This window comes from Bacillus cereus group sp. TH152-1LC, assembly GCF_027710505.1.
GTDB lineage: Bacteria > Bacillota > Bacilli > Bacillales > Bacillaceae_G > Bacillus_A > Bacillus_A mobilis.
In genome coordinates this window covers 1-56221 of the sequence record NZ_JAQFNK010000024.1, presented here as the reverse complement: position 1 = coordinate 56221, position 56221 = coordinate 1, and the positions used below count along the sequence as shown (strand labels likewise).

Sequence of the window (56221 nt, the reverse complement as noted above, 5' to 3'; positions counted from 1 at the left end):
ATTGTCCCGTCTCCCGTATTATTAGGTTGAAAATGTTCACCTACTAAAGGAATTTGGTGATTTATATTTGTTGTTGTCCAGCGATAGCCGGTCGTTGGATTTTCAGCAAGGGAAAGAGAAAGGAATTGTCCTGTAGATATGTGAAAATGTTCCCCGTAGTTTTCTTGTGTAATAATAGTAGGGCGTTTCAATTCCTTTTTGTACGGTAAACTTGTTTCTGCTTTTACTGTATTGGAAAGCGTACCTCCAAATCCTACTGCCAAAGTAATTCCTAGTACGCCACAAATTACCTTTTTATATGTACCCATCATATATCTCCTGTCTATTTTTGTTTGATACGAAATATATTTATGCTCCTAGTTTAGGCAAATAAAATTGAATGTTAGATCCGGTAGTGTTGCTTTGTAACCCCCCTTTATAAGCCCATGCCCAAGGTTTCGTTTCCTCCTGATTGTATGTATTGAAGGTGCCATTTTCAAATGCATACACATCGTAATTTGTGCCATAATAATTTAGCTTCGCATGGAATTTTATACCTTGAAAATGATGTTGAAATTTAGAATTTGATGTAAATACGATCACATTGTAACGATTTTTTGCAAAAATAAATGTCTGATCTGTCATTTCTCTAGTTATATTTTGAAATGTAGTATGTTGTAATAAACCATTCATTTTTTCAGCTATCCCTAACGTGTCTACTGATACTGTTAGATTCCATTTCATCATCGTGGATTGTGTTTGACCGGATTCTGATGAATGGGAGCTCCATTCATTTGCGAGAGGTTGCATGTAGCTCTGCTTGTCTGCACTTGCATGGAGTGGTATCATTCCTAAGCTACTCCCTCCGATTGCACCTGCTACTAAAAGACTCGTTATGTTTTTGAATACTTTCATGAAAAACATCCCCCTTAATTTTGGTAATGAAAGAACAGGTTTAGTATATAAGAAAAAAGTGGTGATTTATATAATGAGTAGGTTGAGAAATATAGATGATCAACTATTTATCTTGTTAATTGTTTGGTACAGTTGGGTATAGATAAAAAGATTTATGTAGCGCTACGATAATCAATGTATCATGAAAATGTTTTTTTAAGGTTATTTCCTATTAATCTCATAGCCGTTGTAGTTCTCATTTATATATTTATATATTAATATAACAATATTACGATTAATACTTATAATATTTTACATATTAAAAGCTACGCTGATTCGTTAATTCTAGTCCTCAGATTATTCTATTTAGCACATTTCACTTACAGTGTATCGACATTAAAAATTTGCCACAAACAATCTCTATAATAATTTCTCAATGCATAACAGTTCATAAGTCAGAGAGGGTATTTATAGAATAATGAGAGTACATTCTACATCTTAATAGTTATTATAGTGAATGGAATAGTCCACATGACACTTTATTTTTAAACGAACTTACTTATTGTTTACTAGTTATATATAGAAAAATAAAAAGAAATGAGGAAATGTATAATGCCGATGAACAACATCAATTTAAAAGGTATCCAAAATGCTTTAACATCTTTAAAAAGTCCTTGGATAGCTGGCGAAGCAGCTATTTCCTTACTTACAACCGATAAGAAAAAATTACGATTAGGTGTAACACCTCCTCCACATGAACAAAGTCTTGAAGATCTAGAACATTATGTAAAAGGTATGAAACAGTCTATCCAACAACAAGTATTACAAGCTGACGGGTCTCCTACAAAATATGATTGGCGTAATGTTGATGGGAAAAATTTCATTACACCTATTAAAGACCAAAAAAATTGTGGCTCTTGCGTCTCTTTTGGAGCTCTTGCAACGCTAGAAAGCCGATGGCGTATACAAGACAATAATCCAAATAAAGAAGTTGATTTGAGTGAGGCACAATTATTTTTTTGTTACGGCTATAATGAAGGGCGTAATTGTAATAATGGATGGTGGCCTGCAAATGCGTACGAGATTTTACGGACCAAAGGTTGTAGATGAATCCTGTTATAGTTATAGCACAGGATTAGCAAAATAAAATTGTAGTGGATTATGTTCCGATGCCAACAACAGACTCGTAAAAATCACTGGATATACGGATTTAACGCAAAAACCTGCCGCGATTAAGCAATGGATTGCAACAAAAGGACCTGTGAGTGCTTGTTTTAATGTATATGAAGATTTTTATTACTATCAAGGTGGCGTCTATCAACATATAACAGGAGCCAGTCTCGGCGGACATTGTGTTACGATTATTGGATATGATGATCAACAAGGGTGCTGGATTTGCAAAAATAGTTGGGGTAAACAATGGGGAGAAAAAGGATTTTTCCGAATTGCTTACGGAGAGTGCGGTATTGATAGTTGGGCAAATCATGGGGTCGATGGAATTATAACAAATCAGCAATCAAATGAAGATTTCATTACAGGATTATGGGCACATGCTACAGAACGCAATGCATGGATTTATTTAAAAAATACATGCCGGTAATGATACCATCTTTTTGTCTATGTTAACACAACTAATCACAGCAAAAGCATCCGGATATACAGTACAATTTACAGAAAGCAACCAAGTGCTAATGGATATTTCTGTTTTTTCTAGTCAGGAAAATCAAACACGACCAGAACAACCTTCGTTTGAAAGACAAATAGCTTATCCAACACAATTACCACCTACTGCATCAAATAAAATGATTGATAGTAACGATACTCCTATAAAACAAGATAATGTAAAAGTTGATGCTGTACGAGCTACCGCACAAAGTACAGGATCCTTGATGCAATCAGGTGATACATGGAAAAATTTGCTCAGTACGCCAATCAGTTCTGGTGTGGCATTATCTATGCTAGCATCGCATGCATGCGAACACCAAAGAACTGTGAATTATACAGAAAGTAATGGAACTGTGAATGAAATGTATGTTTGGTGAAGCTTGCATCGTCATTATTACAGAATAAAATGAGTAAGCACCTTTTTTATCCATAGTTAACAATTCACATATCGAACTTCTATCATTCACACTAGGGATAGCAGGAGGTAGTCATATATTATGTCGCATAGTCACCCCGTAGTTATATTGACACAAAAGGATCAAGGAAAAGCTATCAGCCTTCCTATAGGTCAACTATTTTCTATACAATTAATAGAAAACCCCACTACAGGATATCGTTGGACTGTCTGTAACATATCAGGCGTCCATGTACTTGCAGAAACATTTCACCTTAACAGTATAAGCGAAGGGGGAAGTGGACATGGGGGAATACGCATATTTCAATTTCAATCCATACATGCCGGCAAGCATAGACTTCAATTCAAGCACTGGCGTGAAGGGCAAGGAGACTCTTTGATTATAGGGACATTTCAAGTGTATGTACATGTTATATAAACACTGGATTTCATATACACATGCATGTGAAATGAACTCTTCTTAAACGGTTTACTGTGTGATACATGCTAGGATGTATCACACAGCAGGCGTACAATGTTATCATTATGCGCCTTATCCTATTGGGAGACTCTGTTGTAAAGTGAAAAGACGATCAAAATTGTTCAAAATTACATCTCTAATTTTGCAAAGATACAACGTTGGGGTGCTGTTTTCTTTGTATTATTTATTGTGTTGCTTCCATACGCCATGATTTTTATAATAGGTGTTCCGTCCATTCATAAAATCAGCCGTATGACCAGGAATCCTATATTTTTTATTCTTTTTTCTCACTTTCTTTTCCAAGCGCCTTTCTTCTCGCATCACTTGGACATCCGCTTTCCATTCTTTAATTGCATTCTTTTTACTCCGCATTATATATAAACCCCTTTATTGCGCGCACATACACAAAAAGCACCCCTATCATGCAGGTTCTTTCCTAGAATGCAAAAAATAACTCTTACTTTACTTTTTTCAATTATTATCATAGCGAATTAGCATGATAAAGCCTAGAAATTCTTCAACATATAGCATTTCTATTTTGTCCAAGAAACAGACAAAATGTTAGCGTCCGATTTATATAATAAAAAGGAATATTGCATTGCACATTTTTGATACTGTAGTTTCATTGCATTGGACTTAATAAACGAGAAAAAATAGGTCATGTTGATAGATGGACTGAATTGTTTTAATTCCTTTTGTAGAGGTAGTAGGTGTTTCTCAAGTCAATGCATCTAATTTATTGTGTGTACCTGCAGAAAAAGCACCTGTCGTTACAACCAATAATGCATACGAATTGGTTGTAACGACCAAACATTCTCGCTGCCAGTTCATTTGTGGCGCTGATATTCTATTGTAAGACGTTTTAAATTAAGTTGAATAGCAAAACGAATAAATCGATTACTAACCGTTTATAAAGGTTTTAGATACCTTTAAATATAATAGGTGTTTTTCGTAGGTGAAATACAACTCCACATACACTGTATGCTCCTTATTTCGATTGATTATCCTCTGAATCAGCGGAGGGGGGTTACCTTTGTATCGCTCTATCTTCAGTGACCTTACCCATTTATATTTATAAAATATCGTATTAAGATTCATGCTAATTAGACATAGCGGTTCGTAATCAAGTTCCATATCATGAAACAAGCAACATCAATACCATTGAGAATTATTATTTTTTAAAATGAAACTCGCTTATTTTTATACATAAAAAGTCTCCCCGTTATTTAGTCTTGTCTATACAAAGTCGATATTTTTTATGATTCACAACGGTTCTATCATATGGAAAGTCGCCACCCATAGCGGTTACAATTTCAATTAATAGGGATCGTTCATACTTTTTGATCACGATACCAGTAATCTCCATACCATCTCTTTCAAATACGATTGTTTCTCCTATTTTCGCTTGCATAACAAACCTCCTTTAAATTTTTAATTTATATATTTGAATATAATAAAACGATTATCTCCTCTTGTAAACATAATCCGAATTTTCTCAATTAAAATTTGGATACATGTTATAAAAGAATAAGATGCTCTATGAGTTATTTGTTTCGAAAATTGTAAAAATAGCTATTTTAGCACCGGAATTAGTTTCATAAACAAAATATGTTTCTTTTGTTATCATAAAGAAAAAGAAAAATAGGGGAGAATGGAAGATGAATGCAAAAGAAACGAGAATTCAAATTATAAATATACAAGAACAGCATTGCCGTGGATGTGAATATCTATTCGGCTCCTATCGACATTGCATTGCAAATTGTAAATGGGGGAAAGAAGTATACCAGTTAGGAAAGCATTTGTCTGGGGAGGAAAATATGAGAGCAAAGAATGCAGAATGGAAATGGGATCAATTGTGTGAGGATACGGTTCAGTTACGGAATACAGGAATGGGATATGTGGAAATTGCAAAACGGTTAAAATGTCGCGCCAGTAGTTTACGTGAGCATTTGAAAAAGCGTGGACTATATGAATGATGTATCAACGATGTTATAAGAATATGGATGGTATTTAAAAGTGCATAAAAAGCTTACAATGTTAGCATGCGGTATTTTTGCTCATCTGCCAGTTCTTATTGAGAGACATGCTAGTGGGTATGGAAAGAAGTAAATTTGCTTCAATAAGATGAACATAAGCCGTATACTAGCCAAACGAAGCCAAAACCTGAGCTTAGGTTTTGGCTTCGCAACATATAATGCATGCAAACTTAGGTATTATTTTTTTATATTAATTTTTCCAATAGTATTAAATTCATCATCAGGTTGTAAGGAACGAATTAGTTCCTTACAACCTAAAATTTTCCGATCTTTCAATTCAAAAATCGCTATGATTTCTACGACACCACTATTCCCATTTTTCTTCTTTACATGAATCTCATATCTTAGCGTTGCTGTTTGCTTCTCTTCATCAAATAAAAAATCATAAAAAGGAGACAATTCTAGTGTGTCTACTATACTTTTTAAAGTTTCCATGTGAGTATGAAACCCTTGTATATTCACCTCGGTACCATCCGTAACTTGCATATATTGGTCACTAAAATACTCTGATATTTTATCTAACTTCAAATCTAAAATAACATCTTGATACACTTGTTTTAGAAATGTATAACCTTGTTCTTTATGCAACATGATCAATCCTTCCATATTTCGTTTGTCCATGCATTTCAAAAGGGGATAATAATATCTAATCTTACTTCATCAAATGTATTAAATAGATGATAGTGGTTCTCTGTTTTTTGATGAAGTTTTTCATAAATGGAGGCTAATTTGCTTGAGAATAACATAGAATTTGTTAGATGTTTTTATAAAAAACCCCCCTTTATTTATAATTTGTATGAAATGAACCCAGTTTATTATATTAGAAAAAACATATTGTCCTTATAGCTAAATGATTGAGAAATAAAGATGTCTTGTAATCTATATGTAACAACTTTTTATTACATATAGGGTGCATGGCGCTTAAAATGAATGTGTAAGATCTGGCATATTCCGAAGGGATAAACGTTTTAGGAGCAATGTAATTACAGACCAGTAGATATTCGAGGGTAATAAAAATAACTTTAAAATTCAGAATTTTTAATTTGTTTTTTCTCAACATTTGAATTAAAATAAACCTATATTCTATCATTCTCACAGAAGGGATTAAAAAGAGATGAAAATGGTCTTATGTTCATTATTAGAAGAGTTGCTGCAAGACTATGAGAAACATCACTCACGTATGTATTTTATGTTCAAACAAGACGAAGGGGACTATGTTTTTACTGATGTGAATCAGGCATTATTACAAACTGTTCATCAACAAAGAACTGATTTTGTAGGACAAACCATAGATACTGCACCGCATCTTGGAAATGAAGCCACAAGGAAAAAATTAAAAAACATTTATCCATTAGCTTGGTCCGGAAAAAAAGTGATTTTTTACTGTTTTCCAGATCGTAATGTAGATATATTTGTAATCACATATCTTGAACCTCAATATGAAAAGGGAAAAGTGGTACAAGTGAGGGGGCGCTGTGCATCCTTTGATAAAAATGAATTTCATGATACGTTACAACATCTTGAAGAGTTTGTCACTTTTGAAATGGTACCTGAATAATTCACAGTAAGTTCCTTCTCCCATCACATATATCAGCTGTGTATGTGCGAAGTCATAGTGAGCGCGATTATTTTCTCAACAAAAATGTTAGGTACATATGATAGAATCAATCTAGATAGGAATTTTATGTATATTTGTCAGTATATCAAGAGATGTTATTAAAATTAAAGTGGTTATCAAGTCAAAGGAAGACACTCATGAGAGTGTTTTTCTTTTTCCAAAAATAATGAGTGCTAAGAAAAAGAGGGTTCTGTTGCAAAGTTAAAAAAAACATCAACCTGCTTACAAAATACGGTTGTAGTTTAAGCAGTTCTGAATAACTGCTGTAATTCCTTGTACGTTGAAAAAGAGAAGTCTGGAATGTGACTTCTCTTTTGTTTGTATATGGCATGAACCGTTTCGATTCCATTCAAGGTACGTGAAGCATGGCGAAGATTTTGAAATCCTGCGGATTTAACAAAACGTCGTTTGATATGTCTATGGTCTTGTTCGATGAGATTATTGAAATGCTTAACAGTACAATGTTTCGTATGCACATAAAAGCCATTATGTTTTAATTTTTTAAACGCACAAAGTAAAGCAGGAGCCTTGTCTGTTGTGAGAACCGTTGGTTCTCCAAAAGCTTTCACTAACCTTTTCATAAAACATATAGGCTGCTTGATGATCTCGCTTTTTGCGAAATTGAATATCCAATGTGTGACCTTCCTTATCAATCGCACGATAAAGATAACGCCACTTTCCCTTGACTTTGATATAGGTTTCATCTAAATGCCATACGGAATGTGCTGATTTATTTTTCTTCTTCCAAATTTGATAAATGATATTTCCATATTCATGGACCCAACGCATAATCGTTGTAGGATGAACTGAAACACCACGCTCTCTCAAAAGTTCAGATACGTCGCGATAGCTTAAAGAAAAACGACAATAGTAGCCGACGGCTACCAAGATAATGTCTCTCTCGAATTGTTTTCCTTTAAAATATCCCATATGTTATGCTCCTCATCTCATTTTTCTACAGTCTAGCTCAGCTCCAAAAACTTTGCAACGGAACCTCTTTCATTATATACATAGTAATATAACAAAGCTGACATTCACTTCTTATGTATAGAGGGCATTTTCTACATGTATTTTTAAAATATCCACTCTTCATTTACTATAATAAAAGAGGAAAAAATACATCTTTAAAAAATATATACATATACCTATGCTAAGGAGTGTGATGCCTTTGAAACAGTTTAAAGAAATTTTAGAAAAAGGGGCCATACCTATCGGCCAATCCGATATATTAGGAAAATCGCTGCGGCAATTTGATGAGATACAATATGAAAATGAAACATATCTTATTATTTGGCATCCCATTTATAATGAATTTGTCGGTTCTCATGAATCAGGGAATTGGATTTCTCATACTGATTTACATAAAGCTGTTTGGATCAGAAATTTAAAAGAAGCATTTGTTACGAAAAAATAAGAAAAGGTTCTAACAAAAAAGTTAGAACCTTTTCTACATACTTTCTAGGGATTTCGTAAAAACGAAAGTACATATAGTATACCATAAGTACAAAAACATTTATTTGAAAAGTTAGTAAACGCCTCTTATTATTAATCGTTAATCGCCGCTAACGCTTTATTTCATGATTTGGTTCTATTGTCACACAGATCACTGTTACCAAAATGTTTACTACAAATTTTTAAAAAAATGTACTGCACAATTGTATTGAATGATATTTTTCAGTCCACGACAGTAACTCTGGCGCTCCATCTACAAAAACATCCTATTTTTTCTTATTCCCCCTTTTCGAGGGGATGGGCAAAAACACCCATGTACCACTATTCGGGTTCACTTCAAAATATAACGTTTTTTTATGTATCATTTGAATTTGTAAATTACTCTATACGATAGCTTGATACATTATTTTCTGTGCAGTATTTCTTATCTTTCCCTTCCTTCTGTTTGATTTGCTTGGAATTCCATTTTCAAAGCAATACTATCTCCTTGGAACATATTTTGATCGTTTCCATTGTCTTCAAATATAAAATTCATCCAAAACCAATCCATTTTCCCAGGTTGTAACCCTCGTGATTCCGTCCACTTGGATGCAAATACTTTCTTTGAAACGATTTCTGGTCCTTGTTCTTTTAGTTCTGCAAGGGTTGTTTCATAAACAGGGCTCTTTTCTGGGGCCCAATCCCAAAGGAATTGTACTTTTATATGCTTACCAAAATCATCTGCCTGATTATTTTTTAGAACATCGTTTACCGTATAATCTATTTTCATCACAACATCTTGAATAGCTAACGTACCACTATTTTTTAAGTTGAATTTTTTTAATATTTTATCCCCTGGTTTCAACTGATTTAAATCCAATGAAGTAGTAGATTGCATAGCTAAATCTAATGTACCCGCCGTAAATGTGTTATTCGTTACCACTTGATCGCTAAAATAGGCATATGTTCCCCCACCGATGAAAGATAAACCAAGAGCGGCAGAAACCACTCCTACCCCTAATTTCTTTTTGAATGACATATTTTGTTCCTCCTATTCTATTTCTAATCTATGTAAGAACCCCTTGATATAGATATAGCACGAATAGAGAGAAGTTTATATGGAAAATCAAAACACAACATATTGAGAAAATTTTGTGGTCATCTAGCTTTCAGAAATGCATCGCTATACAAAGTTACGTGTATCCCTAACATCTTGTTTTTCATTCTTACTCTCTAATATAAAATACTTACCCACACAATTTTCTCATAAATACATGCTAGAACATGGCATATAACCCTTATGAAAGCTATTTTTATAAAGGTAGGGGGTGAAAAGATGAAGTTACAGAAGAAATCTCGATGGATTTTATTTGGTGCATTTCTATTATTACTACTAATAGGAGTGGGGTATTCTTCAATATTACGACAAGACAATCCAAAACCGATGAAGAACGCACTACCCGTACAAACACCAGAAACGTCGATTAAACATGCTGTTTTACAGGAATTATCGCAACAAAAAAAGACCCTAGGGGAAGAATCACAGATTACAGATACACAAGTGCAGGTGAATGTGAAGCGGTTATCCAACGATAAAAACTGGGCATTTGGATCTGTAGTGATATTGGCCCCCAATGTAACAGGCGCATTTCCAGAAGGAAAACTCTTTATTGCAAAACACGCTACTACAAATTGGCAAGTCGCTTTAGAAGGGATGGATTTGTTCAGCGAACTTTCACAACAAATTCCCGATGCAATGATGAGCGCGCAAGAAAAAAAGGCATTTTCTTTACTTGGGAATGCGCAGGCCCTATCACAGAATAGACCTGAACTTCGGTTACCCTACGAAAAAGGACAATCTTGGGTGATGTCTGGCGGTCCTCATGGATGGTCAGGATCAGATAGACCCTATAGTTCTCTTGATTTATATGGCGGAGACCAACGCGTGTTAGCTGCGGGAGATGGCATCGCTTACACCATGTGCGCAAATAACAGAGGTTGGATCCGTATCTATCATAAAAATGGATATGCCACGGATTACTATCATTTGTGGAATAATATGATACCAAATGGTCAGCCAGTCCAAGAAGGAACCTTTTTAGGGGATACGGGGACGGATGTATCGTGTGGTGGATATGCAAGTGGTCGCCATGTGCATTTTTCCCTCTTGCAGGGCAATACGCGTATCCCTTTACATGGAAAAGAACTAGGTGGCTGGGTATTCTTTGAAACCTCTCCTTATAATGGCTATGCGATGCATGGGAGTACAATGAGATATACAGGCAATACTTTGTATAATTACGGAAAACTTCTGGCGAATCAAGGAATTGTAGATGCGAATGGAGGGCGTACAGTAAACCTTCGTACAGGCCCTGGTACGAACTATTCGGTTGTAGGTTCTCTTCATGATGGAGAGGTTGTAACGGTTTCTTGTACCGTAAATGGGGCGACATTTACTGGTCGTAAGGGGAGCACAAATAGATGGAATCAACTCACAAATGGGTATTGGATGAGTGACGCCTATCTGTATACAGGTACGGATGATGCGATAGCTTCTTCTTGTAACAAGTAGCGCATCCTATATGTATGTAAAATGAAAAATTGAGAGGTTCTCTTACATGGAATAGCCTCCCATTCGGATGATTCCAATCATTATTTTTATTAAGATAGAACCCAGAATCTCTTCTTATACAACAAACAGAAGGTCCTTTGGTATACGCCTCTGTTTGTTGTATGTATAAAGATTCTAAATTCCATAGCTAGCATACAAGTTTATAAAAAATAAAGTTCTATTTTCTATTACTTATGTTAGGAATCTTTATATTTAACGAATAGATGCGCCATTTGGTATAGCATGTTTCATCCACTGAGGAAGCATAGCTGCCTCTGAATGAAAAGCATACTTGTTCAAGATAGACGGACTCGTAATCCAGCGTTTCATTGGTTTTCCAGTCGCATCTTTATCAAGAAAATAGAGGAACGAATCCTTTTCAAATCGTACTAATCCCATATCCGGATCAATACTTCTTCCATTTGGAATCGTATGTAAGCTTTGAAATTCTAATACCCCATCCCAATTTTTAAAAATACGATTATACGTATCTGAATCTGTAATGTAACGTTTCATGCCTCTATCCACTAAATAGATGGCTGGTTTTCCTACTTCCTTTACACGATAGCCATTATAGACATATTGGTCATTTTGTAGAAATTCTTGGTTCATAGCAGTCATTTTTTCTTGACCAGCTGCATGGGCTTGCGGTGCAACAATGATACTGCAGCCAATCAAGGCAGCTAATGTAAATTTTGATAACCCTTTCATCATCTTTTCCACGCCTTTCATTTTTAATTGTAGCATGCAGGCAGACATGTAAGACATTCTCAGAAGTTCTTTCCACGCTGTCTATTATAATAAGAGCGTTATCATTTTTTATGTAGAAATACAGGGAATCTATTGAGAAAATAAATAGGCATATTTCTAATCCTATATGTTCGTTTGTCTACAAAATATGAATACATACTCGTACACCATCTGTTACTGCTGAATATGAAAAGGACGAATTGTATCTATGTTTTATCAATAGCTTAAGCCCTGTTTATAATTCAGTGGGGCTTATATTTTGCAATGTTATATTCCGAAGTTCTATATTTTTACATATTTTCCCGCTTTTTTATACAGAAAATTTCTAGTATTTTATAAGTAAGCTGTTATGTAACTTATTTTGTAAGAGTAGGAAACAAAATAAGTTTTTTAGAGAGACTTTCTATAGAAGGTCTCTTTTTTTCTTTCTCATCTATGCTTCAAGAAGGAAAATACAGGAGTATCGTTAAATACTAATAGTGGTGTCATACACCATTTTTAAAAACCATCGAAGACAAACCGAATGTATCATTTAAATGAAGAAGGAGCGGTCCGATGGAATTAGAACAAGTTGTGCGCAAATATGAAACAGATTTATTACGTTTACCTTATGTTGTAGGAGTAGGAATGGGATTTGTACAAGGAAAAGAAGTGATTCAAGCAAATAATTAAATTCTATGGGGTTCAAACCGGTAAGATTGCGACCGAATAGAGCGCAGGTGATGCCAATTAAAAATATAATTTATTTTATCATTTAGTACGGTACAAAAAAGATATGTCAAGAATTAAGTATTCCAAATTGTTTTTTTGTAACAATAAGAACCGTACAATTAAAAATGAAATTTACACAAGATACAAAATGTTAAACTCGTAAAAACCAGTGATATCATGCGGTTTCCTTTGATATTACTGGTTTTTTTCGCTATAAAATGAAAAGAAAAAGATTGTAAGTTTAACAAATTATAGTTATAGTTAAACTAAGTTTTACATATTATAGCTTACAACAGAGTTTTAGGAGGTCATGTTTTATGACGAAAGGGGGACGAAAACCTGGGGCAAAAGAGCCAATTCGTTCAATAGAAAAAATTGAAGAAATGAAAGATTGGCTGTTGCAAAATTCCTCATATCGAAATTATTTTTTATTTTATTTTGGAATTAACACAGGTTTACGCATTAGTGACATTTTACGATTGCGTGTAAAAGATGTTCGAGGGAAGCATGTTATAAAAATTAAAATGGAAAAAACAGATACAACGGTAGAAGTATATTTCAATACGGTTTTACAACAAGAGATTGCGAAATATACAAGTAACATGGCAGATTCCGATTGGTTATTCCCAAGTCGTCAAGGAGATAAGCCAATTACAAGACAAATGGCTCATACGTTTTTGCATAAAGCGGCACAGGCTTGTGGTATTGATTCGGAGCATTGGGGAACACATAGTATGCGGAAAACGTTTGGCTATCAGTATTATAAAAAAATGAAAGATGTGTATTATTTGATGAAATTATTTGGTCATGCGACGCAGAGACAAACACTACAATACATTGGTGTAGAAGCTGATGAAATCCGTAAAACAATGGAGGATTTCACACTATAGAGTAAGGGGGATAACAAATGGAGTCTGTTGAGTTTGAAGTATTAAAGCAATGTGGATCACCAACGGTTTATTTTTGTGAACATGAGATGAAACATAGTTGTTTGATTGCAATTCCATCCTGGAATTGGAGTTTCTTAATGGATTATGCGATTGATTTTAAAGATGAAAAACCAATGTTAATGAAAGCATTAGAGAAGTATGTTTCTTATCATCTTGTGGAGAATGTTGCAGATGCATTTTATGACTATGTATTTAGCAAATTTAATTAAGATTTTCATAAGGGGGAGCATAATGAATTTTAAAGGGGCTGTAAGTAGCTTTTTAGTAATGGGATTACTATTTTCGGGATGTTCAGCAATTCAAAATCCAAATCATGCAAAACAAACAAGTGGATCACAAGATATTGCACAAGTTATAGAGTTTCCATCAAATAAATATCCAGAAACCGCGGCACATATTAAAGATGCGATTGCAAATGGCAAGACAGATATTTGTACAATTGATCGGGATGGAGCCGCTGAAAGAAGAAAACAGTCTTTAGCAAATGTACCAACGAAAAAAGGGTATGATCGGGATGAATACCCTATGGCCATGTGTAAGGAAGGCGGAAAAGGTGCTGATATTAGGCATATAAAACCAGCTGATAATCGTGGTGCCGGTTCGTACATTGGGAATAAAGTGGAGAAACTACCAGACGGTGCAAAAGTGAAAATTGTTGTGAAATAAGGAGTATGGAGCTATGTATATACATAGCTTTTTAATTTGTCGAAAAAATACGAAATAAAAAAACAAAAATCAGTTGATTATAGGACTTATAAGTCTTATAATTGAGTTATAGAAAAACTTAAAGAAGGAGGATAAATAATAAAATAAGCCATTATCAATGTGATAAATGGCTTCGGAATGATATTAGGATTTATCATGGGGAACCTAGGAATTCCCTTCAATCCTTCTACAAACATTATAGCAAAAGTATTGTGGAGGGAAAATATTTATGAAAGCAATTGATAACTACATGACACCTAGTGAAGCCGCATTCTATTGGAAGATACCAGATTCAACTTTAAGGAACAAGTTACAAGAGGGAATTTCTAAAAAAGCAGATCAAGAAAGAGAAGTTATGCTTCAACAGGGATTAATCAAATGCTTTATTAAGCCGAATGGAAAGAGAAAAGAATGGATTATTACTTCTGAAGCAATGATAAATTGGTTTGGAGAACGAAAAAACTAATATTTTAAAAGAAAGATGTTCCCTAGCCTGCCAGCTCGAAAAACATCTTTCTCTAATACAGAATCATAATTTAAGAAAGGAAGAAAGGAAGAATGGCTATGAAACAAATCCTTATTAAAATTACGTCTGGTGAGCCTATTTTAACACAACCTCACCTTAAATTTAAATTCCTCAAAAAATTTTACTTATTCATTTCAGAAAATTACAAAAGTTTAAATCGTTATTTTGGCATTGAAGAAAATGTTTCCGATCAGATTTGGTTTTATGGTTTCTTTGCAACCTCCATTTTGATGATGCTTTTCACTTACTTATTTTCGGGTATCCTATATGGATTTTAGAGGGAAGCCATATGGAAGAACGCCTATTTTTAAAATCAGCCCTTTAGAAAGGAGAGAAAGAATTGATTCAATCATTAAAGAATACCATGCAATTTATTGGTTTGATCTTAGTTAGTGCGTTGATTGCTGTCAGCTTAGTGAATTAGTCCTTTAAGAGAGAAAGGAGCAATCACATGGAAGATTACAAATGTAGAGCGTGCGGAGAGATTGCCGCGGAAGGATTTGCGTTAGGAAGACTATGTTATTACTGCATTGAAAAAGTTGTAATTCACATGAAAAAACAGATAGAAGACAATGAAATTTATTGTAAGCATGGAGAAAATCAAACAATCGAAATTAAAGGAACAGAAGAATCTATAACAGTTTGTCATGAGTGTGAAGAAGAAGTATAAAAGGGAGGCAAGAAAATGAAAATCGGCGTATCTGTATGGAGAGTTCTTTGCAAAGAAACAAAGTTGAAATTGCTTCAAAATGCTATGCAAGAAAGTAAAAGCCGCTTTACAAAAGAATCCCTTTCCATTGCTATAAAGCAACAGAAAGGGGAAGTGTGATGAGTGATCGTATTGGTAAAGGGCACAAGAAATAAGATGCCTTCAAAAATATTTTAGCATGTTCATATGAGAAATAAAGGGGGAATTTAATGTGATGAAAACAGTCCAGTTGTTGAAAAGTGAAGAATTTGAAATTGGTACAACAGATAAAAATGGGCACAAATTAAGACAGTCTGATTTTGTTGTCACACAAGATGATTTTGAGGGTATTAGTATTTGTCAAATCCTATACAACAGTATTGCAAAAGAGTTTGTGGCTATGAGTGATTCTAATTGGTGGATACCGTATCATGATTTATCTGTTGCAACAGAAAGGCTAGATTATGTCATTGCAAAAGAGTTTTTGGGGCTAGAAAATTGCGGTACATATTGGGGCAAGAATCGTACACCATTTATTAGAATGCCGATTGAATATTTCAATCCTGTTGAGGAATCCACTTTTATTTTAGAAAAATTAGGGAGGCAATATGACGATCTATTGAGCGTAAAAGAAAATGGGTGCTGGTACCTAACGGTGAACAAGAAAATATATAGTGAAAAACGTCTAGGGATAGCCGCCTGTTTAGCCGCTGTTGATACTGTAAGAAACAAGAAGTAGGAATTTGATTTTAAGGGAGAAATACAAATTTAAATTATAAATAGGGGGAATTAAAATGTTACATGCAGTTATGCAAGAGCAACAATATTGGAAAGGTCAAAAACAAAAATTTCGGAAGGAAAACAAAAAACTGTTGATTTCGCTAGAACCACATTTGTATGAGAAATTGGAAGAATTAGCACTTTATAATGAAAACTTAGATCAAATTGCATTAGAGTTAGTAACAGAAGGGTTAGACTATATTTATATGGAGGATGTGCCTGTTCAGCAGTCTCATGCTTTTCAGCATTTTATTGAATTTGAATTAACACCATTTCAACATAAGCTCTTACAACAATTAGCACTCAAACGAGGATGTTCAGCAAGAAAAATGGCATATACAATATTAAGTTTTATGCTCAAAACAAAGTAAAAGAATCCAATCATTAAAGAAGGATTCTTTCACCAGGTATTCGTTGGCAAATGACTTCACCCGAAGAATTGAGTCTCGACCACTCAATTCTTTTTTATGTTATAAAAAACAATATAATTTGTCAAAAAGCATTTGTTATAGAATAACAAATGCTTTTGTAGAACTTGAATTGAACACTTTCAGAAAGTATTTATATTGTTTGCCTTTTTCTCTTGAAAAAATGTACCCTCAATCACTAATTATACCATAAAGTATACAATTTCAATATAGAAAACCCATTGGTTTTATGTGGATTTCTTCTTTATAATAATGAGGAATTTCACTTATATTCTTTTAACCATTCTTTTAAATTATTAAAATCTCTTAAGCTCATATCATATTTAAGCGGTGTAGCAAAGTCTATGGCATCTTTAGTAAAAGAAGATGTAGTAACTAACATACCAACATTTGCCCTTTCAGCCTGTTTGACTCCATATAATCCCCTAACTAAATCAACACCGACCTTATTAGTTTTGCTATATCGTTTTGTTTCTATTACAAATAACGTAGAAGAGAATGAATCTTTTCTTAGAGCATAAATATCTTTCCCACCATCTCTTGTTTTTGGGGTTAGTGTCACTTCATATCCTTTTTTATTAAATAGCTCAGCAACTAATTCTTCAAATTTTCTTGAATCTAGTTGATACATTAATTCGGGATTTCTAGCTAAATATTGGATTAGTTGGCTATTAATATCAGAAAAATCTACCCTTAGTGAAGGCGTAGTAACAGGTAATCCCTCATGAAAAATTTGAGGGTATACTTCTAATATCGGTTGATATCTGGAGTATCCTTGTGCACGACCTTTGTTCGTATAAGGATAACTTACAATTCTTCTAGGTTTCCTTTCACCAACAGCATCCTTTTCATTTATTTGCATGTGTTTCTCACAGATAAATGGGCAAGTATAATCCTGTTCAAAAAATTCTTCGTTCATAAAATCATAATAATCGTACAAGTATACTTCATAATCAGGTCTATTTTCACAGCCATCTACCGTACATTTAGTTGTGTTGTCATATTTTGCGTATCTTTTTACAGTGTGCATAGTCTTATTTACCACCTTTGCAAATTCATCATATTAATCTTAAATAAGTAAAAGCCCCTTGTTATGTAATTTATTTTATGTAGTATTTAATCTATATTATTAGAAGTACCTTTACCACCTGGGATTACTTCTAAAAATGTAGCATTCTCTTCCTCTTCATCATCATCAACAAATGCATCTTCTCCGTACAATGCATAAGCAAAAACACCAATTACTTTTATTTCATCTTCAATTGTGATATCTATAAATTCACCTTGTCGATGTTCTTCATTACCCTCATAAACTTTACACAAGATCATTGATCCTCTAAATCCAAAAGGATTTTCTTGTAAATCTTTTAACTTTGCTTGAGCGTCACAGACTCCCACAAAACCGCCACCTAATGAATTAAACTCAATCCATTCACATTTCAAAATTTCTTTGAAATTCTCATGCAGTGGAACAATTTCAAGATGTTCTAAATCAATTCCACCCTTGTTTAGTAAAACTTTTACTTTTTTTTGGCTTTCTCCCATAAGTGACACCCCTTGCTGTTTTATGAAATAACAGTATGATTATACCATTTTATGTAGTATAGAAATGGTATTGGAGAGGTAAATGTCTATAAATTTAGAAATTTGAAATTGTACTTGCACAAAGGTAATACTTTATACATATAGCTAATAGCGTAAAGCACGCTGATAGCTAATAATTGAAAATGAGGCCTAAAAGGGCCATTTTTTATGGAAAAAGTGATATTACCGTTTATATCAATTAAATAAAAAAGAAGAGAGTTTTTTTGTATAAAAAGGTGAATAACGTACAAACAGCAAGGAATACGTTTTAGTAATACCGATATTATCGGTCACATCGGGGAGGGTGAAGAGAATGGAAAGATCAAAGTTTAGTAAACCTGTAGCATTCAATAAGAAGAATGAAAAGGATCGGATCATGTTACAACATGTGAAACGTAAAAATTTTTCGGGGTATGTAAAGAAATTGATTTGGAACGATATACCCGATAAACATAAGAAAATAACATGCGAAGAGGATAGAAAACAAGTACCGTCAACCATTAAACAAGACGAACAGAATGTAACAGGAAAGAAAAAATTGAGTGCCGCGGAACGCATTGAACAGATTAAGGCGCAAACAAAAAGACAGGAGCCTCAAAAAAGCCCACTGCCCGTATTTTTACCCAACAAAAACATTAACAAGTGATCCAATAATCGCGCCTACAGCGACAGCAATAGCAACATGCATATCGTTAGACCTCCTACTTTTTATTTATAGATAGTATGTGTAGTTCTTAAAAAATTATACGAGAGGTGTTACAACATGACTAAGACAGAAACGATATCTTTTCGCTCTTTTATGGACCAAAGTTATAAAAAGAAAGCACATAAAGAAACAAATAATAAGAACGTACTTAAAAAGGTTTTTACCGCTACAGGGAGTTCATTAATATTAATACTTCCAAAGGTAGCATTTGCCGCGGGAGTTAACGGGACGTTTGGCAATGTTCATAGTGCCATTATGAACGGGTTTGATGCGGGCGTAGTTTTAGTTATTATCTTTTCGGGTGCGGCCTGGGCGTTGGGCCACCGTACAAAGGCAATAGAAATTTTAATTGGTGCATGTTGCGGATATGTTTTAGCTAGGCACAGCGTTGACATAAGAGACTTTTTAAAGGGAATTTAAAAGGAGGGGTCCTTGTGAAATTCATTTTAGAAGGTGGCAAAATGATTGCGGCTAATACAGCTGGATATATTGGAGAAAAGGCAAAAGAGGGTTCTTTTCTAGATCAATTAAATAACTTTAGTGATGCTATTGTAGGGAAGGAATTGGAATGGGTTTTCAAGCCAGTTGGTGAATTTATGGTTGATATAGTAAGTCAATTAGGCCATTGGTTTGTTTTAAATTTGCCCGATATTATGGGATATGGTGCATTAGTGACAGCTGGATTCATTATGCTAGGTTCAATGACACACAAAGGCGGAATGATGAAGCCGCTTGCCTATTTCGCAGGCGGACTTATCTTGGCAATATGTATATTAGGAGGGGCCTAAAAATGATACAGGGAGAAGGCTTTGTGATATGCGATAAGGAAAATTCGAACCTTCCTGTTTTGGTACAAAATGAATATTTACCAGTGTTATATGAACCTAAGAAAATTAAAAAATCCTGGTTTAAAAGAAAAGAGATATATTCTTTGAAACAATTTTTACAAGTAGAAAAAAATAAAATGATTGTATATCGGATTATTCCTCATGCGGATGTATCTAATAATACAAAACGTTTATGGCGGGCGATCCATAAGATGTATGAAATGTACGAAAGTATGGGAAGTCGTATAGAAAGAAAAGGGATTACATTTCATTATCGAGAGAAGGATTATTTCTGGTTTGATGTCATTTTCAAACAGGAAAATGGCCAGAAGAAAATTGAATTTTATGTAGCAACTAGCGAATATCAAGCATTAAAGCTCAAAAGAAAACTAGAGAACAAAATGAGTGTGACAATTAAGGAAGCGGAAATATCAGATTTGCAAATTTCTAATGAAAATACAATCGTACAAGAAATGAGATATTTAAAACATGATATCTTTTCCTTAAATACAAATAGCAACGATACAAAAACACCTATTGGTAATATTTTAAGTGTTATTGATGAATTAAGTTATGATGGAGACATTTGCCGATTGAGTATCTGTAATGAAGCGGAAAACCGTCAGAAATGGGTAAAAAACGCTTCCTGGGCCATTGAAAAGCTAAAGAAGGGGAAACCACCTCAACGGATTAATATGAGCGGCAAACGACTTGTAACAGGTGCAAAAATTGGTGTTGCGGCTGTTATTAATGAAATAAATGATTTACTAACTGATACATTCCAGGCGTTTTCGAACGCTTTTTTTAAATCAGATAAAAAATTTAACAAAGAGTACATCATAAAAAAGGCACACACAACAGCTGATGAAGTCGGAACAAATCGTGTGAGTTATGAGAAAGGAAATCAGCCTGTTTTTAAAAGTCGTATACGAGTGGCCTCACATTCACATGATCGGTTAACCAGGGAGACAATGGGGGAAACCTTAGCACTTTCTATGATGGATTTATCAGAAACGAATGAACTTCATGGCGTAAAAATAAGAATGAGAAAACGCCAAACAGAAATCTTACAAGAATTAAATGCGCTCGAACTATCAAGCAAGACAAAGTTTGATCCGAATGTAAATTTAATAAGTACCGATGAAATGAGCAAGCTAGTTTTGCAAATGCCTGTAAAAGAGTTGCAACGAAAATATGCTGATGCATTGAGTGTAAAAAAGAAAGTTGAAATTGAGATACCAGCGATTATGCGGGATGAGAAAGGAATATTTTTAGGACATTCGGAATTGAAAGATCAAAAAATACCAATCTATATGCCAATAGATAATCCAGATAATTTTTATAGAGGTTACGTCTTTATAGGAGGACAGGGGGCTGGTAAAGATACAGCAATTAAGAATTTTGTTATTGAGGGAAATACAAAACATAAGATTAGTTTTATCATACCAGATGCAATTGTAGAAGAAGGTGGGCGGGGTATGGCAGACGGGATTCGTGATGCCATACCACCAGAAAACATTATTGATCTAGATTTAAACGACAACGATTATATCCCACCTCTAGATTTAACAGAAGTAATTGCAAAGCTAGGGCGGAATGGTGCTTCAAGATTTGCCGATGAAATGATTGATTTTATGCAAATTGAAGGATTAAGCCGAAGTGAAAAGTATTTAACGGATGCGGCCAAAGCAAGTAAAGGAAGTCTATTTAATATTAAACGTATTATAGAAGATGAGGACTTTCGGGTAAATCGCATTCAAGAATTAGTGAATGAAGGGAATTTGCGTCTTGCGAATGAGCTGATACAGTGGGGAGATAATGAACAATTAGGGAATAAGTGTGATCCCATCATAACCAGATTAAACCGCTTTTTTGGGAATGAAAGATTGTATGATATCTTTGCACAAGACCCATTGAAAGAACTTGATTTTGGTAAATGGATGCAAGAAGGAAAAGTTATTATTTTAAGGGTTCCAAATGCAAGGGGATTAGGGGAACACGCAGTAAAAACCCTGGTTCACTGGATCACACTAAAAACCTTCATGACCAGGTTATTAATGACTAAAAAAGAGCAAGAAAATGGGGCGTTTATCATTTTTAATGAACCCGAGCAATATGAAAGTGAAGGATTAACTAAATTGATGGGTAGAGTGGGTACAGAGGGCAGAAAAGAGAGACTAGGAAGCATCTATGCATTTCACCATTGGAACAAATTGAAACCGTCATTACAAGAGAATTTACAAGGTGGCGGCGTACAGCAATTCCTATTTATGAACGATCATACAAAGACATTTGAATTATCTAAGTATCGATTTGAGGATACAATTTCACTAGAACAAGCATATAAAATACCAGCACATCACGCGATTATCAGTGTAAGAGCTGGGGGAGAAATGCAACCATCGTTCATTTGTAAAATGGCGCCACCGTTTAAACCAAAATATGATAATAGCTTTCTAACAAAAAGGCATTCTCGCATGTATGGCCGATCCTGGACCGATCTACAAAAACAGTACGGATAAAGCAAAGGCACAAGGGCAATAGTTCTTGTGCCTATTTACATTTTCCAAAAGTCATGTGGTTGTGCGTAGGGGTCTATTTTTCTAATAGCTTTCAAGAGCTTTTTCATTACAAGGGGTGTTGGGATATACGTTTTGTCGCGACAAGCCTTTGTTAAAGTTGCGCTAGATATTTTTGTAGCTTTCAGTATCTCTTTTTGCTCAATCCCATGACGATCTAGCCATTTTTTTAAAAGAGTCTTATTATCTTTAAAAAACATATAACACATCTCCTAAACTTGTTAATTTATTTACAAGTTTGGACATATATTTCAGAAAATATTCTACCCATTATTTTAAAAACTTAAATTTCCGATTAGAATTTCATAAATTCATAGAGCAATCAGACGAACGATTTTGTTAATTTTATGCTTGGAATCTGGTATACATATAATGCAAAGATTTGACTTAGGCATCATACAACAAATCTTTGCAAGGCGGTTTCCAAAAACATTTTGACATTTACACGCAAGAAAATATAAAAAAAGATTTAATTTGCAAACAGCAAATTAGAATTTAGTTTTGAAGAAAAATAATTTGTGTAGTGGAACAAAAATAAAGACGCATGATGTAGTTTTTCATCATGCGTCTTTATTTTTTGAAAAGAGCCTAGACCAGAATCCTTGTTTTTGCTCTTGGGTAGATGCTATGAGTTTTTGTGATTCACGCATTTCATCAAAATCTCGTTTCAATTGTTCATATTGCAATAATAGGTTTTTATTTAGCTCGTTAGCAGACTGTAATTCTTGGAGCATTTGTTGATTTGTTTTTTCTTGTTCTTGAAGTTGTCTCATAAAAGTTTCTAAAGTTTGAGCGACTTGTGAGCTATTCAAAGTTAGTTCATTTTCTTGATGAGCGGGGGGCGCCCAATCGCTCGTTTTTTCTTTAAACTCTTCTACAACAGCTGTTGCGGCCTCTTCTTTTTTTACTTTTTGTTTTTTGGTCAAATACCTATACTTTTCTAATGCTTGTATATCATGAGCGGTAAATGCACGACTGTCATTTGCACCTTTTGCGAATTTATACCCGCTCACTTCTAGTTCATTCGCCCAGCGCTTTAAAGTGCTATCAGATATTTGTAGTTTTTCAGATACTTCATGTGTCCAGTAAGCGCGTTCTTGTGATGTTGTATCATTCATATGTTTATCCTCCCTCGCTCAAAGGTCGTTCAATTCCAATTTTGAAGTGTAATCTTTGTTTAATCAAGTCTTTGTAAGTATTTTCTTTAATAATCTTCATGACTTTCAAATCAATACAAAGATAACCCTAATAAAAAAAGAGTTGCTCTTATGAAAGAACAACTCTTTTTTATTAATTTAAAACTTCTTTAAATGTTGAATGTATTAAAGAAGAGTCAAAAATTTGTTGATGGGTGTATTTATTTTCTGATAATGCTTTCGAAAAGTTTGAGGTTTCCATGATAAATAGATACATAGTTGCATCAATTGACATTGGTAATATACTATGATCTACAATTTCTTGTGCACTAATAATATACGATTTTACAGATTTTTGTCGTGTATTTATTTTTGCTGTTAATCGATGGTTTCCATCAATTAGTAGGTATTCACTCATGCCGAATGGAAACTGTGTGCATATAATCGGTTTTTGGTTATTTACAGAACCCTTCCAGTTGTCAGTAGGGGTCCAATCTAAGGGAAATGACTTATTCTGTATACTATCCAATGAGATTTTTTTGATTCTTGGGTTTGTTTTTTTTATGAAAAGGTGGGCACCTGTAATTACAAAATTCAAATAGAATGTAAATGAAGGAAGAATTATTTTTTTTTGAAAAATGTCAAACCCTTCAAAAGAGAGGTTGTGTTTATTTTTATTTTCGATTTGGATATTTGTGTCTTGATCCGCTTTTTTTAATATTTCTAACCAACTATTAAGCCATTCATCTTGATGCTGAAAATCCAGTGAATTATTTTTTTTAAACATAATTTCTAATTCTTCAAAGTCAACTCTATAAAGTTTGTCTGTAACGAGATTATAAGCCATGAACTTCTCTCCCTTTTCTTTGATACTTTTATTATAAATTAAAAAAAAAGAGTTGCTCTTATAAAAGAACAACTCTTTCTTTGCATTATGCATATGGATCATCTTCTAAATCATTTAGTTTATTCCATGATGTATTTTCTTCTTTATCATTGGATTCCCCAGGATTCGTTATTTCTTGACTTGTTTCGATATGAGTTTGATCTGAAACAGGTGTATGAACAGTTTTTGAACTTTCATCATGTTTAATTGGTAAAGGTTGTGTTTCATTATCCAATGCAAATGTATATTTACGTGGTAAAATTTCCGCTACATCTACATTACCAATTTGTTTATGAAGTTGTTGTGCCGCATACAAAAAGAACATTGTAAGATCACTTTGTTTGTTTATAAAATCGATCATGTCTGGTGAAATGTCTTTCTTAATATAAACATTTGCTCTATCACCAGCTTTGTATATTTTACGAGCCATTATTTTTCACCGACAGGAGCAAGCGCTTTTTCTTTTAATTCTTCAAATCTTGGAGAGCATGTGTACACAAGTAATCCGCGTGCATTTACGAAAAGTGGGTCTTTTAAGAAAATAACATTTGTTAAACGTCCTTTTTGCTCTAAAATTTGCTGTAGGCTTTCTTTTACGATTGCGGCACCGCCACCATAAATGAATACATACGGATCATCTTTCATATCATCAATTTTATTAATAATATCAGTTGCAATTCGATTTGCTAAACCTAATAATGCGCCACGTGATGCCTCTTTTAAACGAATATGACGAGGATGTTCAGAATCAAGATAAATTGCATTAAATTCAGCAATACTGTCTATTGTCTTTTGTTTATTGTTTAAGTTCCAAACCTTGATAATATCAAGTAAAGTTTCTTTCACTCCATATGGTAAACCACGACTCATTTTATGTTTAAAACTAACACCATGAGAAACAACTTCTTCTGTCGTACCAGCGCCAATATCGAAAGATAATATTGTTTTGTCAACAAAGTCTATTTCTGTAGTTTTGCCTTCTGTAGCTTCTACTTTTCTTTTGATGGTTTTACCTTTTTCATCATAAACGATTCCCCATGAACCCGCCGCACCCTCTGGTAAACACTTGCAAAATTCAATTTGGATATTAACTACTACCTCACGTCCGCTTGGGTGATGGAATTTTACTGTATGATGATTCATATAACGCTCTACAAATTCTTGTGCTGTTTGAGGCGTAATTGTTGCGACAGGTAATGCAACAGAAAGATCATAAGTAACATCAATTTTATCTTTATTCGGTTGTTTTTTCATAGCTGTAATTGCTAAACCAGCTAATGTAACAAGTAGCACAAGATCATCTTTCGATTTATCCGATTTCTTTTCCATTTCAATACCTTTAATGTTTTCATCAATCACTTTTTGACCAATAATGTAACGCAGATTGTTTGCTTTTAAGGTAGGTGATGAAATTGTAACATCAATGTTGTTTTCTAATTCTTCAATAGAAATATCCTCATCACTCAAAATGTTCGTTGCTTCTCCAATGTGATGTGAATAAATACTTGGTATGAATAAAGGATCAAGACCTAATACATTTAACTTTAAACCACTGTTTCCCGCGTCTGCACCAGCTTTAAGAATTGCCATATATAAAAACCTCCTAAAGATTATTTTTTATCGATTAACTTAATTCCATTATATGCTAAACGCTCCTAAAAAGTCAATACAATTACACACAAATTAATACAATTTAATACAAGTCAATACAAAATTATCAGTAAAAATCCATAAAAATCATTAAAATACAAGTATTTTTCATATTGATTCGTGTTCACTTGTATTCATTTGTATTGACTTTTATTGATTTTCATATAATTTAATTATTTTTAGATCGTGGGGCCGATTGTCTTTTTGAAATAATCCACCTGTTACCTATTTTTTTTGCTTTTATTTCTCCCGCGGCACATAAATTTTTAATTGTTCCTGGTGGCATATCCCACTTTTCGGCGGCTTCTTCAACGCCCATGACTTCTTCTAATGGGTCGCTATCATCATTATTGTAATTAATCACTAATAAACGTAAGGTTTCGCCAGGGGCACTTGTTTTTTGTAAAAATTGCTCCCAGACATCGTCTGGAAGCCTAAATTTTCTTTGCATAAAATCCCTTCCTTTCAATTTCGCAATGATATTGCTTTGCAAGCTCATCTGCATATTTTAAAGCCAGGTGACGTTCTCTACCTGTAAACATTTTTTCATGTTTGTAAAAACCGTACACCCGTTCATTTTCTATATAATCTGTACTGACGTTTGGTCGCATTTCTAGTTGTACATGATATTTCACATGATTTGTAGAATAATCCCTTCTTCTAACGAGTGTCACAACGCTTTTAAATTCAGTATTTGCAACAGTTTGAGCATGTTCATATATATCCATTTGATAATTTTTAAGTTTTTTTATTATTTCTTCTAATCTTTCTATATCTCGATCAACCATGTCACTATAACTCTTTAATCTTTTCATATCGTATATGTGCTTGAATTTTTCACAATTTGCATTTACATACATGCGGGCATCTCCTTTTTGAGAAAGATAAGAGGGGAAATCCCCTCTTATGCTTCAAGTTTTGGCTTGTTTTTCTTGATACGTTTCACTTCGTGCATTGTGCGAATTTCATCGAGTGAGAAGTCTTTATTATGAAACTTCTTATACTCTCCTTCGTACCAGTACCAAGCCTTTTTCTTAGATGCCCATTTAAAACCCAACTCTTTTAATTCAGTTTTCAAAGAATAAGTGTTTCCTGTTACCCAAATCCAGGTCCCTATGATCTCAATTTCGATATCGTATTTGATAAGTTCGTCTATGATGTTTTGGTATGCTCCATTGTTTTGTGTTCCAGAGTTACTATGTAGTTGTTCAAAAAGTCTGTCATACTCTTTCTTTAATGCGATAAAATCTTCATGCTTCCCGCCACAATCAGGATGGTGTTTCTTTGCTAGTTTTTTATATTGCTTTTTCAGTTCCTCTAAGGTAGTGACGCTTTGAAAGAATTTCATGGTCAACAGCTCCTTTTTTATTGTTTTAATGCGCTAGCGCATTTCTTAATTTCATTTTATCATGCGCTAGCGCACAAAACAAGCGTTATTTTACTTATTTTGAATTTTTTAGAAATTATTTTAGGGTTAACAAATACCATAAAAAAGCCCTGGTTTTGCTTGCACCAGGGCTTTTTTATCGATTTATTCACGTGATTTTTCACTAATATAAGTCTCTTTATATTCATTTCCTATACGAACTAACATCAATGTATTTTTTAAATCAGAAATATTTTTTGGTAATGAAGCTCTTAATTCGCCTGTCAAATAAACAATGACAGCTTGACTTAGTTCAAGTGAAAAATCAATAAATTGTTTTATATGCTCTCTTCTTAAAGGATTATCTTCAATTAATTTATCCATGTTTTTCATAGCCTTTTTAGTATTATGACTATATATATTATTCCTTTGAGTATACAACCAGTCTAAGCTGTTATTTTTTTCGAATTGTTCATATTCTTGTTTTTTTAATTTAAAAAAGGCTTCTGGTGTTGGCCCGCTTACTATCAATTCAGTTGAAAAATTTTTATACTCCATACATCGATTAAGAAATTTTTTAACGCTAATTGCATTTCTATGTTCAGTGTTATCATACAATTTGGACACGACTGCAAACGTTGAAACTACTAATGAATTATAAATATAAGAATAAAAAGCAGAGGAAACTCTTATTTCATCAAAAAATTCCACTTTTTCTCTTTCTATTTGCATCATTATTTCGTAAAAGTTATTCGCTTCAAATGATTGTTGGTAAATTTCTTTCGCAAGCTCTAATAACTGCTCTTCTGTCATAATGTCCCCTCTATATCTATCTTTTTGTTCATTATATCACAATTTAAAATCGTTCCATTATAGGGGAGCTCCCATGTTATTGCTGTTTATTCCAGAATTGAACGTACCTATGCAGGGCCTCAACGCTTTTTAATCCCAAAAACGCTTTAATTTCAATGGGTTTCATGCCATTCTGTAGCGCATTTAATATAAAACGGTTCCGTAACATAGTAGGTGTGACATGAATTTCAGTGCGTTTCGCTTCTTTTTGTAACATGCGTTGTACAGCGATTCGAGTTAAAGCGGCGGGGTGATCGTTTTCATAGTCCCAGCGGAATGTTTGCGGGCCGAAATCAAACGCCACAAAGAAGGGATCGCCCGTTTGTTGGCGTGGTCTAACAAGATTAGGAATCTTGTTGTAATAAGATAAGGCAAGTTTTACATGCTCTTTTGAAAGGGTAATAGATCGTTTGTGTGCGTGTAACCCTCCTGGGGTAATCGTATTTGTCCCAAAGTGTACATCATGCATAGAAAGCGTAAGAATGTCCTGGATAGATAGCCCATAATCTAACATGAAATGAATTAATAAAAGATTACGTTCTAGAATAAATTTTCTTCCGGTTGCTTGGTAGTCGGTTAATCCGTTATAACTACGCATGACGCGGAATAGTTTTTTTATTTCTTGATCTGATGCAAAGTGTTTAGAAGTTAGTCCAGGAGGGGAGACATCACTTTTTAAATCCTGGGCCACACCATGAAATTGTAAAAAGTTAATCAGAATGCCTCGTACACGTTTGATATTAGAAATTGACGCTCCACGTTCCTTTTTAAGGGCCTTTAAGTATTTATCTAATACATTTGTATCGAAAGAACGAAAAAACGATTCTGGGGGTAATTTGACGCGTTTCTGAATCCATGATGTAAAAAGCGTGAGATCGTAGCGGTATTGTTTAACGGTGGAAGATTTACGGCCATGTTTTAACAAATCAGAAAGGAAAACATCAACAGAAAGTTCCCAAGTCATTTTTATATACTCCTTTTTCCTAAAAATTGTGTACCGCAATTATATGCGAAAACCACATAAACAGGCAATAGGGGATTCTAGAGCGTGATGTTTTTTTGGAGGGGCTTGTGTGGGATGCCATAGCGGAGACATTGCGAGGCTACGCGGAGACATATAGGCCTGGCTAGACAGGTCGTGAGGTTGTGATATAGGGGGATATATAGATGTGTTGGAATGAGCGGAAGGCGAATGATGGGCCGATGTTGAGGGAGGACGATATGCGAGGAATGGGAATGGCCGCCGCCCCGCCTACGTAGTTTTTTGAAAATCTGCCTGTCAACGGAATCTGATTCATAGCTGAATCAAGATACCCTTAACAGGAGAGCTTCATTTTTCTTTTTCTTTATGTATGTAGAATAAAGCTAGTGTTTGTGTACATTAACCTTAATTTGCACTTATGCCGAAATGATGCCGCGTTTCATCATGTATACATTACATAGACATCATATTCGCATCACTTTGGCATAACATAAGCATCAGTATTATTGCAGTATGCTTGGATAGAATTAGGATTGATAATAGATACACAATTATCATGATATGTAGGAAAAGAAACGAATAAAGCTACTAATTATTAATGTGTTTGTTCGGAAATAGGATGAGCAACTGAAATACTGTAGATTTATATATTAAGTGAAGAGAAGATTTTTATTTTGATATTATGATCAATTTTTGGATGATATGTAGAAGTTTATAAAAAAAAGAAACTCTCGATATAGGAAACCCCTTATAATTAAATCTTGTTTTTAAAAAATTAGAATCATTAAATACATTAGGATTTATTTTTGCTCAATGAGCCTTACTCTTACAAGGGATTAGAGATTTCTTCTTATTTAATTACTGATTTAAAAGCAGGTTCAATTCGAGTTTAAATTTATAGTGGATTTGTTGTGAAAAACGCCCTTAATTTATAAAAGTATAATAGATTGATAATATGTTTAATCTATTAAAATAAAGAATGGCATGACAAAAAGCCTTGTTAGATATGAATTTTTTGAACAAGGCTATAAAACAATTATTTTTTTTGTAAAAAACGAGATTTACGCGTTTGGATCAAGCATCTTTTTGAATAAATCTAACGGGATTGTACTCTTATTTGATTTTCTCAATCCTATATTTCTTATGTTTTCTTGCGCTTGTTGCTGTCTACGCTTCCTATTTGCAGTTAACTGTTTTGTATAGATTTTCATGAAATGAGCGGGCGTACTTTCTTGTGATTTGTTTATCTCAAAAAACTGTACACAATCCTCAAAAGTCTTTCTTGCTTCCCAATCTACGTCTGGCGGCATACGCAATGCGCTTGTATAAGCATCTTTTTCAGTAATATTTGTATCTTTACTTATGATATACATATAAAGTTTCTTTTGATCTTCGCTCATAAACTCATCCATTTCGCGGAAGCGTAGTTCTAGCTTTTCACCCGAATTAGGGGCATTCATTGGCTGTTCTTTTACTTCTACTTCTTCATTTGTAGGAGCAACAGCATCCAATATATCTACTCCCTGGCATGTAGGTACAGTTGGCTTTTCAGTTTGATCTGTAGGTTTCTCCTGTTTTTTACTTAGTTTTTTAGATAGAAACTTTGTAAATGTAGAAAAAATATCAATTGAAAACGCCCATTTTTGCTTAAAATATTCAATGATTTTTAAATAATTAGTATTGAGGCTTAATATGTAAATAGATGGTGCAATCTTACCATGACGTCTTGTTTTGATTTGATGGCATACTTCAAGGTCCTCTAACCAATTCAGAATAAAGTTGATGATCGGCACAGAAATACCCGATTTTTCACTGATTTGATTTTGTCTCATTTGAGAGTAGCCTTCTTGTACTAGGTAAGATAAAACAACTTCTAATGCCTTATAGCGGCGTGGTGTTTGTTCGAAGTATTCTTTAGTGGTTTTACCTTCATACTCGAACAGAATAATATCAATAGCTTTAATTACTTTTTTAACAGATTTATTGATAGCACCTGTAGGAACATGAACAAGGTTTGGACTTAATTCTCGTTTTGCTCTACTCAGCAAAAAGTTATTTAGTAGCATGAAAAAACCTCCTATTTTTCCCACCTAAAATAAACAGAAAAATGCTGGAAAAACAGAGGTTCTATATTCACATTACATATACAATATGGTATAATTTCAGTATCAAGTATGATACTAAAAAAAATCATATAAATTTTTTATGTGAATGAACCCTGTTAGGGAGCTTTTATCTGGTGTCGTCGCCAAACTTCAGCCAGATAAAAGCTCGAGGTGGGTTTATTTTTTTTGTTGTTATATTTGTATTGTAAAACGTTCCTCACAAAATATCAATAAAAGATGAATAAAACCTATTCGAAATTCCAATAAAAATTTAAATAATTTTCAGAATTTTCAGTATATATTTTTTCAACCAGGTTGACGAAGATTCGTAATATTCTAAAATAAAAAACATGAAGATATGTTAAAATTTTGTAAAGGGCTAATAGGGTTTAGTGAGGAGGAATTGTCACTATGAACGAGATCATTACAAAAGAATTTACAATGAAACATCTTATGGATGAAATATCGCAAAAAATAAACGAAAAATATACATTACGTAAAATAGCTAAATTATCGGGGGTAAGTAGAGAGAAAATAACTAGGGCAATAGAATGTAAAAATAAATATGAAATGAAATTAGACAGCTTTTTAAAAGTTGTTAGTATTTTATATGATAATTTAGAAGTAAGGCGTCAAAAAATTAATACCTTTATACTCTTAGTAAAAAGCCCTTTGAACATTAGGAAAGCCTTGTGTTATTCGCATGTTTCTGGTGATTATGAGATTATAGATGGATTAATAAAAAAACATATTAATACCGATAGTGTGAGTCAGTACCTATTAATTTATGATTTATTTAATCGAAGAAATAAAAATGAAATTAAGGGGCAAAAAATAGTTGATGAAATTAAAACTTTAAAAATTTCTTCTAACGCAGTGTCAAGCGTTATCAAATTTGCTTTATACTGTGGCTATGTATGATGAGGATGAATCAAATGCAGTTGCTCCCTTTGCAAAAGACGCGGAAAAATTTATAAAAGACATTAAACAGACATATATAAAAGATCATTTATATATGCAATATAGAGAAAGGCTTGCATATATATATTTATTGAGTGACAAAATTGATAAATGTAGAGAAGTCTGTGAATCGATCATAAAATCAGACTTAGAAATTCCGATGATTAAGGCTGTTGCAAAAGGGTGTTTAGGAGAGAGTTACATATATGAGGACCCTTTGAGGGCAGAAATGCACATGGAATCAGCTTTGGAGCTTCTTGATAATATCCATGTCCCTAGAAAGTCTCAAAAATATTTTGCTTTTAAAACAACATTGGCACATCTGTATATCGAAAATAATTTTAATCTTCATAAGATTGATTTTGATTATATTCATATTGGTGAACACGCTCATTATGAATGTATACATGGAGATCGAGAAAAAGGGCTTGCAATGTATAAAATTTTGGAACAAAATGGATTTAGTGCACATCAATTATATTCTTATTCAAAAGTAGTTGGAGACATACAAGGTTTAAAAGAGGCATTAATATCTTTTGAAAGATCTGGAAACTTGTTTTATGCTAGAGGTGTGAAACAAGCGCTATTGAAAAGCGAGGTGAATTTAGTTGACTAAATATTTAATGTGCATTTTACTTATCTTAGGGATTTCAGTAACTTCTTTACATGACGAACCTGTTCAAAAGTTTGCTAAGGTTCAAGATAATCCCTCTTTAACTACATCTTATATGATGGTAGACCCTGGGACTGGTTGAGTTTAAATTTAAAAAACTGAATTTTGAAATGATTAGACGCTACTTATTGTAGCGTCTTTCGTACTTTTTAGGGGGTGGTGCGATTTTTGATTCTGTAAAAAAAATACACCACCTTGACGCTGATTCTTAAATTATAAGAAAAGGACGTGGCATTGTCATGGAATTAAATATTCAATGGTTAGAGCAAAATGTTAAGAATAATTGTGGTACAACTGATGTATACACTATTTTCAACCTATATATGGATTTAATCCAAATATGTAAACAAGAAAGTACAAGGGAAAATATAGAAAAGACAGGCTAATTTAAACATAATTATTTTAACTAAACTTATTTGATCTTTTTTTGAGATTTAAATTCATTCATATAGGCGATCAATTTTTTCTCTAATTCGGCTCTATGCTCATCTGGAACACTTATGTATGTTTCAAATAAATTTTTAGATAAGCGCGAAATGAGCTTTAATGTATCTTCATCCCTAACGGCCGCTTCTGGATTCAATAAATCATTTATACTTACTTTATAGTATGAAGCTATATTATTGAGCGTGGAAATATCAGGTTCTCTAAATCCATTTTCCCAGCCAGCATAGGTACTATAGGGAGTATTTAATTCTTCGGCGATTTTTTTGCGACTTAGTCCCTTTAATGATCTTAGTCTTTTTAAGTTTTCTTCAAGTGGTTTTAGTATATCTTTTTTTTCTAGATTTTTTATCATATCTAGTTTTTGATTTTGTATCTCTATAGAATCTGATGAAATTATTTGTGTATTAACTAATTCATCAATAAGAAGGTCATAGTAAATAGAAAACTTTTTTAAAGATAGCAAATCGGGTTCCCTTAAATCATTTTCCCAATTGTTATAAGCATAATAAGAGATATTAATTTTGGAAGCTAGCTCTTTTTGAGTTAGCTTTTGTGAGTTTCTGAGATGTTTAAGGTTTTGTCCTAGAAATGTATTGGTCATAATTAAACTCCTTTGCATGGATTTTAAAACAAAATTGCGTTTTTGAATAAAATTTATTCGTTTTGTGTTGGCTTTCGGCTTTAAGCCGAATACAATGTAATTAAGGGAAGGGAGGGTGAAAAAATGCTAGCGTCACATGAAAACAAAACCGTTGTACGAGAATACAGGGAATCCAAAGGTTTAAGTATTAAGGAAGTTTCCAAAGGCGCTAAGATTCCGATCGGCACATTATATGATGTTGAAATTGGAAGAAGGAGTCTGAAAGACAATAAAGCTAAAAAAATAGCTGATTTCCTTGAAGTTCCGATCGAGAAACTTTTCAGACCAACATATTATCGTGCAATACCCATCACAGAATGAATAAAAATCATGTTATTGATTACATCTATCTAAGTGTATTGTAAATGAAATTCGGCTAAAAGACGAAATAATTATGACTAAAGTATATTGTTCTATATTTAGAAAATTAAAATTCTAAATATTCTGTCCTTTGAAAACTGAATAATCCTAAAGGAGCTGTAAAAAATGGTTTTGAAACGATCGCATCAAACACTACTACTCTTTACGAGTGTACTTTTATTCGTTATGAGCTTCTTGATTCCACTGAATCAAGCCAGTGCGGAGGTAATCAATCGAGAAAGGTATCAGATGGATTGGGCCTATAGTCCGCAGTATGGGAAAGATGTTCGTACAGAGCTTCTAAAGAACGCAAGTGGTCAAATTGCGTATTGCCTAGTATACGGTTTAAAATCCCCAAATGGAGAGGATTTACCCGAAGCGGGCAAAACAGATGATGTATCCTATCGCGTCTTAATGAATGGGTACCCACAGAAAACACCAGAAAATTTAGGTGTTGCCAATTGGAAAGAGGCCCATTATGCAACGCAATTAGCTCTTTGGAATGCACTTGGCCAAATTTCCGTTGATGAATTACAGTTCAAGAATGCGGCTGTTGAAAAAGCGGCAAAGAACATTATTCATGCGGCAAATCAAAGCCAGGATACACAAGATGTCTGGATGAATGTCATTCCAACGGATAAACAAGAAGCACAATTAAACGGTGAATATTTTGAAACAACAACATACAACGTTCAAACAAATGCAAAAAAAGGTACATTCCACGTAGAAATGAACAATGCACCACAAGGCACACGTATTGTCACAGAACAAGGTGAAGCAAAAGAAACGTTCCAACTAGGAGAAAAGTTCCGTATTCAAGTACCAAAATCCTCTAAGAGTAGTGAACTATCTCTAAAAGTCGTTTCAAATCTAACAAATGTTCATGCAGTCGTATATAAAGGAACAAGTACGATTCAAGATGCAACTGTACTATTAGAGCGCAGTACAGAACAGGTAAGCACAGACTTACAAGTATTCTGGAAAGCAAATGGCGCCTTAAAAGTGATGAAAGTGGATGAAAACAAAAAGCCGCTACCAGGCGCAGTATTTGAAATCACAAACAGCAATCAACAAGTTATGGGAACGATTACAGCTGATAAAAACGGTATCGCTGAAATGGGTAACTTAGAACTTGGCACATACACTGTAAAAGAAGTGAAAGCACCTGTTGGATATGTGTTAGACGCTACACCAAAGCCTTTTGAAGTAAAAACAGGTGAAGTTGCTGTTGTAGAAATGAAAAATGTACAAATCAAAGGAAATATTGAAATTAAAAAGATCAGTGACACAGGCAAGATTCTCCCAGGCGTTGAATTTACAGTATTTACGCCAGAAGGAAAGGCAGTCACAAAAGTAACAACAGATCAAGAAGGAATTGCGAAAGTAAATTCTCTTCCGTTTGGAAAGTATTACTTCCAGGAAACGAAAGGATTAGAAGGTTACTTATTAAATCAAACAAAGTATCCATTTGAAGTAAAAGAGCATAATCAAACACTTACGTTTGAAGTGAAAAACGATCAAGTAAAAGGAAATGTACAGCTCTTAAAAGTAGATGAAGACGGAAAAACGAAATTAGAAGGTGCTGTTTTTATCCTAGCTGATGAAAAAGGTAAGAAGATCAGTGAGCATAAGACAGACAAAAACGGGTTAATCAAAATTGATAATATCCCATTCGGAAAGTACCAATTCATTGAAAAGACATCACCAGCGGGCTATGTACTGGTAAAAGAGCCGATTCCGTTTAGCATCACTGAAAACGGGAAAACAATTGAGCTAGTTGCAAAGAATACAAAGATTAAAGGTTCAATTGAAATTACAAAAGTAGACGTAGCCGATGGAAACAACAAGTTACCAGGTGCAGAGTTTACGATCTATAACGAGCAAGGCCAGGAAGTCGTGAGAGGGAAAACGAACGAACAAGGCGTTGCGAAGTTCGATAAACTACCAGCAGGAAAGTACACATACAAAGAAACACTTGCACCACAAGGTTATGTGTCACATGAAGAAACATTCTCTTTTGAAATTAAAACAGATGGTGAAATTATTAAACACACCGTAAAAAACAAAAAGATTGAAGGTAGCTTAGAAATTACAAAAGTAGACGTAGCCGATGGAAACAACAAGTTACCAGGTGCAGAGTTTACAATCTATAACGAGCAAGGCCAGGAAGTCGTAAAAGGAAAAACAAACGAAGAAGGCATTGCAAAGTTTGCAAAATTACCAGCTGGTAAATACACATATAAAGAGACATTCGCACCAGAGGGATATGTAATCAATGAAGAAACATTCTCCTTTGAAATTAAAACAGATGGTGAGATTATCAAACATGTTGTAGCAAATCAGAAAAAAGAAGTTCCACCAACACCAGAAACGCCACAACCAGAGCAACCGGAACAACCACAGCCAGAACAACCAAAACCACAACCAGAGAAGCCGCAAACACCACAGGTCATTGAAAAACCTGTACCAACACCAGAGAAACCACAACACATTGTAAAACAACCACAACCGATGAAAGAACAACCTAAGAAAGTAGAAAGCCATTTACCAACAACAGGCGGCAAAGCTGAAAATCCATATTGGAAATGGATTGGTGTTACATTTGTCGTTCTTGGAAGCATCCTAGCTGTTTACGCATTTAGAAAACGTAAGAATCAAGAACTGTAAAACACTCTCAACTGATAAGGGAGGGCGGGATCATGTGCATATTTGATGTACATTATCAAATCAATAATAGGAAATATACGAAATCATATTTACTTGCATTGGTGGAAGATGGGTTTCAGTTGCGGAAAAATATCCAACATGTTCTATTCAAAGAGCACCAACAAGAAATTACGATCCTTTCTACAGATTTAGAAGAATTAGATTTAGTAGCTTCATAATGAATGAAACCTCTTAGATGTACAGAATATTTCTATTTAGCAATATAGAAAGATAAAACAATACAGGGGGATTTCTTATGAAACCAATCAAGCATATGCGAAGTAAACGCGGGTTTTATATCGGTCGAGTTCCACATACAACACATACATCTTCAACAAATAAGCGTACAGAAGAATGGGCGGGAAGAATGGGAAAGAGTATGATTTTCTCTTCTCTCTTAGTCACACTAGACCCTTACAAAAAAGCGCGTAAATCATAATATTCATGGGAGGACATTCTTTCACTGAATATCCTCCCCACTTAAAAGGAGGAAGCAAGATGGGAAAACAAGCGTATCAAAATCGTCAAGAATGCTGGGAAACGTTCTGGAAAGAACAAGTAACGGTACATGGTGAATTAGATATCGAACAAGTAAAGCAAGAACTCTTCAATTATAAAACACTCTTAGATCAAATTAATCAACCTCAAAACGGGATCATGCAACCTCAAATTTTGATTCAACTAGCCGCAGAAGAACGAACACAAAAGCATCGTGAAAAGCAATTAGCCCTTGCATAAGGCCATTTCAAGGATAGAAAGGAAGTGAAGAAGTGGCGCACAGCAAGTTAGATAAAGAAATTGAAAACTTCATAGAAAAGAACTGGAAAATGCTTTTAGGTATAGGAGCTGTTGCATTTGTCTGGTTTTCTAAAGAAAAAATCCTCACAGAATTGATGAAGCTGGTGCCAACTGTAGTCGGTGTGTTTCGTGGGATTGCCTTATTGATCTTGCTAGGAATTGTCATACGGATTGTCTTACATGGCATCTATTTATACCTAGAAAAGAAGCGGTATCGATATGCATTATTCATTCCTCACATAGATGATGAAGTTACACCAGATAAGCTAGGGCAAATGATTCGGCATGTACATGGTTCGGGTCGAAAGCCTTTAGAACGTCTGTTAAAAGGTCGTGATTGGTACCGCATGACGATGTATCGTCCAGAGGGAGAAAATGAGCGTGTTCGCTTTTATGTAGGTGGTCCAGAGGATAAGATCAAACAGGTTGTGCAAGCCATACAAAGCGCATATACCCACAGTGAAATTTATACCGTCCCAAAGGAAGAAATGCCATTTCCAACAAGAAAAGCGGTAGGAGGACGGATGGTATTAAAGAGAAAGCGGCTAGATGCCACATTATCACTAGCACGCTATACACGTGATGTATTACCGATGTTAGGAAGCGCAATGGAAGAAAAGACATGGATTGATATTGCTTTTACACCAGATAACGGGTATCAGCTGACAAAAGGGATTCGAAAAGCAGAAAAGGCCATTCGAAAGAAGAAAAAACATGGGCTAGATGCCTTTGAAAAAGAAGAAATTCGCGCATTAAATAAACGGTTTGCAAAAAATGAAGTGGCGTTTCAAGTATCTATTTCATTTGCAAGTGACCACTATCCTGGTGTACCTGTTATTAAGAACTTAGGACATATGGTGGCAAGTATTATGGCCGATGTGAATGAGCTTAGATACAGAAGGTTTAGACGCAGTATGCCAGCTGTACCACATCCCGTATACGGAAAAATGATTTGGACGGGATCAGAGCTATTAAACTTGTTCCATCTTCCGAATGTAACGGGTGATAAAAACAGCAAGACAGAGCGAAACATTTTGTATCTAGATAAAGGAGAAAACATGATACCAAATGATTTATTGGCCGAAGGCATTTCAATTGGCCATGTGATGCATCCCTATATCAAGGATCGATTAGTAAAAATTCGAGAAGACTTTTTCAAGAATCATGGCTACATTACGGGGAAAGTTGGGTCTGGTAAAAGTACCATTGCCATGAGGTTGATGCAAAGTGTCATTGATAAATGGCTAGAAAATCCGAATGAAGCGGGTGGATTGTCGCTATTTGATCCAACAGAAGATTTGGCATATGTAGCAATGAATCGACTATTGAAAGCGGAAAAGGATGGAAAAAAGGTTGATTGGAGTAAGGTTCATTTTATCCGTTTTCGAAACACAGATCATCCGCCAGCTTTGAATTTGTTTCATCGTTTTCCAAATGAAGATATCCAGACAGTGGTTGAATCCATTATGGAAATGATTAAGTTAATGATTCAAGGGCAAGCACAACAAACAGAACGATTACTAAGGGCGATTATTGGGACGTTACTTTGTGATAAGAGTCAAATTCATACCATTTTAAGTATCCCACTCTTCATTAGTGATGAACTGTTTCGAACAAAAGTAATTGCCAATTTACAAGGGCCAGAACAAAAATATTACTCTCACTTTTGGAAATATGAAGTAGGAAGCGCATTAGAAGACAGCACACAGGCGATTTTAAACCGATTAGATATCTTCCGTAATACGTTGTATTTAAAGCGTATGTACGGGCAAACAGGCTTTTCCTTAGAAATTCGGAAGTGGATGGATGATGGCCACCTTATCTTTTATGATTTAGCGGGCATGGGAAAAGAAGATACATTACTGACAGTCGGTTACATTTGTAATCAATATCACCGTATCGCCCAACAGCGACCGCATGGTTCAAAACTACATTTAGGCGTGATAGATGAAGCCCATGACGTGCCAGTACCCGTTCTTCCTAAAATTATTGCGAAGGATCGGAAGCATGGATTTGGATTATGGGTTATTACACAGCAAGTTTCAGGACAGTTAGACAGAGAGTTAACAGACATGTTAACAGAGGCGGGCGGAAATTACTTTGTATGTAGGCAAGGTCATAATTCCGCAAAAACGTTAGAGGGCATTATGCAAAAACAATTCCGTACAGAGTATTTGCAAAACCTTCCTAACTTAGTTGTAGCCATACAAACACAAGATTATATCAGAGGTGAGGCAAAAAATGTGTGGTGTACCATACGTGTTCCACCATTAGACCGATACCTACCAAATGGGAAAGCGGCGAATTATAAAAATGAAAAAGAAATTCACGCATCAAATGAATGGACCAAAGCAAAGATTCATTCTTTAGAGCAACAAAATGGGAAAGCAGGATTAGAAATCGACAAGGAAATTGATGAGTTTCTATATGGAAAAGGCAAGTATCAACAAGCCGAAAAAGTCAATTTAACAAAAGAAGAACCTGTTGTGACATCGGGGCTAGATGAATTAGAAGAAAAAGTACCTTCCCAGGAAGAAGTGAAAGAACCTTTTTCCGAAACAAAGCCAGTCGAACCCACACATCAAGCGCAAATTATTCCATTCCGAAAACAAGCTACGACAACAATAGAAGTAAAGAAAGAAGATAAGTCAGTAAAAGAGCCAGTTATAACAATCGAAACAGAAAATGTAGAAATAAAAGAGGATACACCACAAGAAGAAGTGAGCATTTTCGATATGTGGGAAAAGGAGTAAGAGGCATGGGAAACATTTTATTTCAAATTTCAGATGAACAACTACTCATGAGTTTGCATACACACATCTACTTGGATATTGAGTACATTCATCAAAAGGTGTATGTAGATTATACAAAAAAATCTGTAACAAATCGGTTATATAAGCTAGAGCAAGCGGGCTATATCCGTTACGAGTATTTACCCGTTACCTCACCACGAAACCAGAAACGAAAATTTGCGAAACCACAACGAATTTATACGTTAATACCAGAAGGAGTCGAGATGGTTCGTGGGTTTCGAGGGGAAGTACATTGGAAAAATAGTTGGTCTAAACGTTCAGCATCTTTTGTGTATCACAGTTTAATGTTAGCGAAAATTGAATGTGCCATGACATTAATATCTAAGCGTGAAGGAAAGTTGGAACTAAAGGAATGGATCAATGAACCGCGGGCAACGTTTCAATATGCAAAAGGAAAAAATCGCGTTATACGCCCAGATGGTGTTGCGGTAATTGGATTAAAAGAAGCAATCGATAAAAACATTGGTGTATTCATGGAAATGGAACGATCTTATGGATCAAAAGAAGTATTAGAAAAAAAGATTATCCGTTATAACGACTTCATGACGCAAGAAGGAAAAAAGGCAGATTATCGGATACATGCTGGTATGGGATATGAAATACCGATATGGCGCCTGGTATTTGTCGCAGGTAGTGAAAGTAGGGAAAAAGAATTGATTCGCTACTTAAAAGGGGTAAGTAGTCCAGAAATTCCAGTGTATATCACACTGTTCCAAGATATATTACAAGACCCATTCGGGAATATTTATCGGAATATTCAAAATCCGACAGAGAAAGTGAGGTTCTAAGAATGTGTTTAGATTTATTTTATCGATAAGCGCCAGTATTTTTCTGTTAGTTGTCTTTTCTGATTGGTTATTTGAAAGAGTACCAGGATCAAGAGAAGCCTGGGAAGCGGTAAAAAGTAAAGTGGTGGAAATTTACTATACGCAAGGATGGGAAGGTGTCTTGCTTTTCTTCCTGGTCGTAGTGGGGATATGGAAGATGGTGGATCATAAAGGAGGATAGAAGATGCCTTTTATTGGTTTTTTACCTACAATGGGGAATCCCATCCTGGAAGGTATTGTTATCAGTATTTTCATGATTACAGCTATTGCGCTTTTAATGTATCAAAAAAATTGGAGAATGCTAATTTTATGTTTTCTAGTATGGATGTTTCTTCTCTGTATAGTAGTTTTTCCAAAAGAAATGGCAGAGATGGCATCTAAGTTAGGGGGACCGATATCTTTTGGAAGATAAAGAGTTCGAAAGATGAAAGGAGAGATAAATGATGTTTACACATAAAAGCACCTATGAAAGAGGAAGCTTGGGAGAAGCTGAATCTCAATTTCTAGTGGAAATTTATGAGGGAATAGGTTGTGAGGAAGTACATGAGATTTGTTTATCTCAAACAGATGTATATATGCAGAAGTTTTATCTGATGGAAAACGGAAGAATTATCGAAATAGAAATTGGATTAGATACAGATGAATTGGAATGGAAGTGTGATGGAGTAGAGCTTACAAAAGAAAAATCCATATTAGAAATTGAGCGTGAAATCAGCTGTTATGACATGTTCGAGCAAGCAAGGATAGACAAAGGGTGGATGTTCAAAGAAAGGGCACGCAAGTTTCTTACAGCTTTAAGAGAAAGGAAGAGTGCGTGATGGACGAATTGGAAGGTTTAGAGTTTGTAAGGGCGTTTCGGGCTACAGATGGAGCGTCCTTTGAAGTGGGGAGGGATGAAGACAAACGGTATGTAGTTCATGCTAGATTTCCCTATATCACAGGCAGTCAAACGAAACTTAACAATTTTATCAATTATGCAAGAAATGAAATAAAAGATGAATCAACCGCGGTTGGCATGGCTTCATTCGCTTGTGATTGCTACGAACGATCTTTACGCCAGTACCGAAATTGAAAGGGGGATGAATATGTTTCAAAAGGTGAAACAATGGTTTGCAAAAACATTTGAAAGTAAACAAGGGAAGGCAAGGAAGGCCACAAGAATTCCTTCTTATAAAGGCCGCTTAATTGGGAAATGGGCCTTTTGGCTCCTGTTTTGTTGGATGCTGATTGTATCCATTACAACCGTAGTAAAAGGTAAGGGAGATACACAAGCAAAGGCCAGCACCATTCCAAAAGAAGTCACACAAAAACAAAACCTTGCCTCGCGTCCAGAAGCGATTGAATTTGCACGCGGATTCGCAAAAGAATACTTTACTTGGCAAAGAGGAGATGAAGGCAAAAAGAATCGTTCAGAGCGCTTACAGCCTTATATACCGAAAACATTTGATCCACAAGTTGGTTTAGATTTTGTAAGTATGCAATGGGATTCCAATTTTCTATACGCAACTGTATTAAAAGTAGATGAGGTTACGGATAAAGAAGCAAACGTAATTTTTAAAGTGAAATACAAATTAAGCCGCATGAAAGCAGATAATAGCGGGCCAGAGGATAAGGAGGTGATCCAACAAGTGTCGGTTCCTGTTCAGTCAGATGGAAAGGCTTTTGTGATTAGTGGATTCCCTCAAATCGTCAAGGTCAATGAAAAAGCAGAAGTACCAGAAGAAAAAGAAGGAAAAGATCGAGAAGAAATTCATGAAATGACTGTAAAAGAAGACATTCGAGAATTTTTGCCAACCTTTTTTAAATCCTATACAACCGCAACACAAAAAGAACTCGCTTATGTTTTGGCCAATACAGATATTAAAGGGTTAGAAGGAGCCATGAAATTTGAAAATGTACTTTCCACTAAGATTTATCCAGGAAAAACAAAAGGCACATATGAGGTACAAACAGAGGTATCTATGATTGATCCACATTCTGAAACAAAAATGAAAACAGGTTATACATTGTTTGTCAAACAAGATGGAAAGCAATGGATCGTAACAGACTTACAAACAAAATAGGAGAGGGGCATGTATATGTTCAATATAAATCATTTTGTGTTAGGAATCGGGTTGGAAGGATTTTTCGAAATGATGAAGACACAAGGAACATACGCGTTATATTGTGCGTTTATCATTGTTATCTTAATCGTGGCGGCAAAGCGTGCATGGGGAAAAGCGATCACGTTAATTGTTGGCGGCGGGATTGTTGTATTCTTCATTAACAAACCAGATGCATTAAAAACAATTGGAACGTGGTTAGGCGGATTGTTTGGAGTTTAAGTAATGAATGGAAAGGAAGGAAGTTAGATGAAGGAAAAAGGCTCAAATTCTATCATTGTCTATTGTTTCGGAAGCTATATGAACTATATGCGAAGACAGTACGAAATCATGGGATACCGTCTTCCGCGTGCGGTCACATGGAGGGCACTTGGTTATTTTGCGGCGGTAGAAGCGGGGCTTGTAGCCTTCCGCTTCCTTCCTCCCTTCAAGTGGATATTTGGGGATATGATCGATCAAGTTTGGCTCATGTATTACGGTGTAATTCCTCTTTTCCTCGTATGGGGCGCAGATAAATATAAAACAGATGGAAAATCACTTTTCTCTTTTGTTCGATCCTGGATCACATTTCGTTTACGGAAGCATCAAAGCAGTAGATTAGTGAATTTACCCAAACTTAAAAAACATGTGTTTTATGGTCATGTATGTGTACAACATGACGTCAAAGATTTATCAATTGTACATTCATGCAGTGAAGAAGAGAACGACCTACATGCTTATGACTTAACATTTTTACCCCAAAAGGAGGAAGTTGAATATGTTGAAAACGATGAACAGACCACCATTAAAGCACGTTGAAAAGAATTTAGCGTTTAGTACGGACGGAAAAGTATCCGCAGTATATGAAGTAGACGGATTCGAATACGATCATCAAGACGAAAGTACCAAAAAAGTATATTATCGCAATCAACTCGCTCTTTTTACCCATCAAGAATATGATGTCCACTTACTTGTGATTCCTCGTACAACAAATTCAGATGAAATTCTGGATGAACATATTTCCACTTTAAAAGGGCCAATGGCCCCAACAGGAAGCTTTCTTTTTAAAAAGGTAAAAGAATACTTACGAAATGCGGCCATTGCGAAAGAGAACATGGAATATCGCTTTTTCGTTTTAGTACAACTGAATATGGAACAGAAAGAAAGACAAATTCGTAACCCTGTCGTAGAAACATGGAAGTTTATGAAGAAGATAAGAGAAGGTTTTGCAGAGACAGCCCAAAACATATCGGGTATGAATATGACAGATATTTTAGAAGAGGAAATCGAAAATTATTTAGAAGTAGAAGACGTGTTATTTAGCCAGGTTAGAGGGGCATTTCCTAATACAAGACGTGCGAAACCGTCTACAACGCGCTTTTTATTCCATCATAACTTTAGACGTGGCATGAAAGAATTGAATCGTGATCAAAACTGGAAAGTAGGTTCTACGGTTACTTTGCAAAATGAAGAAGGAAAGGCGGTAAAAGTACGCCGTCCAGATTTACAAGAAATGGTCCATTTAACAGATACGGTGATTGATGAAAGCCCAGGACGTTCTCTTATACTCGAAAGACAAAATGAAGAAGGAGAAGTCGAAACCTCTCATGTTGCTTTTCTTGCGGTGAAAGATATGCCTGAAATATCGGCTTTTCCTGGTGGAGAGTGGATTTATCGCATTCAATCACATTCGTTAAAGTTTCCTGTTGAAATGAGTATTCGAGCGTATCATTTAGAAAACCAGATGGTTACACAAAAACTTTCGAATAGTGAATTGGAATTAAACGATCAACGTCAACAAGCAATGGTAGGCGGTCGCACAACAGATTTAACAATTGATCGTAAAGCAAGGGGCGTCAAAATTGTAAAAGATCGATTTGAAACAACGGGGGCACCTGGATATGAACTAAGTGTACTGTTTTGCGTCTATGCCGAAGATGCGAAAACATTAAAATCACGTGTTAATACGCTCATTACAGAATATCGCAAAATGAAAATTGAATTGGTCAATCCATATGGAGAACAGCTATCGTACTTCTACGAGTTCTTGCCAGGTTCTAAACGTTATAATACGGATTTCAAATTGTTTGTGGAACCAGGCGTACTTGCAATGGGCATGTTCGGGGCCACAACGCAAATTGGTGATAATCAAGGGTTTTACATTGGAAAAACAAAGAAATTAAATCGTCCTGTTTTTGTTCGTCCAGACTTGGCGGCGAAAGCATTAGATAACATTGTAACAGCGTTTGAGAGTTTATCAGTTATGTTTGCGGGGCAAACAGGGAAAGGAAAATCCTTCTTAATGAATTTACTCGCTTTCTGGATTGTGATGAGTGGGGGAAGGGCATTTATAATCGATCCTAAAGGGGACCGCACAAGGTGGCCAGAATTATTGCCAGGGTTCAATGAGGATACCTTGCAAGTATGGACGCTTGGGAAGGATAAAAAGGATGCGGGCTGTTTAGACCCATTCCGAATAAGCGCAACAATAGAAGATGCAAAGAGTTTAGCACTTGAAATTTTGACGTTCCTATCGGATGTAGGCTTAGAGGATATCAGATATGACTATTTATATAAAGCCATTGAACGAGTAGCGAAAAAGAAAGATGCGTGTTTAACGTTGGTTCGTAAAGAACTAGAGGAAATGAAGAAAGAACCTAACTTATTACCAACTGAACTAGAACGATTAAATGCCCTTACAAATCGTTTAGCAACCTTAGAAGGCATCCAGTTAGGAGATTTATTGTTTGGTAAACAAGGTCAAGATTACCGTGTATTAAGCCTAGAACGTCCATTACAAGTATTACAAATTCAACATTTACGCATTCCGAAATCAGAGGAAAAGAATGAAAGTGTTACAGACAAATTATCTCGTAGTATCTTAATTGCATTAGCGGCATTTGGTAAATCCTTAATGCATTCCGATCGTAGTATTTTCAAAGTGTACCTACAAGATGAAGCATCAAGTATTTTGAAAAATAAAGAGGGTGCGGCGTCTTCTGACAAAATCATTCGAGAAGGACGTTATCACAATACCGGCTTGTATTTAGGAACACAAAATGCATCCGATTATCAATCAGAAAACAAAGAGGTTGCAAATGTGGGTATGAAGTTCTGTTTTGCACTGAAATACGATAAGGAAGCGGAAGAAATGTTGCGTTACTATAACTTACCGGTCACAGAAGAAAATATCTTGATGTTACGCCAATTACGACGCGGCGAAGCCTTATTCCAGGATATTTTCGGTCGAACAGCTGTTGTAGAAATTGATCCTGTTTTCCAAGAATTAAAGACTGCATTTGATTCCTCTACGAAAACAGACGAAGAACGCGCACAACAATTGGCGTAATTCGTATTACAATACAGATAAGAGTATTCTAAATTATCTGTATATGGAGGATGGAACAATGAAAAAATTACGTATGTTATCGGGATTATGTGTAGCAGGAATATTGATGGTAACGGGGATTGCGGGTTGCTCAAATGAAACGAAAAGTAATGCAAATCAACAAGAGAGTCAGAAAGAAAGGGATATGAAAGAAGCAGATAAAGCGGTTATGGATTACGTTAAAGCTGAAATTGAAGTGGACTATGGAAAGTTAGCAACGTTAGTTTATGAACCATTAAAGGATGAGGATAGAAGTGTACGTCATCCAGGAGCTAGTAAGGGTATGGGAAATAGATACGACTTATATAGATATGATTTAGAGGAAGGAAAAAACGAACTCTATTATGCAGTAAAATTCTATGATCCTGTAAAGGATGGGACAGTAAATATGGAGTTAAAAATGGTGAAAGATAAAAAAGATGGGAAATGGAAAAAATTATAGCTGGACTTGGAATTGGCAACATAATATCAAGGACATAGTTGGAAGTGTAAAACCTGTACATGTCCATAAATGGGGGCAAAAGGAATGAAAAAACTTTTCTCTATTTGTATGATTCTAGTGTTCTTCTTACTACCGTTAGGGCCTCATATGGCCCTAGCGGAAGATCAAAAAACGGAAGAAAAACAGGAACAAAAAGGGGCGCGAATTTCCGAAAATTTATTTAGTGGGTACACAGATGGAATATACAAATATAAGTATTATGAAATTGATACGTACCAGCCAAAAGAAGACGAAAAAAATGTGTTTCAAAAAGTTGGCGGGTACTTATTTGGTGATGATAGTGTAGGGAAAGATTTACAACGGATGCTGTATACAACCTGTCAATGGTTTGCGAATATGGCCTTTCAGTTAAATGTGATTCTTGGTCAATTAACCATTTTCTTAGTCGATCAAGCGTTGAACCTGGACATTGTAGATACGGTTGCGGATAAATTAGGCGCGGCCATGCAAAATATTGCTGGTATTGGAAAAGGCGGCTTTTTATCTTCTGGACTATTCCCAGCAATTATCGGTATTGCATGTGTGTTATCGGCTTGTTATGCGGGCTATATCTTCTTTATTAAGCGCCAACCCTCCAAAGGTTTAAGTGAGTTAGTGAAAACGGTGCTCGTTATTGCCTTTATTGTTACGTACATTGGAAACGCAAGTACGATTTTAAAGAGTGCAAATACGATTAGTTCTGAAATTAGTGTAACAGTATTAGCGAAAGCAACGGGAACGGTTGCAGGTGATCCAGGACGTTCCAAAGCAGATGCGATTTTTTCAGTGAAAAAGCAGATTTGGGATTTGTTAGTTGAACGACCGTATTTGTTTCTACAGTATGGAGAGGATTCGAAAGAAAAATTAGGTGCTAAACGAGTAGATGAACTATTGGCAACGCCTATTGGAAAAGATAGAGATGAAAAGATAAAAAAGGAAGTTAAAGACGGAAACCAAATGATGGTTATTTCTTCTGTAGGAGAGCGCCTTGTATTTACAGTCATGTATTATGTGGTGAATACATTCGCAGGTGTTCCAGTAATCGCGTTTTGTTTACTAATTGTAGCATTCCAATTATGGTTCCTTGTCATGAGTATTATCTCACCAATCGTCATGGCAGTGGCTCTATTGCCAGGACATCGAAGAGTCATTGAAAGTTGGGCTTCACAATGGATTCGCCCATTGGCATTAAAAATATTTATGTCTGTTATGCTGGTCATCATTTTTACGATAGCAGAATTACTATATGTGTTACCAGAAGCGGGCGTTGCAGGATATGTGTCTACAATGATTTTCCAAATTCTTGTTTTCGTTCTTTGCTACCTGTTTAGAGGAAATATTGTTGCGGCATTTAGTCGAGCACGTGGCGTGTATGAAACGGTCACAAATATATCCCTTATGACAGAAAACTTTGTAGATAAGGGGAAAGAGTACGCTGGAAATACCATGTCTTATATTGGAGACAAAATGGGGATGCATTTTAACAATGCGGCTGAATTAGCGGCGGCAGGCGGCCAGTTAGAAAATGCAGGAACAGACGATGAAAAGACTAAAGCCAACCCGTTAGTGCAAGCGAATATACCGAACGATTTACCAAATAATCAAGCGGAACAAGAAAAAGAAGAGAATCAAAAGAAAGGAAAACTTATTTCTTTACAAGATCGTGATAAAGAAGGGAATTTACCACAGCAAGAAGAGGAAGGAAAAGAACAACCGACACCAGGTGAAGAAGAAGCACCAATGCAACAAGACCTTATCAGCTTAGATAAGGAAGCATTAGAACAAGAAGTAGAAGGGCAACAAGAAGGAACAGAAGTAGAAGAATCAGAAATGGAGGTTCAACCAGAGCTAGTATCTTTACAAGACGAGGAAATTCCAACAGGAGAAGAAATGCCAACTAATATAGAGGGATATGAAGAAATTCAACCAGAAATACCAGAACAAGAGGTACCATTAGAAGATATTCCGACTGATATAGAAGTATATGAAGAGGTACAGCCCGAAGTACCAGAACAAGAGGTGCCATTAGAAGAGGTTTCAACTGATATGGAAGCATATGAAGAAATCCAAACAGAGGTGCCAGAACAAGAAATACCACTAGAAGAGGTTTCAAGCGATATGGAGGCATATGAAGAGGTTCAAACAGAAGTACCAACACAAGAACTTCCATTAGAGGAAGTGTCACCAGATCATGAAACATTTGAAGAAATCCCATCCGATATCCCACAACAAGGCATTCCAACAGAAGAAATTCCGATGGATATTTCAAGAGAAGAAATCCAAACAGAACAGGAAACTTCAACACATATTCCACAACAAGAAATCTCAACACCAATTGAAACAGAGGCAAATGAACCTTTAATACCAGACACAATTCGTGCAGATGTAAATGAAGAAGGTGTCATTGTCCCTCATACACCAGAAACAACAAGTGCAGATATTCCAGATGCTATACCTGCAAAAGTGACTGAAGCGGGGGAAATTGTTGCAAAAAAACCTAATATAGATGTCGAGTCAACTGTACAAGAAACAAATTCTTCTGACTCATTTATCCCAACGGAATCCATTTCCCCTACTGATTTAACACGAGTAAATGAGAAAGAAGTAAGCAGAAACGAACCGATTCAAGGAGAAGCGGAAACAATCGATACACCAGATATACAATATGGAGCTGTAGCCGCTGGAAGTGAAAATTGGATGCCTTCTACTGATCCGCAAAACTTAGATAACTTAGATGATTTGGAGCCACCAAAAAAAGATGAGTAGAGTCCTAGACTTTTAGGACTTTACTATTTTTTTACGAAAAAAGGAGCGATATAGATATGAAACACTGGGGGTTAAAGTGTATGAAAATGGTGAGTATCAGTATTTTTCTTTGTATTGGGTGTTTAGGGTGGATGAACATAATCATTCTTTTCATACAGAGAGAATGGCCGACAGATTTATTAGGATGGATTGGTTTAGGGTTACTTATCTGGTATACGCTCATTCTTTTAACTCTCCAAATTATCCATAATGAGTTACGTTGTCCTATTGATGACAGGGCCAAACTAGCCTTTTTTATCTGGTTTGTAGGAATCGGTCATTTTGGATTATTAGACTTTATACAAAACCAGCAATCTACTCTTTTAACGTTACTATTTCATATTTTAGCGGTTATACCTATTCTTTTGGCCCTTACATATGGGCTGATTGTTCGAAAGTATTCCAATCAATCTTGATACATGTTGTAAGGGGGGAGGGATGATATGAGACCAGAAATAAAAGAAGTTGTAGATAAAACAGTACAAGAAGAGATTGCACAAGAACAAAAAAAGAAGAAGAAAAAGAAATCCTGGTTACTGACATTTCTTTTTGGGGGTTCTACTTTCACGATAGGATTGTTCGTCTGTATTGGATTTCTTTTATTTATTGTTTTGGGGCAAGGCATTGGCAAAAAAGAAGAGGAAGCACCAGCAACCATCCCAAGTAATGGAATGACGGTTTGTCGTCCAGGTGGAAAAACAGTGGCACCAGAAGAACTACAACCCCACCTGGGCGGCGTTTTTACAGGGAAAGCACAAGCCTTTTTAAATGCAGGAACACAAAACCAAATCGATCCCGTTTTACTAGCGGCCATTGCAAGATTGGAAACGGGTAATGGTACTTCTAATGCAGTAAAGAACTATAACAACCCTGGGGGCCTCATGGACCCTAGCAGTTCGCAAATGAAAGGGTTTATGAAGTTTGCCACTTTAGATGAAGGAATCAACGCTATGGCGCGAAACTTATATAAAAACTATATCGGTATGGGGATAACAACCATAGAAGCAATTGGAGCAAAATATGCACCGCCAGGAGCCGCAAATGATCCGCATGGTACAAATGGTTTATGGCCTGTATTAGTAACAAAGTTTGTGGCGCAAATGGGCGGCCTTACTTTTAATTGTGAAGCGGGAAAGCCAGGCGGCGTTGTAGATACTGGATCAGCAAGCTCACAAGGGTTTATTCGTCCTATCGCTCAAACAACGATTACAAGCCCATATGGGCCACGCTGGGGCACTATTCATAAAGGTATTGATTATTCTTGCCAAGACGGTGTCACACCAATTGCCGCGTCGAAAGGTGGCGTTGTAGAGTGGGCGAAATTTGGCGCGTCCGGTTCAGGGTTTGGCGGATATGGAAACGTAGTTGTAATCAATCATGGGAATGGATATTGGAGTTTATACGGTCATATGTCGTCCATTACTGTACAGGAAGGTCAAAACATTGGAGTCGGTCAACAGGTAGGCGTTTGCGGAAGAACAGGGCAAGTAACAGGGCCACATCTTCACTTTGAGATCAAAATATCTTTGACGTTTGGTCAAGTCGACCCAGCACCTTATTTGCCGAAATAAGCGGAAAGAAAGGGAGGATTAGGGATGAAACAGGGAATCGTTGGTTTAATCATAGTTGTACTAGTGGGTATCAGTGTATGGTTATGGAATCAAAATCGCACCTTACAGCATAAAGTCGAGCAAACAGAAAAGAAATGGACGGAACAAGTAAAAGAGCTAAAAACAGAGAATCGAGCATTGGAAAAGCGCGTGACAGTTTTAACAGAAAATACCCAAGATAAAGGGCAAGAAGTAGCAAAACAATTTGTAGAGTTGTTAATACAGAATGATAACAAACAAAAAGAAAAGCCAGGATTTGAGAAAATCAAAGAAATGATAACAGGAGAAGCACGAAACAAATTATTAAACGCGCCAGATGATGGACATAACCATATACAAGATGATGGCTCTATGCATATTCAAACGAAAGCGAAGATAACAGATATGTACTACATCAAAAACGCTGATAATAAAGCGGATGTAACGGTTAAATATGATTATCTTGTAACGGTTGATGGAACAGAAAAACAAGAAAAACACACAATGAAATTAAATTTAGTATTAGAAGGTGACAAATGGTTTGTAGAAAATTACGAGTTTCAAATCAATACAGGAATTGAAGGACCATAGAGAAAGGAATGAGGGGAGTTGGTGAATCAAAATGTATTGCATCATATAGGGTATGAAGTATTGCAAGAAACGTTTGTATTGATTCGAAATGTATTTTCTTATTCAAATCAAGATGAATACAGTGTGACATATGTACGAGAAATTGCGGATGCCTTGCATAATATCCCGCATTCGATTCAGAAACAGCATGATACATTTTTAGAATTTGAGTTCAAACTGTTAGAAGAAACATTAATGCAAATGGACTTTGGAAAGGTTGCCGCACAAAACATTCCCTATTTTAAAATGTACGCGGCACGTGTACAGCAATTGTTACAGAAGCGCTATAACGGGGAGTAATTAAGGGGAAATGGGGCGATAAAGAATGATTGTATTTGGAATTGGGCTGTCAGTTTTGCTGATAGCCTTTTTGTTTATCCAGGTGTATCCGTTCCATGAACAAAAATTAGAACAAAGAAAATATGATGAATATGGAATTTGGATCATTATTTGTACAGGGGTATGCCTTTATGTATCGCATCATTTTTTACAAGAAAACACGTGGCAATGGGGATTGAAAATTATTGGTGCAACTTTTTTTACAGGCTTTTCAATGGGATGTGTCGGAAAACAAAGTATATATGATTTTCAACATAAAAAGTTTCCCTTCCAGAAAAAATGACGCTTCAAATTCGCTTGTAATTGATTTTAAAGAGATTGTCAATACATTTGGTATCAAATGTATTGACAATCTCTATTCAGTCTTTTAAGTGGTTCAAATGAGATTTTAGAGAAAAAAGGGGTGTGCGGATGCTTTTTTTAAAGGTTATTGCATATATTTTGTTAAGTATAGGAGTTTGTACAGTTGTTTTAGCAGGAATAGCCGCAATTGGAAAGAAACAAATGATAATCGCAAATATACATCTATTATTGGCCATGTATTATTTTTGTTCGGGAAGTCTTCTGTATTTGTGCACGTTATGGAAAACACAAGATATTTTCCTGGAAGCCTTTTTGATTTTAATTGTAGGAATTACAATCATGCGATTAAGAAAAAGCTGGTATGTACCGCAAATACGTACTCTTCAAAAGCTACAGGAAAAAGCGACAAGTAAGAATGATCTGTGAGGAAATCCAAGAAAAAAAGGAGTGGAGAAAACTTGATACATCAATATGAATTGAACTTTTCAGTGATGTATAGTGGCAAGGTAACAGACTCACAATCTACGATTATTCCAGCAAGTTCTTTAGAGGAAGCAAATGAAAAATTACAATCAGAAGTAAAGCGGCGATTAGGGAAGTGTAGAATAAAAGTGAATGCGGCAAGTTTATGTGTTTCAGAGGATAGTCGGTATGCAATAGAGAAAAAATAAAAAGGGAAAAGTCTTGTTTCTAAAGCAAGACTTTTTTGTTATTTTGTGGAGCTGTTTTTATATAAAAATTCCTGTTGTAAAAGGGTATTAAGTTGCGGTTTGGGGAGGCGTAAAATCTTTTGTTTTTTGTGGAGGGAAATCGCTAAGAAATGCTGAAACGACAATGTTTTTTCATAATCCAGATATATGTACTTAAGTTATGTACCCTAAAATAGACTTAAGCACACATACTTAGATATATGTGCTTGAATGTATGTGACTAAAGAAGGGAGAGGAATAATGGACCAGCAAAATTTAAATAAGCTTTTACAGTTGCACCAATGTAAAACATATCATGCTAAACAATTACATGATATTGAAAATAAAATAAAGTCATTAGTAATGGAGATGCAATTACAGTCATATGAACAAGAAATTCGCGAGATAATGAAGCAATATTTAATGCAAGCTATAGAAATATTAGAATGTATTGGGAATCCAGAAAATGATTTAATTAAAGAGCATTTACTTTTACAAGAGCAAGAAAAGGAACGGAGAAAAAATGCTTCTGATGAAGATATATTTCTAACATGGAGCCTGTTTAGACCAGAATCTCAATATAAAAAACAAATAATACCTAAGTTAGAACAGTTGAAAACAATATTAGGAAATTATGAAACATGTTTTTATAATCACCGTATATTTCTTCCAAAAGAAATTTATAACCATTTAATAACATTAGGTAATTATATCAAGAGGTGGATACAGCCTTCTCAAACTTTACTTTACGATAGTGAATCTTGGATTGCAGGTTTGAACATATTAAAATCCTTGTTAGAATTAACAATTAAGATTTCTTTTACTATAGATGATTCAATATTTGATACATATTCGACCTATAAGGAGCTTAAAGGCAGACATTGTGTTGGTAGAAAAGAAGAAAGAAAAAAAGTGGAAAAAGATGTACAGAAACTAGCGTTCTTAAGTGGTTTTAAAGGAATTATTGTGCAACGTGCTTTTCCAGGGAAACGTTTTTTTCATCATAGAGGTTTTAATCAATTTATAACCTTAGAATTTTTAGATTGGTTCGAATCTCAAAGGAAATATAATTACTTTTATGTTTGTGGTGATAGTAACACTAACCTGCTAAAAATAGGGGTTACTAAATATTTCAGGTAGAAAGGGATATAAATCAGTGAGAATAAGTGCATATACAAGGGGTTTATAAAATTTCACGTACCGTAATAAAAAAATAAAAAACACCCTCAAAAAAACAACAAGGGTTGCTTCTTCTCTCCTTTTTCAGCTACAATAGATATATACCTTCTTTGCCCATTCCCCCGAAAAAGGGGACCAACAAAAAAGATAGAATATAAAATAAGAAAGGTAAATCACTTTATGAATCAACCTTTAGTGAATTTACGAGTGGATTTTGCTTTTAAGCAATTATTTGGAACAAGAGGAAATGAACAGATTTTAATGCAATTTTTGAACGTGATGTTAGCATCTTCGCTCTCTTCACCCATTCAAACGCTGAAAATAGAAGACCCTCATTTGCAACGTGAATACGAAAAAGACAAGTTATCCATTCTAGATGTATTAGCAACTTTAGATGACGAAACCCAAATTGCAATTGAAATACAATTGAATGACCAACATGATTTTCTGAAGCGTAGTTTGTATTACTGGAGTCGCTTATACGCTTCTCAAATGCAAAAAGGTGGTTCGTATGATGCATTGCGAAAGACGATTACCATCAATATTTTGAACTTTCCAGTCTTTCCAGAATACGAAACGTTCCGTACAACAGGGAAACTGTGGGATATTGAGTTACAAAAACTACTGATAGACGATTTAGAGTTGCACATCATTGAGATCCCTAAATTAATGGCGCAATGGAAAGAAGAACAAGTCAATCCGTGGGAAGACGATTTTGTACGATGGTTACTCTTATTATCTGCCAATGAGGATACACAATTAACGCATACGCTGGAGGAGATCGCCATGAACCGAGACCCGATTTTAAAAGATGCGATGCAAAAATGGGAAAAGATGAGTCAAGATCCTGGATTCCGTATGTTATATGAAGCAAGGCAAAAGACGCTTATTGATGAAGCCTCTAAATATAAATATGCAGAGAAAAAAGGGCGAGAAGAAGGGCTTCAAGAGGGAATAGAAAAAGGCATGGAAAAAGGAAAATTAGCCGAAAGAGAGCAATTAATCCGAGGCATGCATAAAAACGGCATGGATATAGAAGATATTGCGAAGTTTACAAATATGGAACTGTCGGACATACACCGTATTTTGAAACAATAAAAGGAGAGACGCTACGTCTCTCCTTTTATCTATGTGTATTTAAGGTTAACGATGAGTCCCAACACCAAGTTGTTGTTCCGCCATCGCTACGAGAC

General features: G+C 35.2%; 71 protein-coding genes and 1 pseudogene (1 of these 72 cut by a window edge). 50 read left to right on the top strand and 22 right to left on the bottom strand.

Annotation, left to right across the window (positions count from 1 at the left end):
• Together PDL00_RS29705 and PDL00_RS29700 are read right to left on the bottom strand one after the other, a co-directional pair.
• Positions 1–308, bottom strand: partial view of a protease inhibitor I42 family protein gene (locus PDL00_RS29705; protein ID WP_270733199.1) — the 5' portion only. It extends 157 nt beyond the left edge of the window; 308 of the gene's 465 nt are visible here — the first part of the coding sequence; its start codon is at positions 306–308; its stop codon lies beyond the left edge, outside the window.
• Between the two features lie 40 nt (positions 309–348).
• Entirely contained in the window at positions 349–894 is a 546-nt protein-coding gene (locus PDL00_RS29700) for a hypothetical protein (RefSeq protein ID WP_270733197.1), read from the bottom strand.
• A 467-nt stretch (positions 895–1361) separates the two neighbouring features.
• On the opposite strand from PDL00_RS29700, the gene PDL00_RS34940 reads away from it, so the two are divergent.
• The 5 genes from PDL00_RS34940 to PDL00_RS34935 all read left to right on the top strand — a co-directional run bounded on the left by PDL00_RS34940 (position 1362) and on the right by PDL00_RS34935 (position 3371).
• Positions 1362–1592 (top strand): PRD domain-containing protein, encoded by a 231-nt coding sequence (locus tag PDL00_RS34940; protein ID WP_442868352.1) that lies wholly within the window; start codon positions 1362–1364, stop codon positions 1590–1592.
• Positions 1486–1983 carry a C1 family peptidase gene (locus PDL00_RS29695; RefSeq protein ID WP_270733195.1) on the top strand — a complete coding sequence of 166 codons (498 nt, stop codon included), beginning with the start codon at positions 1486–1488 and terminating at the stop codon, positions 1981–1983. Before PDL00_RS34940 ends, PDL00_RS29695 begins: the two co-directional genes overlap by 107 nt.
• An 82-nt stretch (positions 1984–2065) precedes the next feature.
• The gene (locus tag PDL00_RS29690) at positions 2066–2473 is read left to right on the top strand and encodes a C1 family peptidase (RefSeq protein ID WP_333563549.1); all 408 of its coding nucleotides are present in this window, start codon (positions 2066–2068) and stop codon (positions 2471–2473) included.
• A gap of 13 nt (positions 2474–2486) precedes the next feature.
• A complete protein-coding gene (locus PDL00_RS29685) occupies positions 2487–2915 on the top strand; it encodes a hypothetical protein (protein WP_270733194.1) in 429 nt (142 codons plus the stop codon).
• A gap of 120 nt (positions 2916–3035) precedes the next feature.
• Positions 3036–3371, top strand: a complete 336-nt coding sequence (locus tag PDL00_RS34935; protein ID WP_442868351.1) for a protease inhibitor I42 family protein — start codon at positions 3036–3038, stop codon at positions 3369–3371.
• 222 nt (positions 3372–3593) lie between these two features.
• Here PDL00_RS34935 and PDL00_RS29680 read toward each other — a convergent pair whose 3' ends face one another.
• Both PDL00_RS29680 and PDL00_RS29675 read right to left on the bottom strand, forming a co-directional pair.
• Entirely contained in the window at positions 3594–3785 is a 192-nt protein-coding gene (locus PDL00_RS29680; protein WP_270733193.1) for a hypothetical protein, read from the bottom strand.
• A gap of 850 nt (positions 3786–4635) precedes the next feature.
• Positions 4636–4824, bottom strand: a complete 189-nt coding sequence (locus PDL00_RS29675; protein WP_100910694.1) for a DUF2187 family protein — start codon at positions 4822–4824, stop codon at positions 4636–4638.
• Between the two features lie 247 nt (positions 4825–5071).
• On the opposite strand from PDL00_RS29675, the gene PDL00_RS29670 reads away from it, so the two are divergent.
• Positions 5072–5389, top strand: a complete 318-nt coding sequence (locus tag PDL00_RS29670) for a hypothetical protein (RefSeq protein WP_270733191.1) — start codon at positions 5072–5074, stop codon at positions 5387–5389.
• A 237-nt stretch (positions 5390–5626) separates the two neighbouring features.
• On the opposite strand, the gene PDL00_RS29665 is transcribed toward PDL00_RS29670, so the two are convergent.
• Positions 5627–6040 (bottom strand): nuclear transport factor 2 family protein, encoded by a 414-nt coding sequence (locus tag PDL00_RS29665; protein ID WP_270733189.1) that lies wholly within the window; start codon positions 6038–6040, stop codon positions 5627–5629.
• A 523-nt stretch (positions 6041–6563) separates the two neighbouring features.
• Here PDL00_RS29665 and PDL00_RS29660 point away from each other — a divergent pair.
• Positions 6564–7007, top strand: coding sequence for a hypothetical protein (locus tag PDL00_RS29660; protein WP_270733187.1), 444 nt, complete (start codon positions 6564–6566; stop codon positions 7005–7007).
• A 302-nt stretch (positions 7008–7309) separates the two neighbouring features.
• On the opposite strand, the gene PDL00_RS29655 is transcribed toward PDL00_RS29660, so the two are convergent.
• Positions 7310–7997 (bottom strand): IS6 family transposase gene (locus tag PDL00_RS29655; protein WP_270733185.1). Its coding sequence is split into 2 segments (ribosomal slippage): positions 7310–7654 and positions 7656–7997, totalling 687 coding nucleotides; the frame shifts between segments, so codons are not numbered across the junction.
• A gap of 232 nt (positions 7998–8229) precedes the next feature.
• On the opposite strand from PDL00_RS29655, the gene PDL00_RS29650 reads away from it, so the two are divergent.
• Positions 8230–8481 (top strand): hypothetical protein, encoded by a 252-nt coding sequence (locus PDL00_RS29650; protein ID WP_031303061.1) that lies wholly within the window; start codon positions 8230–8232, stop codon positions 8479–8481.
• A 462-nt stretch (positions 8482–8943) separates the two neighbouring features.
• Here PDL00_RS29650 and PDL00_RS29645 read toward each other — a convergent pair whose 3' ends face one another.
• On the bottom strand, positions 8944–9537 hold the full coding sequence (locus PDL00_RS29645) for a TasA family protein (RefSeq protein ID WP_270733183.1): 594 nt from the start codon (positions 9535–9537) through the stop codon (positions 8944–8946).
• A 297-nt stretch (positions 9538–9834) separates the two neighbouring features.
• Here PDL00_RS29645 and PDL00_RS29640 point away from each other — a divergent pair, with 297 nt between their 5' ends.
• Positions 9835–11070 carry a M23 family metallopeptidase gene (locus PDL00_RS29640; RefSeq protein WP_270733182.1) on the top strand — a complete coding sequence of 412 codons (1236 nt, stop codon included), beginning with the start codon at positions 9835–9837 and terminating at the stop codon, positions 11068–11070.
• A 252-nt stretch (positions 11071–11322) separates the two neighbouring features.
• Here PDL00_RS29640 and PDL00_RS29635 read toward each other — a convergent pair whose 3' ends face one another.
• Positions 11323–11823 (bottom strand): hypothetical protein, encoded by a 501-nt coding sequence (locus PDL00_RS29635; RefSeq protein ID WP_270733181.1) that lies wholly within the window; start codon positions 11821–11823, stop codon positions 11323–11325.
• Positions 11824–12887: 1064 nt separating this feature from the next.
• Between PDL00_RS29635 and PDL00_RS29630 the strand changes: the two genes are divergently transcribed.
• The 9 genes from PDL00_RS29630 to PDL00_RS29590 all read left to right on the top strand — a co-directional run bounded on the left by PDL00_RS29630 (position 12888) and on the right by PDL00_RS29590 (position 16590).
• Positions 12888–13460 (top strand): tyrosine-type recombinase/integrase, encoded by a 573-nt coding sequence (locus tag PDL00_RS29630; protein WP_016123529.1) that lies wholly within the window; start codon positions 12888–12890, stop codon positions 13458–13460.
• A gap of 17 nt (positions 13461–13477) precedes the next feature.
• Positions 13478–13729, top strand: a complete 252-nt coding sequence (locus PDL00_RS29625) for a YueH family protein (protein WP_270733180.1) — start codon at positions 13478–13480, stop codon at positions 13727–13729.
• Between the two features lie 22 nt (positions 13730–13751).
• The gene (locus PDL00_RS29620) at positions 13752–14186 is read left to right on the top strand and encodes a NucA/NucB deoxyribonuclease domain-containing protein (RefSeq protein ID WP_270733178.1); all 435 of its coding nucleotides are present in this window, start codon (positions 13752–13754) and stop codon (positions 14184–14186) included.
• 268 nt (positions 14187–14454) lie between these two features.
• Positions 14455–14691 (top strand): DNA-binding protein, encoded by a 237-nt coding sequence (locus tag PDL00_RS29615; RefSeq protein ID WP_270733176.1) that lies wholly within the window; start codon positions 14455–14457, stop codon positions 14689–14691.
• Positions 14692–14789: 98 nt separating this feature from the next.
• Positions 14790–15029, top strand: coding sequence for a DUF3961 domain-containing protein (locus PDL00_RS29610; protein ID WP_270733220.1), 240 nt, complete (start codon positions 14790–14792; stop codon positions 15027–15029).
• Between the two features lie 173 nt (positions 15030–15202).
• On the top strand, positions 15203–15421 hold the full coding sequence (locus PDL00_RS29605; protein WP_270733174.1) for a hypothetical protein: 219 nt from the start codon (positions 15203–15205) through the stop codon (positions 15419–15421).
• Between the two features lie 15 nt (positions 15422–15436).
• On the top strand, positions 15437–15580 hold the full coding sequence (locus PDL00_RS29600) for a hypothetical protein (protein WP_168388088.1): 144 nt from the start codon (positions 15437–15439) through the stop codon (positions 15578–15580).
• Between the two features lie 94 nt (positions 15581–15674).
• Complete coding sequence (locus PDL00_RS29595; RefSeq protein ID WP_270733219.1) at positions 15675–16178, top strand: hypothetical protein; 504 nt, start codon at positions 15675–15677, stop codon at positions 16176–16178.
• Between the two features lie 55 nt (positions 16179–16233).
• Positions 16234–16590: a hypothetical protein gene (locus PDL00_RS29590; protein WP_270733171.1), complete on the top strand. Its 357-nt coding sequence runs from the start codon at positions 16234–16236 to the stop codon at positions 16588–16590.
• A 319-nt stretch (positions 16591–16909) separates the two neighbouring features.
• Here PDL00_RS29590 and PDL00_RS29585 read toward each other — a convergent pair whose 3' ends face one another.
• Together PDL00_RS29585 and PDL00_RS29580 are read right to left on the bottom strand one after the other, a co-directional pair.
• The gene (locus PDL00_RS29585; RefSeq protein ID WP_270733169.1) at positions 16910–17677 is read right to left on the bottom strand and encodes a restriction endonuclease; all 768 of its coding nucleotides are present in this window, start codon (positions 17675–17677) and stop codon (positions 16910–16912) included.
• Between the two features lie 86 nt (positions 17678–17763).
• Positions 17764–18192 carry a hypothetical protein gene (locus tag PDL00_RS29580; protein WP_270733167.1) on the bottom strand — a complete coding sequence of 143 codons (429 nt, stop codon included), beginning with the start codon at positions 18190–18192 and terminating at the stop codon, positions 17764–17766.
• Between the two features lie 352 nt (positions 18193–18544).
• Here PDL00_RS29580 and PDL00_RS29575 point away from each other — a divergent pair, with 352 nt between their 5' ends.
• From PDL00_RS29575 to PDL00_RS29560, 4 genes are all read left to right on the top strand, one after another.
• Entirely contained in the window at positions 18545–18877 is a 333-nt protein-coding gene (locus tag PDL00_RS29575; protein WP_270733165.1) for a hypothetical protein, read from the top strand.
• 117 nt (positions 18878–18994) lie between these two features.
• The gene (locus PDL00_RS29570; protein ID WP_006917283.1) at positions 18995–19357 is read left to right on the top strand and encodes a hypothetical protein; all 363 of its coding nucleotides are present in this window, start codon (positions 18995–18997) and stop codon (positions 19355–19357) included.
• A 14-nt stretch (positions 19358–19371) separates the two neighbouring features.
• Complete coding sequence (locus tag PDL00_RS29565; RefSeq protein ID WP_270733162.1) at positions 19372–19725, top strand: hypothetical protein; 354 nt, start codon at positions 19372–19374, stop codon at positions 19723–19725.
• Positions 19726–19727: 2 nt separating this feature from the next.
• Entirely contained in the window at positions 19728–22286 is a 2559-nt protein-coding gene (locus PDL00_RS29560; protein WP_270733160.1) for an ATP-binding protein, read from the top strand.
• Between the two features lie 35 nt (positions 22287–22321).
• Here the strand turns inward: PDL00_RS29560 and PDL00_RS29555 are convergent, their stop codons facing one another.
• From PDL00_RS29555 to PDL00_RS29505, 11 genes are all read right to left on the bottom strand, one after another.
• Positions 22322–22543 (bottom strand): helix-turn-helix domain-containing protein, encoded by a 222-nt coding sequence (locus tag PDL00_RS29555; protein WP_082769959.1) that lies wholly within the window; start codon positions 22541–22543, stop codon positions 22322–22324.
• A 360-nt stretch (positions 22544–22903) separates the two neighbouring features.
• Positions 22904–23461 (bottom strand): MerR family transcriptional regulator, encoded by a 558-nt coding sequence (locus PDL00_RS29550; protein ID WP_270733157.1) that lies wholly within the window; start codon positions 23459–23461, stop codon positions 22904–22906.
• Positions 23462–23633: 172 nt separating this feature from the next.
• Positions 23634–24419: a hypothetical protein gene (locus PDL00_RS29545; RefSeq protein WP_270733153.1), complete on the bottom strand. Its 786-nt coding sequence runs from the start codon at positions 24417–24419 to the stop codon at positions 23634–23636.
• Positions 24412–24795 (bottom strand): hypothetical protein, encoded by a 384-nt coding sequence (locus tag PDL00_RS29540; protein WP_270733152.1) that lies wholly within the window; start codon positions 24793–24795, stop codon positions 24412–24414. The genes PDL00_RS29545 and PDL00_RS29540 overlap by 8 nt, the downstream gene beginning before the upstream one ends.
• Positions 24795–25955: a ParM/StbA family protein gene (locus PDL00_RS29535; protein ID WP_270733149.1), complete on the bottom strand. Its 1161-nt coding sequence runs from the start codon at positions 25953–25955 to the stop codon at positions 24795–24797. Before PDL00_RS29535 ends, PDL00_RS29540 begins: the two co-directional genes overlap by 1 nt.
• Positions 25956–26184: 229 nt before the next feature.
• Positions 26185–26466, bottom strand: a complete 282-nt coding sequence (locus PDL00_RS29530) for a helix-turn-helix domain-containing protein (RefSeq protein WP_270733148.1) — start codon at positions 26464–26466, stop codon at positions 26185–26187.
• A complete protein-coding gene (locus PDL00_RS29525) occupies positions 26450–26875 on the bottom strand; it encodes a hypothetical protein (protein ID WP_270733146.1) in 426 nt (141 codons plus the stop codon). Before PDL00_RS29525 ends, PDL00_RS29530 begins: the two co-directional genes overlap by 17 nt.
• A gap of 44 nt (positions 26876–26919) precedes the next feature.
• Positions 26920–27363, bottom strand: a complete 444-nt coding sequence (locus PDL00_RS29520) for a molecular chaperone DnaJ (RefSeq protein ID WP_099685963.1) — start codon at positions 27361–27363, stop codon at positions 26920–26922.
• A gap of 183 nt (positions 27364–27546) precedes the next feature.
• A complete protein-coding gene (locus PDL00_RS29515) occupies positions 27547–28194 on the bottom strand; it encodes an AbiU2 domain-containing protein (RefSeq protein ID WP_270733143.1) in 648 nt (215 codons plus the stop codon).
• A gap of 76 nt (positions 28195–28270) precedes the next feature.
• A complete protein-coding gene (locus PDL00_RS29510) occupies positions 28271–29197 on the bottom strand; it encodes a tyrosine-type recombinase/integrase (RefSeq protein WP_270733142.1) in 927 nt (308 codons plus the stop codon).
• A gap of 1079 nt (positions 29198–30276) precedes the next feature.
• Positions 30277–31281 (bottom strand): Replicase RepFR55, encoded by a 1005-nt coding sequence (locus PDL00_RS29505; protein ID WP_270733140.1) that lies wholly within the window; start codon positions 31279–31281, stop codon positions 30277–30279.
• 450 nt (positions 31282–31731) lie between these two features.
• Here PDL00_RS29505 and PDL00_RS29500 point away from each other — a divergent pair, with 450 nt between their 5' ends.
• Entirely contained in the window at positions 31732–32241 is a 510-nt protein-coding gene (locus tag PDL00_RS29500) for an AimR family lysis-lysogeny pheromone receptor (RefSeq protein ID WP_270733139.1), read from the top strand.
• Entirely contained in the window at positions 32234–32896 is a 663-nt protein-coding gene (locus PDL00_RS29495; RefSeq protein WP_270733217.1) for an AimR family lysis-lysogeny pheromone receptor, read from the top strand. Before PDL00_RS29500 ends, PDL00_RS29495 begins: the two co-directional genes overlap by 8 nt.
• Before the next feature lie 469 nt (positions 32897–33365).
• Here the strand turns inward: PDL00_RS29495 and PDL00_RS29490 are convergent, their stop codons facing one another.
• Positions 33366–34001 carry a helix-turn-helix domain-containing protein gene (locus tag PDL00_RS29490; protein WP_000185547.1) on the bottom strand — a complete coding sequence of 212 codons (636 nt, stop codon included), beginning with the start codon at positions 33999–34001 and terminating at the stop codon, positions 33366–33368.
• Between the two features lie 123 nt (positions 34002–34124).
• Here PDL00_RS29490 and PDL00_RS29485 point away from each other — a divergent pair, with 123 nt between their 5' ends.
• The 26 genes and pseudogenes from PDL00_RS29485 (at position 34125) to PDL00_RS29360 (ending at position 56126) form a co-directional block, all read left to right on the top strand.
• Positions 34125–34361, top strand: a complete 237-nt coding sequence (locus PDL00_RS29485) for a helix-turn-helix domain-containing protein (protein WP_000881199.1) — start codon at positions 34125–34127, stop codon at positions 34359–34361.
• A 165-nt stretch (positions 34362–34526) separates the two neighbouring features.
• The gene (locus tag PDL00_RS29480) at positions 34527–37067 is read left to right on the top strand and encodes a SpaA isopeptide-forming pilin-related protein (RefSeq protein ID WP_270733137.1); all 2541 of its coding nucleotides are present in this window, start codon (positions 34527–34529) and stop codon (positions 37065–37067) included.
• A 32-nt stretch (positions 37068–37099) separates the two neighbouring features.
• Entirely contained in the window at positions 37100–37285 is a 186-nt protein-coding gene (locus tag PDL00_RS29475; protein ID WP_270733135.1) for a hypothetical protein, read from the top strand.
• 77 nt (positions 37286–37362) lie between these two features.
• Positions 37363–37545, top strand: a complete 183-nt coding sequence (locus PDL00_RS29470) for a hypothetical protein (RefSeq protein WP_127814265.1) — start codon at positions 37363–37365, stop codon at positions 37543–37545.
• Positions 37546–37604: 59 nt separating this feature from the next.
• The gene (locus tag PDL00_RS29465) at positions 37605–37844 is read left to right on the top strand and encodes a hypothetical protein (RefSeq protein ID WP_270733132.1); all 240 of its coding nucleotides are present in this window, start codon (positions 37605–37607) and stop codon (positions 37842–37844) included.
• Positions 37845–37876: 32 nt separating this feature from the next.
• Positions 37877–40657, top strand: coding sequence for an ATP-binding protein (locus tag PDL00_RS29460; RefSeq protein WP_270733130.1), 2781 nt, complete (start codon positions 37877–37879; stop codon positions 40655–40657).
• Positions 40658–40662: 5 nt separating this feature from the next.
• A complete protein-coding gene (locus PDL00_RS29455) occupies positions 40663–41505 on the top strand; it encodes a replication-relaxation family protein (protein ID WP_270733128.1) in 843 nt (280 codons plus the stop codon).
• A 4-nt stretch (positions 41506–41509) separates the two neighbouring features.
• A complete protein-coding gene (locus tag PDL00_RS29450; protein WP_000488222.1) occupies positions 41510–41725 on the top strand; it encodes a hypothetical protein in 216 nt (71 codons plus the stop codon).
• 3 nt (positions 41726–41728) lie between these two features.
• Complete coding sequence (locus PDL00_RS29445; protein ID WP_270733126.1) at positions 41729–41956, top strand: hypothetical protein; 228 nt, start codon at positions 41729–41731, stop codon at positions 41954–41956.
• A 31-nt stretch (positions 41957–41987) separates the two neighbouring features.
• Complete coding sequence (locus PDL00_RS29440) at positions 41988–42362, top strand: hypothetical protein (RefSeq protein WP_270733125.1); 375 nt, start codon at positions 41988–41990, stop codon at positions 42360–42362.
• Entirely contained in the window at positions 42362–42616 is a 255-nt protein-coding gene (locus tag PDL00_RS29435) for a hypothetical protein (RefSeq protein ID WP_000343844.1), read from the top strand. The genes PDL00_RS29440 and PDL00_RS29435 overlap by 1 nt, the downstream gene beginning before the upstream one ends.
• A 13-nt stretch (positions 42617–42629) precedes the next feature.
• Positions 42630–43607 carry a conjugal transfer protein gene (locus PDL00_RS29430; RefSeq protein WP_270733124.1) on the top strand — a complete coding sequence of 326 codons (978 nt, stop codon included), beginning with the start codon at positions 42630–42632 and terminating at the stop codon, positions 43605–43607.
• Positions 43608–43616: 9 nt separating this feature from the next.
• A complete protein-coding gene (locus PDL00_RS29425; protein ID WP_000281809.1) occupies positions 43617–43868 on the top strand; it encodes a TcpD family membrane protein in 252 nt (83 codons plus the stop codon).
• A gap of 27 nt (positions 43869–43895) precedes the next feature.
• Positions 43896–44444 carry a TcpE family conjugal transfer membrane protein gene (locus tag PDL00_RS29420; protein ID WP_270733122.1) on the top strand — a complete coding sequence of 183 codons (549 nt, stop codon included), beginning with the start codon at positions 43896–43898 and terminating at the stop codon, positions 44442–44444.
• On the top strand, positions 44404–46974 hold the full coding sequence (locus PDL00_RS29415) for an ATP-binding protein (RefSeq protein WP_270733120.1): 2571 nt from the start codon (positions 44404–44406) through the stop codon (positions 46972–46974). Before PDL00_RS29420 ends, PDL00_RS29415 begins: the two co-directional genes overlap by 41 nt.
• Before the next feature lie 58 nt (positions 46975–47032).
• A pseudogene (locus PDL00_RS29410) lies at positions 47033–47543 on the top strand (hypothetical protein).
• Positions 47540–50260: a CD3337/EF1877 family mobilome membrane protein gene (locus PDL00_RS29405; protein ID WP_270733119.1), complete on the top strand. Its 2721-nt coding sequence runs from the start codon at positions 47540–47542 to the stop codon at positions 50258–50260. Before PDL00_RS29410 ends, PDL00_RS29405 begins: the two are co-directional and overlap by 4 nt.
• A 56-nt stretch (positions 50261–50316) precedes the next feature.
• The gene (locus PDL00_RS29400; RefSeq protein WP_333563545.1) at positions 50317–50715 is read left to right on the top strand and encodes a hypothetical protein; all 399 of its coding nucleotides are present in this window, start codon (positions 50317–50319) and stop codon (positions 50713–50715) included.
• A 27-nt stretch (positions 50716–50742) separates the two neighbouring features.
• Positions 50743–51870 carry a peptidoglycan DD-metalloendopeptidase family protein gene (locus PDL00_RS29395; protein ID WP_270733115.1) on the top strand — a complete coding sequence of 376 codons (1128 nt, stop codon included), beginning with the start codon at positions 50743–50745 and terminating at the stop codon, positions 51868–51870.
• Between the two features lie 24 nt (positions 51871–51894).
• The gene (locus tag PDL00_RS29390) at positions 51895–52479 is read left to right on the top strand and encodes a hypothetical protein (RefSeq protein ID WP_270733112.1); all 585 of its coding nucleotides are present in this window, start codon (positions 51895–51897) and stop codon (positions 52477–52479) included.
• Between the two features lie 18 nt (positions 52480–52497).
• On the top strand, positions 52498–52818 hold the full coding sequence (locus PDL00_RS29385; protein ID WP_270733108.1) for a hypothetical protein: 321 nt from the start codon (positions 52498–52500) through the stop codon (positions 52816–52818).
• Positions 52819–52843: 25 nt separating this feature from the next.
• On the top strand, positions 52844–53140 hold the full coding sequence (locus PDL00_RS29380; protein WP_042868099.1) for a hypothetical protein: 297 nt from the start codon (positions 52844–52846) through the stop codon (positions 53138–53140).
• Between the two features lie 128 nt (positions 53141–53268).
• Complete coding sequence (locus PDL00_RS29375) at positions 53269–53586, top strand: hypothetical protein (RefSeq protein WP_270733101.1); 318 nt, start codon at positions 53269–53271, stop codon at positions 53584–53586.
• Positions 53587–53618: 32 nt separating this feature from the next.
• Positions 53619–53831 (top strand): hypothetical protein, encoded by a 213-nt coding sequence (locus PDL00_RS29370; RefSeq protein ID WP_086876857.1) that lies wholly within the window; start codon positions 53619–53621, stop codon positions 53829–53831.
• A gap of 279 nt (positions 53832–54110) precedes the next feature.
• Positions 54111–54989, top strand: coding sequence for a hypothetical protein (locus PDL00_RS29365; RefSeq protein WP_270733097.1), 879 nt, complete (start codon positions 54111–54113; stop codon positions 54987–54989).
• A gap of 219 nt (positions 54990–55208) precedes the next feature.
• Positions 55209–56126 (top strand): Rpn family recombination-promoting nuclease/putative transposase, encoded by a 918-nt coding sequence (locus PDL00_RS29360; RefSeq protein ID WP_270733094.1) that lies wholly within the window; start codon positions 55209–55211, stop codon positions 56124–56126.
• Positions 56127–56221: the final 95 nt, after the last annotated feature.

Coding starts and splice junctions, on each gene's coding strand:
- PDL00_RS29700 (WP_270733197.1), bottom strand. CDS start 894: ATGAAAGTATTCAAAAACATAACGAGTCTTTTAGTAGCAGGTGCAATC.
- PDL00_RS29695 (WP_270733195.1), top strand. CDS start 1,486: ATGCCGATGAACAACATCAATTTAAAAGGTATCCAAAATGCTTTAACA.
- PDL00_RS34935 (WP_442868351.1), top strand. CDS start 3,036: ATGTCGCATAGTCACCCCGTAGTTATATTGACACAAAAGGATCAAGGA.
- PDL00_RS29680 (WP_270733193.1), bottom strand. CDS start 3,785: ATGCGGAGTAAAAAGAATGCAATTAAAGAATGGAAAGCGGATGTCCAA.
- PDL00_RS29675 (WP_100910694.1), bottom strand. CDS start 4,824: ATGCAAGCGAAAATAGGAGAAACAATCGTATTTGAAAGAGATGGTATG.
- PDL00_RS29670 (WP_270733191.1), top strand. CDS start 5,072: ATGAATGCAAAAGAAACGAGAATTCAAATTATAAATATACAAGAACAG.
- PDL00_RS29665 (WP_270733189.1), bottom strand. CDS start 6,040: ATGTTGCATAAAGAACAAGGTTATACATTTCTAAAACAAGTGTATCAA.
- PDL00_RS29660 (WP_270733187.1), top strand. CDS start 6,564: ATGAAAATGGTCTTATGTTCATTATTAGAAGAGTTGCTGCAAGACTAT.
- PDL00_RS29650 (WP_031303061.1), top strand. CDS start 8,230: ATGCCTTTGAAACAGTTTAAAGAAATTTTAGAAAAAGGGGCCATACCT.
- PDL00_RS29645 (WP_270733183.1), bottom strand. CDS start 9,537: ATGTCATTCAAAAAGAAATTAGGGGTAGGAGTGGTTTCTGCCGCTCTT.
- PDL00_RS29640 (WP_270733182.1), top strand. CDS start 9,835: ATGAAGTTACAGAAGAAATCTCGATGGATTTTATTTGGTGCATTTCTA.
- PDL00_RS29635 (WP_270733181.1), bottom strand. CDS start 11,823: ATGATGAAAGGGTTATCAAAATTTACATTAGCTGCCTTGATTGGCTGC.
- PDL00_RS29630 (WP_016123529.1), top strand. CDS start 12,888: ATGACGAAAGGGGGACGAAAACCTGGGGCAAAAGAGCCAATTCGTTCA.
- PDL00_RS29625 (WP_270733180.1), top strand. CDS start 13,478: ATGGAGTCTGTTGAGTTTGAAGTATTAAAGCAATGTGGATCACCAACG.
- PDL00_RS29620 (WP_270733178.1), top strand. CDS start 13,752: ATGAATTTTAAAGGGGCTGTAAGTAGCTTTTTAGTAATGGGATTACTA.
- PDL00_RS29615 (WP_270733176.1), top strand. CDS start 14,455: ATGAAAGCAATTGATAACTACATGACACCTAGTGAAGCCGCATTCTAT.
- PDL00_RS29610 (WP_270733220.1), top strand. CDS start 14,790: ATGAAACAAATCCTTATTAAAATTACGTCTGGTGAGCCTATTTTAACA.
- PDL00_RS29605 (WP_270733174.1), top strand. CDS start 15,203: ATGGAAGATTACAAATGTAGAGCGTGCGGAGAGATTGCCGCGGAAGGA.
- PDL00_RS29600 (WP_168388088.1), top strand. CDS start 15,437: ATGAAAATCGGCGTATCTGTATGGAGAGTTCTTTGCAAAGAAACAAAG.
- PDL00_RS29595 (WP_270733219.1), top strand. CDS start 15,675: ATGAAAACAGTCCAGTTGTTGAAAAGTGAAGAATTTGAAATTGGTACA.
- PDL00_RS29590 (WP_270733171.1), top strand. CDS start 16,234: ATGTTACATGCAGTTATGCAAGAGCAACAATATTGGAAAGGTCAAAAA.
- PDL00_RS29585 (WP_270733169.1), bottom strand. CDS start 17,677: ATGCACACTGTAAAAAGATACGCAAAATATGACAACACAACTAAATGT.
- PDL00_RS29580 (WP_270733167.1), bottom strand. CDS start 18,192: ATGGGAGAAAGCCAAAAAAAAGTAAAAGTTTTACTAAACAAGGGTGGA.
- PDL00_RS29575 (WP_270733165.1), top strand. CDS start 18,545: ATGGAAAGATCAAAGTTTAGTAAACCTGTAGCATTCAATAAGAAGAAT.
- PDL00_RS29570 (WP_006917283.1), top strand. CDS start 18,995: ATGACTAAGACAGAAACGATATCTTTTCGCTCTTTTATGGACCAAAGT.
- PDL00_RS29560 (WP_270733160.1), top strand. CDS start 19,728: ATGATACAGGGAGAAGGCTTTGTGATATGCGATAAGGAAAATTCGAAC.
- PDL00_RS29555 (WP_082769959.1), bottom strand. CDS start 22,543: ATGTTTTTTAAAGATAATAAGACTCTTTTAAAAAAATGGCTAGATCGT.
- PDL00_RS29550 (WP_270733157.1), bottom strand. CDS start 23,461: ATGAATGATACAACATCACAAGAACGCGCTTACTGGACACATGAAGTA.
- PDL00_RS29545 (WP_270733153.1), bottom strand. CDS start 24,419: ATGCATAATGCAAAGAAAGAGTTGTTCTTTTATAAGAGCAACTCTTTT.
- PDL00_RS29540 (WP_270733152.1), bottom strand. CDS start 24,795: ATGGCTCGTAAAATATACAAAGCTGGTGATAGAGCAAATGTTTATATT.
- PDL00_RS29535 (WP_270733149.1), bottom strand. CDS start 25,955: ATGGCAATTCTTAAAGCTGGTGCAGACGCGGGAAACAGTGGTTTAAAG.
- PDL00_RS29530 (WP_270733148.1), bottom strand. CDS start 26,466: ATGCAAAGAAAATTTAGGCTTCCAGACGATGTCTGGGAGCAATTTTTA.
- PDL00_RS29525 (WP_270733146.1), bottom strand. CDS start 26,875: ATGTATGTAAATGCAAATTGTGAAAAATTCAAGCACATATACGATATG.
- PDL00_RS29520 (WP_099685963.1), bottom strand. CDS start 27,363: ATGAAATTCTTTCAAAGCGTCACTACCTTAGAGGAACTGAAAAAGCAA.
- PDL00_RS29515 (WP_270733143.1), bottom strand. CDS start 28,194: ATGACAGAAGAGCAGTTATTAGAGCTTGCGAAAGAAATTTACCAACAA.
- PDL00_RS29510 (WP_270733142.1), bottom strand. CDS start 29,197: ATGACTTGGGAACTTTCTGTTGATGTTTTCCTTTCTGATTTGTTAAAA.
- PDL00_RS29505 (WP_270733140.1), bottom strand. CDS start 31,281: ATGCTACTAAATAACTTTTTGCTGAGTAGAGCAAAACGAGAATTAAGT.
- PDL00_RS29500 (WP_270733139.1), top strand. CDS start 31,732: ATGAACGAGATCATTACAAAAGAATTTACAATGAAACATCTTATGGAT.
- PDL00_RS29495 (WP_270733217.1), top strand. CDS start 32,234: ATGTATGATGAGGATGAATCAAATGCAGTTGCTCCCTTTGCAAAAGAC.
- PDL00_RS29490 (WP_000185547.1), bottom strand. CDS start 34,001: ATGACCAATACATTTCTAGGACAAAACCTTAAACATCTCAGAAACTCA.
- PDL00_RS29485 (WP_000881199.1), top strand. CDS start 34,125: ATGCTAGCGTCACATGAAAACAAAACCGTTGTACGAGAATACAGGGAA.
- PDL00_RS29480 (WP_270733137.1), top strand. CDS start 34,527: ATGGTTTTGAAACGATCGCATCAAACACTACTACTCTTTACGAGTGTA.
- PDL00_RS29475 (WP_270733135.1), top strand. CDS start 37,100: ATGTGCATATTTGATGTACATTATCAAATCAATAATAGGAAATATACG.
- PDL00_RS29470 (WP_127814265.1), top strand. CDS start 37,363: ATGAAACCAATCAAGCATATGCGAAGTAAACGCGGGTTTTATATCGGT.
- PDL00_RS29465 (WP_270733132.1), top strand. CDS start 37,605: ATGGGAAAACAAGCGTATCAAAATCGTCAAGAATGCTGGGAAACGTTC.
- PDL00_RS29455 (WP_270733128.1), top strand. CDS start 40,663: ATGGGAAACATTTTATTTCAAATTTCAGATGAACAACTACTCATGAGT.
- PDL00_RS29445 (WP_270733126.1), top strand. CDS start 41,729: ATGCCTTTTATTGGTTTTTTACCTACAATGGGGAATCCCATCCTGGAA.
- PDL00_RS29440 (WP_270733125.1), top strand. CDS start 41,988: ATGTTTACACATAAAAGCACCTATGAAAGAGGAAGCTTGGGAGAAGCT.
- PDL00_RS29435 (WP_000343844.1), top strand. CDS start 42,362: ATGGACGAATTGGAAGGTTTAGAGTTTGTAAGGGCGTTTCGGGCTACA.
- PDL00_RS29430 (WP_270733124.1), top strand. CDS start 42,630: ATGTTTCAAAAGGTGAAACAATGGTTTGCAAAAACATTTGAAAGTAAA.
- PDL00_RS29425 (WP_000281809.1), top strand. CDS start 43,617: ATGTATATGTTCAATATAAATCATTTTGTGTTAGGAATCGGGTTGGAA.
- PDL00_RS29420 (WP_270733122.1), top strand. CDS start 43,896: ATGAAGGAAAAAGGCTCAAATTCTATCATTGTCTATTGTTTCGGAAGC.
- PDL00_RS29415 (WP_270733120.1), top strand. CDS start 44,404: ATGTTGAAAACGATGAACAGACCACCATTAAAGCACGTTGAAAAGAAT.
- PDL00_RS29405 (WP_270733119.1), top strand. CDS start 47,540: ATGAAAAAACTTTTCTCTATTTGTATGATTCTAGTGTTCTTCTTACTA.
- PDL00_RS29400 (WP_333563545.1), top strand. CDS start 50,317: ATGAAACACTGGGGGTTAAAGTGTATGAAAATGGTGAGTATCAGTATT.
- PDL00_RS29395 (WP_270733115.1), top strand. CDS start 50,743: ATGAGACCAGAAATAAAAGAAGTTGTAGATAAAACAGTACAAGAAGAG.
- PDL00_RS29390 (WP_270733112.1), top strand. CDS start 51,895: ATGAAACAGGGAATCGTTGGTTTAATCATAGTTGTACTAGTGGGTATC.
- PDL00_RS29380 (WP_042868099.1), top strand. CDS start 52,844: ATGATTGTATTTGGAATTGGGCTGTCAGTTTTGCTGATAGCCTTTTTG.
- PDL00_RS29375 (WP_270733101.1), top strand. CDS start 53,269: ATGCTTTTTTTAAAGGTTATTGCATATATTTTGTTAAGTATAGGAGTT.
- PDL00_RS29365 (WP_270733097.1), top strand. CDS start 54,111: ATGGACCAGCAAAATTTAAATAAGCTTTTACAGTTGCACCAATGTAAA.
- PDL00_RS29360 (WP_270733094.1), top strand. CDS start 55,209: ATGAATCAACCTTTAGTGAATTTACGAGTGGATTTTGCTTTTAAGCAA.